At 52.4% G+C, this 57,671-nt stretch carries 50 protein-coding genes and 4 tRNA genes (1 of these 54 running past the window's edge); 34 read left to right on the forward strand and 20 right to left on the reverse strand.

The features are described from left to right. Nucleotides 1-161: 161 nt before the first annotated feature. From actP to acs, 3 genes are read right to left on the reverse strand one after another with little or no spacing between them, the layout of a single operon-like run. Nucleotides 162-1,826 carry a cation/acetate symporter ActP gene (gene actP, locus AC0Z7K_RS11785; protein WP_485614563.1) on the reverse strand — a complete coding sequence of 555 codons (1,665 nt, stop codon included), beginning with the start codon at nt 1,824-1,826 and terminating at the stop codon, nt 162-164. Further along, on the reverse strand, nt 1,823-2,134 hold the full coding sequence (locus AC0Z7K_RS11790; protein WP_112167947.1) for a DUF485 domain-containing protein: 312 nt from the start codon (nt 2,132-2,134) through the stop codon (nt 1,823-1,825). Before AC0Z7K_RS11790 ends, actP begins: the two co-directional genes overlap by 4 nt. Nucleotides 2,135-2,188: 54 nt before the next feature. Further along, a complete protein-coding gene (gene acs, locus AC0Z7K_RS11795; protein WP_485614565.1) occupies nt 2,189-4,150 on the reverse strand; it encodes an acetate--CoA ligase in 1,962 nt (653 codons plus the stop codon). Between the two features lie 667 nt (nt 4,151-4,817). Here acs and AC0Z7K_RS11800 point away from each other — a divergent pair. The 5 genes from AC0Z7K_RS11800 (at nt 4,818) to AC0Z7K_RS11820 (ending at nt 10,115) form a co-directional block, all read left to right on the forward strand. Continuing rightward, a complete protein-coding gene (locus tag AC0Z7K_RS11800) occupies nt 4,818-5,402 on the forward strand; it encodes a fimbrial protein (RefSeq protein ID WP_413531427.1) in 585 nt (194 codons plus the stop codon). A 95-nt stretch (nt 5,403-5,497) separates the two neighbouring features. Further along, nucleotides 5,498-7,999 carry a fimbria/pilus outer membrane usher protein gene (locus AC0Z7K_RS11805; protein ID WP_485614568.1) on the forward strand — a complete coding sequence of 834 codons (2,502 nt, stop codon included), beginning with the start codon at nt 5,498-5,500 and terminating at the stop codon, nt 7,997-7,999. 90 nt (nt 8,000-8,089) lie between these two features. Continuing rightward, nucleotides 8,090-8,788, forward strand: a complete 699-nt coding sequence (locus AC0Z7K_RS11810) for a fimbrial biogenesis chaperone (protein WP_413531430.1) — start codon at nt 8,090-8,092, stop codon at nt 8,786-8,788. Nucleotides 8,789-8,844: 56 nt separating this feature from the next. After that, nucleotides 8,845-9,816: a fimbrial protein gene (locus tag AC0Z7K_RS11815; RefSeq protein WP_413531425.1), complete on the forward strand. Its 972-nt coding sequence runs from the start codon at nt 8,845-8,847 to the stop codon at nt 9,814-9,816. A 26-nt stretch (nt 9,817-9,842) separates the two neighbouring features. Next, complete coding sequence (locus tag AC0Z7K_RS11820) at nt 9,843-10,115, forward strand: helix-turn-helix domain-containing protein (RefSeq protein WP_413531424.1); 273 nt, start codon at nt 9,843-9,845, stop codon at nt 10,113-10,115. Nucleotides 10,116-10,136: 21 nt separating this feature from the next. Here AC0Z7K_RS11820 and AC0Z7K_RS11825 read toward each other — a convergent pair whose 3' ends face one another. The 7 genes from AC0Z7K_RS11825 to aspA all read right to left on the reverse strand — a co-directional run bounded on the left by AC0Z7K_RS11825 (nt 10,137) and on the right by aspA (nt 18,024). Continuing rightward, nucleotides 10,137-10,694 carry a hypothetical protein gene (locus AC0Z7K_RS11825; protein WP_485614571.1) on the reverse strand — a complete coding sequence of 186 codons (558 nt, stop codon included), beginning with the start codon at nt 10,692-10,694 and terminating at the stop codon, nt 10,137-10,139. Further along, nucleotides 10,681-11,574 (reverse strand): winged helix-turn-helix domain-containing protein, encoded by an 894-nt coding sequence (locus tag AC0Z7K_RS11830; RefSeq protein ID WP_485614572.1) that lies wholly within the window; start codon nt 11,572-11,574, stop codon nt 10,681-10,683. Before AC0Z7K_RS11830 ends, AC0Z7K_RS11825 begins: the two co-directional genes overlap by 14 nt. Nucleotides 11,575-12,376: 802 nt before the next feature. Next, nucleotides 12,377-12,452 (reverse strand) — tRNA-Phe (locus AC0Z7K_RS11835). A gap of 129 nt (nt 12,453-12,581) precedes the next feature. Continuing rightward, the gene (dicD, locus tag AC0Z7K_RS11840; protein WP_413530223.1) at nt 12,582-13,157 is read right to left on the reverse strand and encodes a division control transcriptional repressor DicD; all 576 of its coding nucleotides are present in this window, start codon (nt 13,155-13,157) and stop codon (nt 12,582-12,584) included. 43 nt (nt 13,158-13,200) lie between these two features. Continuing rightward, entirely contained in the window at nt 13,201-14,946 is a 1,746-nt protein-coding gene (locus tag AC0Z7K_RS11845) for a protein-disulfide reductase DsbD (RefSeq protein WP_485614573.1), read from the reverse strand. A 205-nt stretch (nt 14,947-15,151) separates the two neighbouring features. Beyond that, the gene (locus tag AC0Z7K_RS11850) at nt 15,152-16,453 is read right to left on the reverse strand and encodes an anaerobic C4-dicarboxylate transporter (protein ID WP_485614574.1); all 1,302 of its coding nucleotides are present in this window, start codon (nt 16,451-16,453) and stop codon (nt 15,152-15,154) included. A gap of 134 nt (nt 16,454-16,587) precedes the next feature. Further along, nucleotides 16,588-18,024: an aspartate ammonia-lyase gene (gene aspA / locus AC0Z7K_RS11855; protein WP_413530226.1), complete on the reverse strand. Its 1,437-nt coding sequence runs from the start codon at nt 18,022-18,024 to the stop codon at nt 16,588-16,590. 374 nt (nt 18,025-18,398) lie between these two features. On the opposite strand from aspA, the gene AC0Z7K_RS11860 reads away from it, so the two are divergent. From AC0Z7K_RS11860 to AC0Z7K_RS11875, 4 genes are all read left to right on the forward strand, one after another. Then, nucleotides 18,399-18,890, forward strand: coding sequence for an FxsA family protein (locus tag AC0Z7K_RS11860; protein ID WP_112167958.1), 492 nt, complete (start codon nt 18,399-18,401; stop codon nt 18,888-18,890). A 214-nt stretch (nt 18,891-19,104) separates the two neighbouring features. Then, on the forward strand, nt 19,105-19,398 hold the full coding sequence (locus AC0Z7K_RS11865; protein WP_009636718.1) for a co-chaperone GroES: 294 nt from the start codon (nt 19,105-19,107) through the stop codon (nt 19,396-19,398). 53 nt (nt 19,399-19,451) lie between these two features. Beyond that, nucleotides 19,452-21,098: a chaperonin GroEL gene (gene groL, locus AC0Z7K_RS11870; protein WP_104923553.1), complete on the forward strand. Its 1,647-nt coding sequence runs from the start codon at nt 19,452-19,454 to the stop codon at nt 21,096-21,098. Between the two features lie 300 nt (nt 21,099-21,398). Further along, the gene (locus tag AC0Z7K_RS11875) at nt 21,399-21,743 is read left to right on the forward strand and encodes a DUF4156 domain-containing protein (RefSeq protein WP_112167975.1); all 345 of its coding nucleotides are present in this window, start codon (nt 21,399-21,401) and stop codon (nt 21,741-21,743) included. 81 nt (nt 21,744-21,824) lie between these two features. Here AC0Z7K_RS11875 and epmB read toward each other — a convergent pair whose 3' ends face one another. Beyond that, entirely contained in the window at nt 21,825-22,853 is a 1,029-nt protein-coding gene (gene epmB / locus AC0Z7K_RS11880; RefSeq protein WP_485614578.1) for an EF-P beta-lysylation protein EpmB, read from the reverse strand. 37 nt (nt 22,854-22,890) lie between these two features. Here epmB and efp point away from each other — a divergent pair, with 37 nt between their 5' ends. From efp to AC0Z7K_RS11895, 3 genes are all read left to right on the forward strand, one after another. Then, nucleotides 22,891-23,457: an elongation factor P gene (gene efp / locus AC0Z7K_RS11885; protein WP_112167960.1), complete on the forward strand. Its 567-nt coding sequence runs from the start codon at nt 22,891-22,893 to the stop codon at nt 23,455-23,457. 95 nt (nt 23,458-23,552) lie between these two features. Then, nucleotides 23,553-23,681: an entericidin A/B family lipoprotein gene (locus AC0Z7K_RS11890; protein WP_485614580.1), complete on the forward strand. Its 129-nt coding sequence runs from the start codon at nt 23,553-23,555 to the stop codon at nt 23,679-23,681. Between the two features lie 134 nt (nt 23,682-23,815). Next, entirely contained in the window at nt 23,816-23,950 is a 135-nt protein-coding gene (locus AC0Z7K_RS11895; RefSeq protein ID WP_014333643.1) for an entericidin A/B family lipoprotein, read from the forward strand. 89 nt (nt 23,951-24,039) lie between these two features. Here the strand turns inward: AC0Z7K_RS11895 and AC0Z7K_RS11900 are convergent, their stop codons facing one another. The 5 genes from AC0Z7K_RS11900 to frdA all read right to left on the reverse strand — a co-directional run bounded on the left by AC0Z7K_RS11900 (nt 24,040) and on the right by frdA (nt 28,008). Then, entirely contained in the window at nt 24,040-24,564 is a 525-nt protein-coding gene (locus tag AC0Z7K_RS11900) for a lipocalin family protein (protein ID WP_413530230.1), read from the reverse strand. Between the two features lie 120 nt (nt 24,565-24,684). Further along, nucleotides 24,685-25,044 carry a fumarate reductase subunit FrdD gene (frdD, locus tag AC0Z7K_RS11905; protein WP_485614582.1) on the reverse strand — a complete coding sequence of 120 codons (360 nt, stop codon included), beginning with the start codon at nt 25,042-25,044 and terminating at the stop codon, nt 24,685-24,687. Nucleotides 25,045-25,053: 9 nt separating this feature from the next. Next, nucleotides 25,054-25,470: a fumarate reductase subunit FrdC gene (frdC, locus tag AC0Z7K_RS11910; protein ID WP_485614583.1), complete on the reverse strand. Its 417-nt coding sequence runs from the start codon at nt 25,468-25,470 to the stop codon at nt 25,054-25,056. A gap of 11 nt (nt 25,471-25,481) precedes the next feature. Continuing rightward, nucleotides 25,482-26,216: a succinate dehydrogenase/fumarate reductase iron-sulfur subunit gene (locus AC0Z7K_RS11915; RefSeq protein WP_485614584.1), complete on the reverse strand. Its 735-nt coding sequence runs from the start codon at nt 26,214-26,216 to the stop codon at nt 25,482-25,484. Beyond that, nucleotides 26,209-28,008 (reverse strand): fumarate reductase (quinol) flavoprotein subunit, encoded by a 1,800-nt coding sequence (gene frdA / locus AC0Z7K_RS11920; RefSeq protein ID WP_485614585.1) that lies wholly within the window; start codon nt 28,006-28,008, stop codon nt 26,209-26,211. The genes AC0Z7K_RS11915 and frdA overlap by 8 nt, the downstream gene beginning before the upstream one ends. 281 nt (nt 28,009-28,289) lie before the next feature. Between frdA and epmA the strand changes: the two genes are divergently transcribed. The 3 genes from epmA (at nt 28,290) to AC0Z7K_RS11935 (ending at nt 32,368) form a co-directional block, all read left to right on the forward strand. Further along, a complete protein-coding gene (epmA, locus tag AC0Z7K_RS11925) occupies nt 28,290-29,267 on the forward strand; it encodes an elongation factor P--(R)-beta-lysine ligase (RefSeq protein ID WP_485614586.1) in 978 nt (325 codons plus the stop codon). 284 nt (nt 29,268-29,551) lie between these two features. After that, nucleotides 29,552-30,916 carry a nucleobase:cation symporter-2 family protein gene (locus AC0Z7K_RS11930; protein ID WP_413530236.1) on the forward strand — a complete coding sequence of 455 codons (1,365 nt, stop codon included), beginning with the start codon at nt 29,552-29,554 and terminating at the stop codon, nt 30,914-30,916. A 93-nt stretch (nt 30,917-31,009) separates the two neighbouring features. After that, nucleotides 31,010-32,368: an 8-oxoguanine deaminase gene (locus AC0Z7K_RS11935; RefSeq protein WP_485614588.1), complete on the forward strand. Its 1,359-nt coding sequence runs from the start codon at nt 31,010-31,012 to the stop codon at nt 32,366-32,368. Between the two features lie 38 nt (nt 32,369-32,406). On the opposite strand, the gene mscM is transcribed toward AC0Z7K_RS11935, so the two are convergent. The 3 genes from mscM to rsgA form a co-directional block, all read right to left on the reverse strand. Next, nucleotides 32,407-35,775 carry a miniconductance mechanosensitive channel MscM gene (mscM, locus tag AC0Z7K_RS11940; protein ID WP_413530238.1) on the reverse strand — a complete coding sequence of 1,123 codons (3,369 nt, stop codon included), beginning with the start codon at nt 35,773-35,775 and terminating at the stop codon, nt 32,407-32,409. 48 nt (nt 35,776-35,823) lie between these two features. Next, nucleotides 35,824-36,726, reverse strand: coding sequence for an archaetidylserine decarboxylase (gene asd / locus AC0Z7K_RS11945; RefSeq protein ID WP_413530239.1), 903 nt, complete (start codon nt 36,724-36,726; stop codon nt 35,824-35,826). A gap of 203 nt (nt 36,727-36,929) precedes the next feature. Then, on the reverse strand, nt 36,930-37,967 hold the full coding sequence (rsgA, locus tag AC0Z7K_RS11950; RefSeq protein ID WP_413530240.1) for a small ribosomal subunit biogenesis GTPase RsgA: 1,038 nt from the start codon (nt 37,965-37,967) through the stop codon (nt 36,930-36,932). Between the two features lie 89 nt (nt 37,968-38,056). Between rsgA and orn the strand changes: the two genes are divergently transcribed. The 4 genes from orn to AC0Z7K_RS11970 all read left to right on the forward strand — a co-directional run bounded on the left by orn (nt 38,057) and on the right by AC0Z7K_RS11970 (nt 39,249). Then, complete coding sequence (gene orn, locus AC0Z7K_RS11955; RefSeq protein WP_485614591.1) at nt 38,057-38,602, forward strand: oligoribonuclease; 546 nt, start codon at nt 38,057-38,059, stop codon at nt 38,600-38,602. Nucleotides 38,603-38,899: 297 nt separating this feature from the next. Then, nucleotides 38,900-38,975 (forward strand) — tRNA-Gly (locus AC0Z7K_RS11960). A 73-nt stretch (nt 38,976-39,048) separates the two neighbouring features. After that, nucleotides 39,049-39,124 (forward strand) — tRNA-Gly (locus AC0Z7K_RS11965). 49 nt (nt 39,125-39,173) lie between these two features. Continuing rightward, nucleotides 39,174-39,249: transfer RNA gene (locus AC0Z7K_RS11970), tRNA-Gly, on the forward strand. 313 nt (nt 39,250-39,562) lie between these two features. Here AC0Z7K_RS11970 and queG read toward each other — a convergent pair. Then, nucleotides 39,563-40,720: a tRNA epoxyqueuosine(34) reductase QueG gene (gene queG, locus AC0Z7K_RS11975; protein ID WP_413530242.1), complete on the reverse strand. Its 1,158-nt coding sequence runs from the start codon at nt 40,718-40,720 to the stop codon at nt 39,563-39,565. On the opposite strand from queG, the gene nnr reads away from it, so the two are divergent. The 15 genes from nnr to AC0Z7K_RS12050 form a co-directional block, all read left to right on the forward strand. Next, a complete protein-coding gene (gene nnr / locus AC0Z7K_RS11980) occupies nt 40,719-42,233 on the forward strand; it encodes a bifunctional ADP-dependent NAD(P)H-hydrate dehydratase/NAD(P)H-hydrate epimerase (RefSeq protein ID WP_485614593.1) in 1,515 nt (504 codons plus the stop codon). The genes queG and nnr overlap by 2 nt on opposite strands. A gap of 10 nt (nt 42,234-42,243) precedes the next feature. Then, on the forward strand, nt 42,244-42,711 hold the full coding sequence (tsaE, locus tag AC0Z7K_RS11985; RefSeq protein ID WP_485614595.1) for a tRNA (adenosine(37)-N6)-threonylcarbamoyltransferase complex ATPase subunit type 1 TsaE: 468 nt from the start codon (nt 42,244-42,246) through the stop codon (nt 42,709-42,711). Between the two features lie 7 nt (nt 42,712-42,718). Beyond that, nucleotides 42,719-44,500, forward strand: coding sequence for an N-acetylmuramoyl-L-alanine amidase AmiB (gene amiB / locus AC0Z7K_RS11990; protein WP_485614597.1), 1,782 nt, complete (start codon nt 42,719-42,721; stop codon nt 44,498-44,500). A gap of 36 nt (nt 44,501-44,536) precedes the next feature. Further along, the gene (gene mutL / locus AC0Z7K_RS11995) at nt 44,537-46,456 is read left to right on the forward strand and encodes a DNA mismatch repair endonuclease MutL (protein ID WP_485614599.1); all 1,920 of its coding nucleotides are present in this window, start codon (nt 44,537-44,539) and stop codon (nt 46,454-46,456) included. Further along, nucleotides 46,449-47,390 (forward strand): tRNA (adenosine(37)-N6)-dimethylallyltransferase MiaA, encoded by a 942-nt coding sequence (gene miaA, locus AC0Z7K_RS12000; protein ID WP_485614600.1) that lies wholly within the window; start codon nt 46,449-46,451, stop codon nt 47,388-47,390. The genes mutL and miaA overlap by 8 nt, the downstream gene beginning before the upstream one ends. Nucleotides 47,391-47,504: 114 nt before the next feature. Then, nucleotides 47,505-47,816: an RNA chaperone Hfq gene (gene hfq / locus AC0Z7K_RS12005; protein ID WP_056782484.1), complete on the forward strand. Its 312-nt coding sequence runs from the start codon at nt 47,505-47,507 to the stop codon at nt 47,814-47,816. A 98-nt stretch (nt 47,817-47,914) separates the two neighbouring features. Then, nucleotides 47,915-49,219 (forward strand): ribosome rescue GTPase HflX, encoded by a 1,305-nt coding sequence (gene hflX, locus AC0Z7K_RS12010; RefSeq protein WP_413530248.1) that lies wholly within the window; start codon nt 47,915-47,917, stop codon nt 49,217-49,219. Between the two features lie 33 nt (nt 49,220-49,252). Then, the gene (gene hflK, locus AC0Z7K_RS12015; protein ID WP_485614602.1) at nt 49,253-50,545 is read left to right on the forward strand and encodes an FtsH protease activity modulator HflK; all 1,293 of its coding nucleotides are present in this window, start codon (nt 49,253-49,255) and stop codon (nt 50,543-50,545) included. Between the two features lie 2 nt (nt 50,546-50,547). After that, entirely contained in the window at nt 50,548-51,546 is a 999-nt protein-coding gene (hflC, locus tag AC0Z7K_RS12020) for a protease modulator HflC (RefSeq protein ID WP_056782481.1), read from the forward strand. Between the two features lie 95 nt (nt 51,547-51,641). Beyond that, nucleotides 51,642-51,842, forward strand: a complete 201-nt coding sequence (locus AC0Z7K_RS12025) for a DUF2065 domain-containing protein (RefSeq protein ID WP_413530249.1) — start codon at nt 51,642-51,644, stop codon at nt 51,840-51,842. A gap of 144 nt (nt 51,843-51,986) precedes the next feature. Then, nucleotides 51,987-53,285: an adenylosuccinate synthase gene (locus AC0Z7K_RS12030; RefSeq protein WP_056782479.1), complete on the forward strand. Its 1,299-nt coding sequence runs from the start codon at nt 51,987-51,989 to the stop codon at nt 53,283-53,285. Nucleotides 53,286-53,512: 227 nt separating this feature from the next. Continuing rightward, entirely contained in the window at nt 53,513-53,938 is a 426-nt protein-coding gene (gene nsrR / locus AC0Z7K_RS12035; protein WP_112168329.1) for a nitric oxide-sensing transcriptional repressor NsrR, read from the forward strand. 41 nt (nt 53,939-53,979) lie between these two features. Next, the gene (gene rnr / locus AC0Z7K_RS12040; protein WP_485614604.1) at nt 53,980-56,478 is read left to right on the forward strand and encodes a ribonuclease R; all 2,499 of its coding nucleotides are present in this window, start codon (nt 53,980-53,982) and stop codon (nt 56,476-56,478) included. A gap of 94 nt (nt 56,479-56,572) precedes the next feature. After that, nucleotides 56,573-57,316 (forward strand): 23S rRNA (guanosine(2251)-2'-O)-methyltransferase RlmB, encoded by a 744-nt coding sequence (gene rlmB / locus AC0Z7K_RS12045; protein ID WP_112168327.1) that lies wholly within the window; start codon nt 56,573-56,575, stop codon nt 57,314-57,316. Nucleotides 57,317-57,453: 137 nt separating this feature from the next. Continuing rightward, a protein-coding gene (locus AC0Z7K_RS12050; protein WP_413530251.1) for an isovaleryl-CoA dehydrogenase crosses the window boundary here: on the forward strand, nt 57,454-57,671 show its beginning. It continues 1,414 nt past the right edge of the window; the window shows 218 of its 1,632 coding nt (coding positions 1-218); its start codon is at nt 57,454-57,456; the stop codon falls past the right edge of the window.

Here is a 57,671-nt window from a genome sequence, read left to right on the forward strand (position 1 = left end):
AGAGGGTAATCGCGTTGTGTGCGTTTAACATATTGGTTCATCACATTTTCCTCAGTATGCGAGTTAAATGTGTCAACGTTATTTAGGACGGGTCACTACCAATAAAAAGGCCATCCGCTAGGATAGCCTTTTGCATTTCAGGTATCTGAGTGTTCAACAAATCAGTGATTAGAGCTTTGCGAAATCCCGATGCCAGTTTGCGAACGTACGAACTGTGGATAAAAGCGTTCTCTCTCCTTCTGTCCTTCAAGCGAGTGGTCGGTAATCGAGAAGAACCAGGTACCTACAAAAGCAACAATCATTGAGAAAAGTGCTGGATATTCGTACGGATAGATTGGTTTCGCATGCCACAAAATCTGCACCCAAATGGTAGGTCCCAGGATCATCAGGATCACAGCCGTCAGCAATCCGAGCCAGCCGCCAATCATTGCCCCGCGCGTCGTCAGCTTCGCCCAATACATCGACAGAATGATAATCGGGAAGTTACAACTCGCGGCAATCGAGAATGCTAAACCGACCATGAACGCAATATTCTGTTTTTCAAACAAAATACCCAACCCGATAGCCACAATTCCGAGAATGATGACCGTGACCTTTGATACGCGTAGCTCATCGCGCTCTGTAGCTTTTCCGTCTTTAATTACGCTGGCATAAAGATCGTGTGAAACAGCTGACGCACCCGCAAGTGTCAACCCAGCCACGACGGCTAAGATAGTAGCGAACGCGACGGCAGATATGAAGCCGAGGAAGAAGCTGCCTCCGACGGCATCAGCCAAATGAACTGCTGCCATATTGTTACCGCCCAGCAGGATGCCGCTTGCATCTTTGAAGGCCGGATTAGAGCCCACCAGTACTATGGCGCCAAAGCCAATAATGAAAGTCAGAATATAGAAATAACCAATGAATCCAGTGGCATAAAACACGCTTTTGCGGGCTTCTTTAGCGTCATTGACGGTGAAAAACCGCATCAGAATATGTGGCAACCCGGCAGTACCGAACATTAATGCCAGGCCGAGGGACAGTGCCGATATAGGGTCGGATACTAACCCTCCGGGACTCATTATCGCGATACCTTTAGGATGAGATGCCACAGCCTGAATGAAGAGCGTGTTGAAGTTAAAGTTGACGGATTTCATAACCATCACGGCCATAAATGTCGCGCCGGCTAATAGCAGAATAGCTTTGATTATTTGCACCCAGGTCGTGGCCAGCATGCCGCCGAACAGCACGTACATTACCATCAGGATCCCGACCAGTACGACGGCAACATGATAGTTCAGACCGAACAGCAGCTGAATCAGTTTACCCGCACCGACCATCTGGGCGATCAAATATAGTGCGACGACCACCAGCGAGCCACAGGCTGAGAGTACACGGATGGGTTTCTGTTTAAGCCGGTAAGATGCCACATCAGCAAAGGTGTACTTGCCAAGATTGCGAAGGCGCTCGGCAATCAGGAATAAAATGATTGGCCAGCCAATAAGGAAACCAATGGAGTAAATCAGGCCGTCATAACCTGACGTATAAACCAGTGCGGAGATCCCCAGGAAAGACGCGGCAGACATGAAATCCCCCGCGATAGCCATACCATTTTGCAGTCCGGTAATTTTACCACCCGCAGTGTAATAGTCCTGACGGGAGCGGGTTCGTTTAGAGGCCCAGTAAGTAATGTAAAGTGTTGCGCCAACGAACAGCACAAACATCACGATAGCTTCAATATTCAGTGGCTGACGTTTTACTTCACCGGCAATGCCTTCTGCGGCGAAGGCGCTGAAAGGGAAGGCCGTCGAAAGCATCAGAAGCAGCGAACCGCGGCGCATATTCATGGCTGCACCTCACGGATGATGTCGGCGGTGAGTCGGTCAAACTCACCATTGGCGCGGATGACATAAATACCGGTGAGAACGAATGAAATCACAATCAACCCGACACCCACCGGGATCCCGCGTGTGATCGTAGCGCCTTCATAAAGTGGGGTGCCCAGCCACTGCGGATCAAACGCAATCAGCAGGATGAAGGCGACATACATCGCCAATGTGATACCTGAAAGCAACCAGGCAAAGCGGCTACGTTTTTGCACCAATTCCCTGAAGCGCGGATTATTTACAACTCTCTGATAAATGAGATCATTCATCTCAGTGACTCCTTTGAGGCATTGATAGAGTTCACCGCGCCAGGGCGGTGAAAATTACGATGGCACTTTCATTGATTGTTTTTCTTCCAACAATTTTTCGACTACACCAGGGTCCGCCAACGTAGAGGTATCTCCCAGATTGCTTGTATCTCCGGCGGCAATTTTGCGCAGAATGCGTCGCATAATTTTGCCGGATCGGGTTTTAGGTAGTGAATCGGTCCAGTGAAGAATGTCGGGCGTCGCAATGGAACCTATCTCTTTACGCACCCAATTTCTGACTTCCGTATAGAGTTCCGGGGAAGGTTCTTCGCCGTGATTAAGTGTGATGTAGGCATAAATAGCCTGACCTTTGATGCTGTGTGGGATGCCCACTACAGCGGCCTCGGCGATTTTAGGATGTGAGACCAGTGCTGATTCAATTTCTGCGGTACCCAAACGATGGCCGGAAATATTTAGCACATCATCTACGCGACCGGTTATCCAGTAGTAACCGTCTTCATCACGACGAGCACCATCACCGCTGAAGTACATGTTTTTAAACGTAGAGAAGTAGGTCTGCTCGAAACGGTCATGATCGCCAAACAGGGTGCGCGCCTGACCCGGCCATGAATCAGTGATGACCAGATTACCTTCGCAGGCACCTTCCTGAGGTATACCTTCGTTATCGACCAGCGCAGGTTGTACGCCGAAGAAAGGACGCGTGGCTGATCCCGCTTTCAGTTCAGTCGCGCCTGGCAGCGGCGTGATCATGAAACCGCCGGTTTCGGTTTGCCACCACGTATCAACGATCGGACATTTACTGTTACCGATAGTTTTGTAGTACCACTCCCAGGCTTCAGGGTTAATCGGCTCGCCCACTGACCCCATAATTCGTAGTGATTCCCGGCTGGTGCCCTTCACGGCTTTATCCCCTTCGGCCATCAGCGCACGTATCGCGGTTGGCGCGGTATAGAGAATATTCACTTTGTGTTTATCAACAACCTGGGCCATACGTGCCGGCGTCGGATAATTTGGTACGCCTTCGAACATCAGGCTGATGGCACCACAGGCCAGCGGGCCGTAGAGTAAATAACTATGGCCGGTAACCCACCCGACGTCAGCGGTACACCAGTAGATATCACCATCGTGATAGTCGAAGGTATACTTGAAGGTCAGGGCTGCATATACCAGATAACCGCCGGTGGTGTGCAATACACCTTTCGGTTTACCGGTTGAGCCGGAGGTATAGAGGATGAACAGCGGATCTTCAGCATTCATTTCTTCTGCGGGGCAATCCGCTGATATCCCTTCTACAGCATCATGCCACCAGATATCGCGCCCTTCTTTCCATTCGCCCTGTTTACCGGTGCGTTTGAAAATGATGGAGTGAGTGACGCTGGTCACTGAAGGATTTTTCAGAGCGTCATCGACGTTTTGTTTTAGCGGAATAGTTCTGCCTGCGCGCAAGCCTTCATCCGCGGTGATCACAACTTTTGCACTGGAATCGACAATGCGTCCAGCGACAGCTTCCGGAGAGAATCCGGCAAATATTACCGAATGCACTGCGCCGATACGGGCACACGCCAGCATCGCCACGGCCGCTTCCGGTACCATCGGCATATAAATAGCCACCACATCGCCTTTCTTCACGCCCAGGCCTTTCAGCACATTGGCAAACTGACACACGTCATGGTGAAGTTGTTTGTAGGTGACATGCTGATTTTCAGCGTTCGGATCATCGCCTTCCCATATTAATGCTGTCTGGTCGCCTTTTTCTGCCAGATGACGATCCAGACAGTTGGCGGCGAGATTAAGAGTACCGTCTTCAAACCAGCGAATATCGATATTTCCGGGAGCAAAAGAGGTGTTCTTCACTTTTGTGAAAGGTTTGATCCAGTCGAGAACTTTAGCCTGCTCCCCCCAAAATGTATCCGGGTCCTCTACAGACTGTTGATAGTACTGTTGATATTTCTCAGGTGTGATCAGGGTACGTTCTGCCACAGAGGCAGGAATAGGATGCTTATAAACATGGCTCATGATTTTTCTCCTTTGATTTGTTAATCATATGTCAATCAAAGGTTAAGTGTAGTTTGCATCAGGGCTTTGTTTGGTTTTTGGGTGTCAGATCACGCAAGCAGGGATAAAGCAGCAGGATATCTGCAACATCGCTGCGGGGCATGACACATAAGTTCAGGAGAGTTAACGGAGCAAAGCATTAAACATGTTTTCCCTCAATTAACTGAACAGATGATGAAAGAAGTTTTATAACGAAAATGATCCTGAACCGAATATCCAACCTTTCGACGGGATAATATTGTTGACCTGTGGAAGGATTTTTATGATCTCTGAGGGCGAAATTGCGTCCATAAATGCGTAAAAGTTAAATTAATTTAAATAAAACGTAATCATTCGGTTAAATAAAGCTTAATTCTGCTCATAAATAGGAGTGATTTTCATTCAAGGTGTAACATTTAATATTAATAATTTTTACCTATAAGTTAATTCCCCTTCATAAAGATGAGATTTAAATATTAATAGCGGGGTAAAGTTCTTAATATTTGCATTGTGCAAATTATTATAACGTTAAAACGTAAATATCAGTATATTGATCTGGCAAGAGAGGGGTGCTCTCTTCGGTACAGCGAAAAATATCGCTTAATAGCTCATGGCTTAATAAATACCGTTAAAATCTCAAGGACAAATTATGTTTAACGCTAAGAACAAGACACTGATTATTGCTTTATCTGCCATTATTTCTGCTTCAGCCTTTGCCGAAGACGCAACCGGGACTCCTCCAACAGGTACCGATCAAGGTTCTGGCCGTATTCACTTCACCGGTACCGTTATTAACGCACCTTGTTCCATTGCTCCAGGCGATGAAGACATTAACGTCGATATGGGCCAGGTCGCGAATAAAGTACTGGAAACGGGCAATAAGTATTCTCAGAACGTTAACTACACCATTCATCTGCAAGATTGTAACCTGACCGCGCAAACTGTGGGCTCCGTTGAATATCCGGCAATGTCTAAAGTAGCGGTTTCATTTGCGGGTACACCTGACAGCAGTGCAACAGAATTGCTGGCTAACACCGGCAGCGCGAAAGGTGCGGGCATTCGTTTGATCGATGCGAACGGCGACTTACTGAAAGTGGGTGATACCTCTAAAGACATCAACCTTGTCACCGGTAACAACGAACTGGTGTTTGCGGCGCGTGTTGAATCCAATACCCAGCCTGTCTCAACCGGTACTATTGTTTCTCAGGCAACTTACGCTCTGAACTATAAGTAATCGGCTTTTTTATTAAGGGGAGTCCTCTCCCCTTTATTTTTCGGGTGCATCGGGGTTCCGTGCTGGATCTATAAAAATAAAAAAGTGGCGTAATTATGTTGTTTGTCTTGGGCGGAACGTCAGCAGTAAAGAAAATTACCACGTGGTGTATTTTCTTATTTTCAGGATGCTTTATTTCCGTCGAAAGCTTCGCTGTCGAGTTCAACGTAAACTTTATTGATTCTGCCGATCGCAATAATGTCGATCTCTCACGTTTCCAGACCGCTAATTATATCGCTCCCGGCGAATACCTTTTAGACGTGGTATTGAATGGCCGTACGCTGGGCGATCAAAGCCTCATTAAATACATCCCGACAGACGACAGTAAGAATAGTCGCCTGTGCCTGACGCCTTCTCTGGTCGATAAATTCGATCTGACCAAAGTGGCGCGCGCAAAACTCACGCTCTGGCATCAGGGTCGATGTACTTCTCTGGACCAGGAGAAAGAAGTGACTGCGCGTTACGATCAGGAAAAGCAAACGCTGAACATCAGCATTCCGCAGGCGTGGCTAACCTTTCACGATGAGAACTGGGTGCCGCCTTCCCAGTGGGATGAGGGCGTGAATGGTGCGTTGCTCGATTACAACCTGCTGGGCAGTAAGTATATGCCTCAGCAAGGCGCCAGCTCGACCAGCCTCAGCAGCTATGGAACGACCGGGTTCAATCTTGGGCCGTGGCGTGCACGTGCGGATTATCAGTATTCCGCCGCCCGGACGTCAGGCAGCCCTTCAAACGATAAATTTACCTGGACGCAAACCTATCTGTTTCGTGCATTGCCCTCAATCGGCGCGCGTCTGACAGGCGGCCAGACGTATTTCAACTCCGATATCTTTGATTCATTTCGTTTTGTCGGTGTGTCAGTCAACAGCGATCAGCGGATGCTGCCACCGTCTCTGCGCGGTTATGCGCCGCAAGTAACCGGGATTGCGAAAACCAACGCCAAAGTGAGCATCAGTCAAAACGGCCGGGTGATTTATCAGACTAACGTCTCGCCGGGACCATTTGTGGTTCAGGATCTGACCGAAGCCGTGCAGGGCGCATTGGACGTTAAGATCGAAGAAGAAAACGGCAGCGTGACGACATATCAGGTCACCACCGCCACGATTCCCTTCCTGACCCGTAAAGGGCAGGTGCGTTTTAAGACCGCGATGGGCAAGCCGACAACCGGCAGTAACAACCGTGTTTTACAGCCGGGTTTTTACAGCGGGGAAATGTCCTGGGGGGCGATGAATGACTTCTCGCTCTATGGCGGGCTGATTTCCACTACCGGTAACTATCAGGCGCAGGCGTTGGGCGTTGGTCAAAATCTGCAAAAACTGGGTGCGGTCTCTTTCGACGTAACGCGTTCATCAGCCACGGTGCCGGTGGCGGGTAAACAGACGGGTTTCAGCTACCGAGCCAACTATTCCAAGCGGTTTGAATCCACGGGCAGCCAGATCACTTTTGCCGGTTATCGTTTCACGGAAAAAACCTTCATGTCGTTCAGTCAGTATCTCGACAAGGTCAACGGCGACGGTTATTCCCGTGACGATAAACAAACCTACACCGTGACGGCTAACCAGTATCTGCCATGGCCGGCGATCACCCTCTATCTGTCGGCCACGCATAAGGTCTACTGGAATGAGAACCCGAGCAACAACTACAGCGTGTCAGTGAGCAAGATTTTCGACATTGGGACGTTTACCGGCATCTCCGGCACCTTTTCCGCCAGCAAGCTCAAGTACCGGGATACGGATGAAAACCAGATGTTCCTGTCGTTCAGCCTGCCGCTGTCGTCAGGGCAACAAATCAGTTACGACGCACAGAAGGATTCGCAGGGTGGCTTCTCGCAAACCGCTTCCTATTACAACAGCCAGGATCCTAATAACAGCTGGCGCGTCGGTGCGGGTGGCAGCAGCCCTGACCTGCAAAAAGGCGACGGCATTTTCCGCGCAAACTATCAACACATGTCGCCGTACGGGCAATTTGGCGCGAATGGCAGCGTGAAAAACAACGATTACCGTTCTGTAAGTGCCAACTGGTATGGCTCGCTGACGGCGACGGCCGCAGGTGCGGCTTTACATCAAAGCAGCGCAGGCAGTGAACCACGAATGATGATCTCTACCGGTGTGAAAGGTATTCCGATAAGCGACGGCGCATCAGTCACTAACGATTACGGGATTGCGGTGGTAAATGGCGTCTCAAGCTATCAGACATCGGATATCCGCGTAGACGTCAACCATTTGCCGGATGACGTAGAAGTCTACAGCTCGGTGGTCAGCAAGACGCTCACCGAAGGGGCGATAGGTTTTCGCAAAATACGCGCGATTAAAGGCGAGCGTTTGATGGCGGTGATCCGTCTGGCCGATGGCAGTTATCCACCACTAGGGGCTTCTGTTACCGACAACAGTTCCGGCTTTGAAGCGGGGCTTATCGGCGACGGCGGGCTAGCCTACCTGGCCGGTGTGTCTGGCGAGAAATCACTGACTGTAAGGTGGGGAGACGAAAACCAGTGCCGTATTCAGGTGCCGTCATCGCCTGCCAGCCAAAGTGGCCAGATGTTATTACCTTGTACATAAGCGTACAGACAACAGCATGAAATCAGATCCAATCAGGAAAGGAATGACCGGATGAACAACCCGATATTACGACTCAGTGGCGCATTACTCATGATTGCCGGAATGATCCAACCGGTGCTCGCTGCCGTGAACCTTGACCGGACGCGCATCATTTACAACGCCAGTGATAAATCTGTCAGCGTGATGTTGGAAAACCAAAGCAAGGATTTGCCGTATCTGGCGCAGGTTTGGCTGGAGAATGCGCAGGGCGAAAAAATCACTTCTCCACTGGTCGCGTTGCCACCGATGCAACGTATTGATGCTGGTCAGAAAAGCCAGATCCGTATCCTACAACTGCCGGAAACTGCCGCGTTGCCCAAAGACCGTGAGTCTCTGTTTTATTTCAATGTGCGTGAAGTGCCACCAAAGAGCGACATGGCGAACGTCATGCAGGTGGCGATTCAAAGCCGGGTGAAGCTGTTCTTCCGACCTGCAGAATTACGCAAGTTGGTAAAGGGGAACTGGCAGGAGCAACTCCAGGTAAGCCGCCTGAGTGACGGGCTAAAACTCACCAATCCGACTCCGTTTTACATCACGGTGGGTTATCTGGGGAAAGACAATAAAGGTAACGTACCGGGCTTTGACAGCGTCATGCTCGCACCCTTTGACACACAATCGCTTACCGGCAGCCAATATGTCAGCACGGCCTATAGCCTGGGTTACATGGACGATTACGGCGGCTTACAGATCAATCAATACACATGTTCCGCGGTGCAATGTCAGCGCATCAGCAAGGATGCCCTTAAATAATACCAGCGCGAACTCTTTGTATATAAAACGGTTTATCTGAAAGGTAGGGAATGGTTATGCCTGAAGTTTTTAAAGCAACGTGGTGGCGGACGATAATGTTTAGCCTGCTATTCCTATTTTCCCGCGGCGCGCTGGCGCTGGACTGCGTGGAGAAAGGCACAGGCATTGTGGATAAACCGGCCATTCCGGTGGGGCAGCTGGCGATCCCGGCAAATGTGCCAGTGGGAACCAAAGTCTGGGAATCGAACGATATCAACGTCACAGCGTACTGCGATAACGTGCTCGGCTCGATCGTAGACGTTGTGCATTTCTACTTCAACCCGAAGTCCCAGTCGATTGGAGAGGGATTGCTGCTGGGCGTCAGCTATAACGGGCAGGATCTCGAGCAGAACGAACAACGACTTAGCACTAACAGTACACCGATCCGAAGAGGGCAGAATGTTACTGTCAATGTAACCTTCCGTCTGTATATCAAGGTCAGCGGCAACGCCCCTTCCAGCGGGCACTATCAGGGCGCGGATCAGTTCACGGTCTTCCAGCTCGACGGCAGCAGAGGGATAAACAAATCACCTGGGGCGAAAAACCTTAAATACAACCTGTCGGGATTACAGGGGATCCGCTTTCTGGCCTGCGGCTCGGATTTAAAAGTGTATCCGGAATCGCAGATTGTTGATTTTGGCGCAATTCAAAGCACCACACTTTCACGTTCTTCGGGCATTTCGCTGCCTTTCGCTATCAAGGCGGTTAAACAGGGATGTCTGGACAACTTCTCGTTGCAGGCCGAATTCTCGACGGCCAGCCCGTTACTCGATAACACTGCTATCGATTTGGCGAACGGCACGAAACTGATGCTTTATAACGATAAAGATCAGGCGATTACCTTTAATCGCTATGACAACTTTGCTGAGCTAAATAACGTCAATGAAGTCACCAAAAATTTCACTGCCAAACTCAGCGCAATACCGGGGAAAACACTTTCACTTGGACAGTTTGATGCGTCAGTGATCGTCAAGATCAATTACTACTGACCCCATTTCAGAACAGGGAGAACGACATGCTAAGAACGGCTAAATTACGCGCTCAGGCGCTGGAAGAACCGATTTATTCCGCGCAGGCGCCCGAACTCATCGCCGAAACGCAAATTCATGCCATGTTGCAGACTATCCGGGAGGATGCTGGACTGAGTAAAACCGAGCTGGCCAGACGGCTTGGAGTGACGCCTCCGGCGATCACTCGCCTTGAGAAGCGCCCGGCTCATGCCAGTTTTAATACGCTGGCCCGCTATGCGCAGGCCTGCGGTTTTGATCTCTATCTGTACTACAAATAACCAGTACGCAAGGATGCGATTTCAGATCTCACTTTTGAACACACACATCATAATCGGAGACTGATTACTCTCAATTAACATGGTGTTTTCATCATATTTTTTGAGGACCAGCGTGTCCGTATGGCCAGTCAGAAAAAAACTGTTCATCAATAACAGAGATGACATCTTCCAGTCCATAGTGTCTAAGCTGTCGATGTTAATTTGAGTACTGGTAAGGGAATAGGTATCTGTTGATTTACTCTCACGCACATAATCAAAATAGACGTTCCGCAGTATGGTTTTTCGTTCAATGATCTTACCTGCGTTGTCATATAAATACCCCGTTCCGCTAAGAGAAATAAGGATCTTATTATTATCGAGGAAGCTGAAATAAAGCGAGCTTGTCAGTCTGGCTCTCTCATTATCGTAACTCGGTTCTACAATAATATTTCCTCTGCATGACGTATTGACAGGGAAGGCAAGCTTATTGTTTTTTACTGACGTCCCGTATAAGTTTGCTGCCAGCAACGTCACTGCCATTAATAGTATCAATGAGGTGCTTTTCAGGCCGGGTGATGGCCATGTTTTAAAACTTATCATGCGTTGTCCTGTCATTGGCATAATAACTTATGCAAATGTTGATTTTGTGAGAGTCATTCGTGCTGCATTGCGCCATAAAATCACGCACCGAACCGGTATTAATTGGCGTGGTGAATTGCTCACTTTGAAATACAAATATATTCCCCGGTGTACACGTCATGTTATTTTTCAGGATGAAATTCTGAGCCAGCTGTATAAAATCCTGTTTTCTTGAGTTCGACACTGGCGCAGTTGAATACAAGTCGCAGCCGCCGATCTTACTGACCTGCAGTCTGGCTTTAGGATCAGTCAGCACGCCGTGCAGCGTATGTAGCCCCCAGACAGCAAAAGATAACAGAAAAAATGTCGTGAAAATAAAAGGATACTTATAGTGAGTTTTTTCGGTGACAGTAAATGCCTCGCTCTGCTCTACAGGTTCACACAGAGCTGCGGGCGCTGCCTGCGGTTCGGTGTGAGGGAGGTCAGCCGGCATGATTTCCGGTAACGCGTTCGTTTCTTCCGCAAGCGGTTCAGTTTTTTCCTGAGTAATGTTCAACTCGAACTGTGCCGTAATTTCCGTTTCTTTCTTAATGATAAAACCGACTTTAGGCACAGTGATGATGAATTCGCCGGTATAACCCAGTGTTGAAACCACTTTGCGTAATTTACTGATGCAATGATTAAGGTTGTTATTACTGGCTGTCAACCCATAATCATCCCATACTTTTTTAAAGAATGTTTCACGTTGCACAACGGTGCCATGCTGCTCAATGAGCAATGATAATATTCTCCGCGCAGGATTAGATACCGTGATCTTACTTTCGGTGTCGTCCGGTAATGAAAGTGAGTTATCCTCCGGATTAAAGACTATTTGATTTTCAATCAGATAAATCATTTGCATCCCTATCTCCCTGTCTCGAATATCCTGAGTTTTCACTGCATCAGGTAATTACGTTCAATTGCGTTGGCGATATTTTACCTTTATATACCAAAAATACGGACAATCAGTATAAATCGTTCTATTTATAAAATAGAGTTTGTAAGAAAATAGTTTACACGTGACCTTACCGAAATCTTCACTTTTTGGCATATTTTCTGGCAAATTTCAGTGATGAAAAACGATTTAAATTATGTACGGAATTTTAGTAGTGAGTGAATTATCAGGATTCTGGGCAGGTACTGGCGCATTAATTTCATCGAACTGATACGGGAGTACGGCTTCTGTTGTTGCAGCCATGGTCAACGTCTCCCAACCTTGAGCACGCTTTCAGCACCGACGCTTTTTGCTTCAGAAACAGCTTTCTTCCGGAGAAACGTCGGCAGGCATCCAGGGTTATCAGCGAGGGCATTTTACATCCTATAAATTTGCGGAATGTTCAAGCTGCAATGTATCAGTTCAAATGTAGGTTTAATATGGCTTTATGGGATAAGTCTGAGCGATTAATGCGGTTGCGAAAGGGGGATTTGAACGTGCGGAATTGCGAAGAAAATTTTGTTAATATCAGAAAGCAAAAAACCAGCCCTTAGGCTGGTTTCTCTAAATAGGGTGCCCGGACTCGGACTAACGCCGCAGGCGTTTGAACAACGGATTTGCCGTTGGCCCGCAGGGCGAGCCTGCTAAGGCGAGTCATCGAACGGAGTTCGATGGAGAGTCCGTACCACAGAAAGCAAAAAACCAGCCCTTAGGCTGGTTTCTTTAAATATGGTGCCCGGACTCGGAATCGAACCAAGGACACAGGGATTTTCAATCCCTTGCTCTACCGACTGAGCTATCCGGGCAACGGGGCGCATTAAACCGTATTGGGCCTAAGCCGTCAACGGCTTTGTCACTTAAAACACATAAAACACGTTTGTTTGCTGGCTTTTCATTCAAAAACGATCAAATTTCCTGTCCGACGGTTCAGAAAGTCAGGAAAGCGCGCCGTGTTCACGACAGCGTGCAACATTCAAGACGTCTTCGGCCAGCCGGCGTGCAACTTCTACGTCGTTCAGTTGGCGTTTGACGAGTAGTCTGCTCAGGCAACCTTCAAGGATCAGCTCCATTTGCTGTGCCACCATCTCGGCGTCATCAGAACCCATTTCTTGCAGGAGTGCCAGCGTGTACTCAAAAGATGCCAGTTTTTGCTGTTGTGCCAACTGATGGATTGGCATATCAGGGTCTGGGAAAAACGTGCAGGCTGCGATAAACAGGCAGCCCGGATAGCGTTGCTGACGAACCTGCTCATCCAACACCTTATAGCGTGCCAGCAATTTCTGCGGTGCGCTCAGGGAGTCATCCAGCATCAGCTGACGACGCCAGACATCAATTTGTTCGCCGTGATAACGCAGACTGTCATACAGCAGCGCTTCCGCATCCGGCCAGAAACGCCGCAACTCATTCAGCGGAACATCAACGCGTTCGGCGACGTATTCCAGTGACATGGTTGCAAGGCCACGTTGTTCCAGGATATTTAAGGTTTGATCAAGAACTTGTTCACGTAGCACGTTTGTCTCCTCACAATTCGCATAACTCAAAAACCAGTGTCGTTTAATGACGGGCTTTCTGCAAATGCGCGTTGAATTCGGCTGCATCCATAAATCCGGTCACCCGCGACTGTGGTAATTCACTGCCATCAGGGCCGAAGAAGATAATCGTCGGCAAACCCAGGACTTCAAGGCGCTTTAACAACGCCTTTTGCTCCGGCGAATTTTTGGTGACATCCGCCTGAAGCAGCAGTGTATTGGCCAGCTCATTTTGCACCTCTGGCGCAGAGAAGGTGTATTTCTCGAACTCTTTACAGGCCACGCACCAGTCGGCGTAAAGATCCAGCATGACGCGTTTGCCCTGAGCGCCTGCAAGTGCGACGTTCAGGTCATCGACGTTGTGAATTTTCTGAAAGCTGAGTGCATGCTTTGCAGCGGTGGTGCTGTTTGTTGGCGCAAATGCCCAGTCCTGCAAGGGACGGCTGACGACCAGCGCCGCCGCGAAGAGAATCAGCTGTAAAATGCGGATCACACCGTGCTGACTTTTCAGGCTTAGCAACAAAGCCCAGCCGAAGAACGCGATACCCAGCAGACTCCACAAACGCAGTCCCCAGACATCGCCAGTGACGCGCTCCAGCAGGAACACGGGCAACGCCAGGATGACAAAGCCAAACCCTTCTTTGACGTAGTTCATCCACGGACCGCTGCGCGGCAGCAGCTTGTTGCCGAACATCGTCACGATAATCAGCGGAATACCCATACCCAGCGCATACAGATACAGCGTCCCGGCACCTGCCAGCAGGTTACCGCTCTGGGCAATGTAAAGCAGGATGGCGCTCAGCGGTGCTGTGGTGCAGGGCGAACAAATCAGCCCGGCCAGCGCGCCCATAATAAAGACGCCCGGGAGCGATCCGCCTTTTTGTTCATTACTCCATAATGCGAGACGGGTCTGAACGGAAGAGGGGAGCTGCAGGCTGAAGGCGCCAAACATCGACAGCGCCAGAGCGAAGAACATCACCGACAGCACGATCAGCACCCAGGGGCTTTGTAGCGCTGCCTGAAATTGCAAACCGGCGGCCGCCACGATCATACCGAGAATAGTGTAGGTCAGCGCCATTCCCTGCACGTACACCAGCGACAGCAGGAAAATTCTCCTCATGCTGTGCGGTCGCTGACGTCCAAGAATGATGCCGGAAATCAGTGGGTACATTGGCAATACGCAGGGGGTAAACGCAATGCCGATACCGATCAGTAAGGCCCACAGCGGTGAAAAGGGCAGAGGTGTAGTCTGCGGTGCGGGTGTGGCTTCGACAGGAGCAACCTGTAAATGCGCAGGATCGGCTACCGGCGGACTGGCCGGTTGCGCATCTGTTACCGCAGAGAGTGGCACTTCGCGGGTTTCCGGTGGATAACAGAATCCGGCAGCGGCGCAGCCCTGATAGGTGACGCGGACCGTGGCATCCTGGCTTGCCTGGCGTAAAGGAACAGTGATACGCAGGGAATTTTCGTAGACTTCGCTGTCGCCGAAGAACTCATCGTGATGTTCGCGGCCTTTTGGCAGGAAGAATGCCGCCAGTTCAGCGTTCTTAGGGTCGAGCTCGATTTTGCTGCGATAAAGATAATAGCCGTCGCGGATCTGCCAGTTCAGTTTGAGATCATGTCCCTGCTGCTGGAAATCAAAGCTGAACGCCTGATCGACAGGGACAAACTGCGGCGCAGCGGGTTGGCTAAAGAGCGATGCCTGAGTTTGCAGCGGCAACAGGCACAAGCTGAACAGCAGGAAGAAAATACGAAGAATTCGGTGATCCATGCAGAGTTTACTTCTCTTTGTCGCGGCGAAGGCAGACGGCCGCTGAATGATTCGACAGAAGATGCGCACGGCTTCATGCCGTAACGCGTTAAGGAATTGAGAGTATACCCTGCGTAATCGTTGCACAGAAAGTCTTGCGGGACTTTTACAAAAGTCATTAAAGGAGAAGGCTGATATCACGGGGGCCGCAGCCCCCGTAAAAATGTCAGAGAATGAAACTGCCCAGACCGAAGGCAAACAGAACTGACAGGAAAACGCCGACGGTGCCGGGAATAAAGAACGGATGGTTGAACACGAATCGCCCGATGCGGGTCGTACCGGTATCATCCATCTGAACCGCGGCGACCAGCGTCGGGTAGGTCGGCAGAATGAACAGGCCTGAGACGGCAGCAAATGAACCCACGGCAGTCAGCGGAGAAACGCTCAGCGCCAGCGCCATCGGCAAGAGGGCTTTAGTCGTCGCCGCCTGGGAATACAGCAGTGCGGAACTGAAGAAGAAAATCACCGCCAGCAACCACGGGTGCGACTGAATAATGCTGCCCGCTGTTTCTTTAATCCAGCCGATATTGGCCTGCACGAAGGTATCGCCTAACCACGCCACGCCGAGGATACAAATACAGGCGCTCATGCCCGCTTTGAACGTACCGGAAGTCAAAATCGAATCCGTATCAACGCGGCAAAGCAGGGTAATTAACGTCGCCACGCTGAGCATGATAATGAGGATCGCACTGGTGGTCGTCATCAGCGGCGTAGCCACCAGCCCGAGGCTCGGACTGTTGATCACCGCATACCCGACCACCGATAACACGCCGAGCAGGAATAAGAGCACGGAGAGTTTGGCGCGCGGTTTGATGTCGATAACGGTATCGCCACGCAGCGCCACCAGACCTTCTTCGTAACGTTTCAGATAGACCGGATCGTTAGAGAGTTTGGAATCAAAGCACCAGGTCACCATCAGTGACATCACAATAACGGCTGCCAATGTGGAAGGGATCATCACCATCAGCAGATGCAGATAGCTGACGCCGTGATCTTCCATTACCGATGACATATACACCACTGCTGCCGAAATCGGCGACGCCGTAATAGCAATTTGCGCTGCGACCACGGCGGTTGATAACGGACGGCAGGGCTTGATGCCTTGTTCCTTGGCAACTTCAGAAATCACCGGTAGTGCCGACAATGAAATGTTGCCCGTACCTGCGAGGATAGTCAGGAAGTAAGTCACTATGGGCGCGAGAATAGTGATGTGCTTCGGATTACGCCGCAGCAGTTTTTCGGTTTGCTGGACCAGATAATCCATCCCGCCGGCGACCTGCATGGTCGAGATCGCGGCGATCACAGCCATAATGATAGAGATGACGTCGAAAGGAATCGACCCCGGTTTCACGCCGATTATGGCGAGTACCAGTACCCCCAATCCCCCTGCGAAGCCAATCCCGATACCGCCTAAGCGCGCGCCGAGAAAGATCGCTAACAATACGATAATAAGTTCGATGATTAACATGGTTGTCTGTCCATTTCCCAGTACTCCTTAAGGAATTGATAATTATTTGTTATGTAATTGTTGTGTCGTGCAAAGTAAAAAGGCCCGCTGTTCCGCAGAACAACGAGCCTTTAAAAGGTCAGTAATGGAGTCTGTTACTGTTCATTTTCATCCGTGTAGCGTTTTGCTTTATAGGCCGGGTGCTTAAGATTCTCGATAGAGAAAATATCGTCGAGCTCTGCTTCTGTCAGCAGGCCACGCTCGAGCACCACTTCCCTGACACTCTTGCCGGTTTCAGCACAAATCTTACCGACGATATCGCCATTGTGGTGGCCGATAAACGGATTGAGATAGGTGACGATACCGATAGAGTTGAATACGTAAAATTCACACACTTCTTTATTTGCGGTAATTCCGTTGATGCATTTTTCCAACAGATTGTAACAGGCGTTTGTCAGGATATGAACTGACTCGAACATTGCCTGGCCGATAACCGGCTCCATCACGTTCAGCTGAAGCTGACCGGCTTCTGCCGCCATCGTCACGCACACATCGTTACCAATTACTTTGAAGCATACCTGATTCACTACTTCCGGGATGACCGGATTGACCTTGGCGGGCATGATTGAAGAACCGGCCTGCAACTCTGGCAGGTTGATTTCGTTCAGGCCAGCGCGCGGGCCGGAAGAGAGCAGGCGCAGGTCGTTACAAATTTTGGAAAGCTTCACCGCCAGACGTTTCAGCGAGCTATGAACCATAACGTAAGCGCCACAGTCAGAGGTCGCTTCGATCAGATCTTCGGCCGGAACGCACGGCAGATTACTGACTTCCGCCAGCTTTTCCACCGCCAGTTGCTGATAACCTTCCGGCGTATTCAGACGGGTACCGATCGCCGTCGCGCCGAGGTTCACTTCCAGCAGCAGTTCGCCGGTGCGGATCAAGTTACGGGTTTCTTCCTTGAGCAGCACGTTGAACGCGTGGAATTCCTGACCGAGGGTCATCGGGACCGCATCCTGCAACTGCGTACGGCCCATCTTGATGATGTTCTCGAATTCTTTGGCTTTACGCTCGAAGCCGTCGCCCAACTGGGAAATGGCATCGACCAGTTTCAGCAGTGAGGCGTACACGGCGATACGAAAACCGGTCGGATAGGCGTCATTGGTTGACTGGCATTTATTGAGGTGATCGTTTGGATTGAGGAACTGATAATCGCCTTTCTGGTGTCCCATCAGTTCGAGACCGATGTTCGCCAGCACTTCATTCGTGTTCATATTTACCGAGGTTCCCGCGCCGCCCTGATAGACGTCGATAGGGAACTGGTCCATGCACTTACCTTTATCAAGCACTTCGTCACACGCCTGAATGATAATATCAGCAATATGGCGTGGGATTGTGCGCAGCTCTTTGTTGGCCAAAGCCGCCGCTTTTTTCACCATCACCATGCCACGGACAAATTCAGGAACATCGCTGATCTTGGTGTTGCTGATATAGAAGTTTTCAATCGCCCGCAGGGTATGAATGCCGTAATAAGCGTCTGCTGGTACTTCGCGCGTGCCCAGCAGGTCTTCCTCGATACGAATGGTGTTTGACATGAGAACCTTCTCTTCGGTACTAAACGCGTTATGCGATGTTTAAAATTATGTTACTTACCGTGGTAAATTTAAAACGATCAACCATCGTTTGGACAACGAAGGCGATCATATGCTGCTTGCAACGAATTGCACGTATTAAGATCACTATCCTGCCCTATTGTTGTGCATGTATTTTGGTATCTGTGAGAATTCTCACAAATCATTTATCTGCTCAATTAAATCAGGACGGGTGCTTGAAATCATTGGGATGTAGCACCATCTCATTGTAGTCAGCCTGCGTGCCTTTGATGGCAGAGATCTTGAGCGGGCCCTCATTCATGGTGGCGGAATTTCCTCAGACAGGATTTCCGAAACCTTATTACAAGGAGAATACGGTGCGCTGGTTACCGTTATTACTGTTATTTTTACTGGCCTACATTGAAATCACCTTATTTATCAAGGTGGCGGCAGTGGTTGGCGTTGCGACAACATTGTTGCTGGTCGTGTTCACTTCCTGCGTCGGCGTGTCTTTGGTGAAAAATCAGGGCATGAAGACCTTTATGCAGTTACAAGAAAAACTGGCGCTGGGTGAGAGCCCTGCGGCGGAAATGGTGAAAAGCGTTTCACTGGTGATGGCCGGTTTCCTGCTTCTGGTGCCGGGCTTCTTTACCGATTTCCTCGGATTGCTGCTTTTGCTGCCGCCTGTCCAGAAACGCCTGACGCTCAAACTGATGCCTCACCTCAATATCGTCCGCTCCGGCGGCAACTGGGGTAACAGTGCACCGACCGGCAATACCTTTGACGGCGAGTTCAAGCGCACCGATGAAACCCAGGAACGTCTGGTTTCTCTGAAAAAAGATGACGACACAGAGCACCGCGATCGCTAATCTCTGTGCCCTTGATTGTTAAAAAATTGTTGGGAAGACCGTTTTGCGCCAGTTTGAAAGGCGTAAATGTGAAGGAAAAAACGAAAATTTTTTCTGTGCTTCCCCTTGAAGGGCGATGTATCGCCCCCATTAAACAAACCACGAGGCCGGGCAGCATACTGTCAGGCATTCAACCCTAAAAATAGATATGGATCCGCTCACAGGAGAGTTATCAATGAAAATTCGTCCATTGCATGACCGCGTTATCGTCAAGCGTAAAGAAGTAGAATCTAAATCCGCTGGCGGCATCGTTTTGACTGGCTCAGCTGCAGGTAAATCTACCCGTGGTGAAATCCTGGCTGTCGGCCATGGTCGCATTCTGGAAAACGGTGAAGTGAAAGCGCTGGACGTGAAAGTTGGCGACATCGTCATTTTCAACGACGGCTACGGCGTGAAAGCTGAGAAAATCGACAATGAAGAAGTGTTGATTATGTCCGAGAGCGACATCCTGGCAATCGTAGAAGCCTGATCCTCCTCCGACCCACTTTTTTCTGAACTGAACGAATTGAAGGGAAATTAACAATGGCAGCTAAAGAAGTTAAATTCGGTAATGACGCCCGTGTGAAAATGCTGCGTGGCGTAAACATCCTTGCTGATGCAGTAAAAGTGACCCTGGGCCCTAAAGGCCGCAACGTGGTTTTGGACAAATCTTTCGGCGCTCCAACTATCACTAAAGACGGTGTGTCCGTTGCACGTGAAATCGAACTGGAAGATAAGTTCGAAAACATGGGCGCACAGATGGTGAAAGAAGTTGCGTCCAAAGCGAACGATGCAGCGGGTGACGGTACTACTACCGCAACCGTTCTGGCACAAGCGATCATCACCGAGGGTCTGAAAGCCGTTGCCGCTGGCATGAACCCAATGGATCTGAAACGCGGAATCGACAAAGCTGTGATCCACGCGGTTGAAGAACTGAAAAAACTGTCTGTCCCTTGCTCTGACTCTAAAGCAATTGCACAGGTAGGTACCATCTCTGCTAACTCCGATGAAACCGTCGGTAAACTGATCGCAGAAGCGATGGAAAAAGTCGGCAAAGAAGGCGTCATCACTGTTGAAGAAGGCACCGGCCTGCAAGACGAACTGGACGTTGTAGAAGGTATGCAGTTCGACCGCGGTTACCTGTCTCCGTACTTCATCAACAAACCAGAAACCGGTTCAATCGAACTGGAAAGCCCGTTCATTCTGCTGGCTGACAAAAAGATTTCTAACATCCGCGAAATGCTGCCAGTACTGGAAGCCGTTGCGAAAGCTGGCAAACCACTGCTGATCATTGCTGAAGACGTTGAAGGCGAAGCCCTGGCGACTCTGGTTGTGAACACCATGCGTGGCATCGTGAAAGTGGCTGCGGTTAAAGCACCTGGTTTCGGCGACCGTCGTAAAGCGATGTTGCAGGATATCGCTACCCTGACTGGCGGTACTGTTATCTCTGAAGAGATCGGTCTGGAACTGGAAAAAGCCACTCTGGAAGACATGGGCCAGGCTAAGCGTGTTGTTATCAATAAAGACACCACCATCATCATCGACGGTGTTGGCGAAGAAGCGACTATTCAGGGCCGTGTTTCTCAGATCCGTCAGCAGATCGAAGAAGCGACCTCTGATTACGATCGCGAAAAACTGCAAGAGCGTGTGGCTAAACTGGCAGGCGGCGTAGCTGTTCTGAAAGTTGGTGCAGCAACTGAAGTTGAAATGAAAGAGAAGAAAGCCCGCGTCGAAGATGCGCTGCACGCAACCCGTGCTGCCGTGGAAGAAGGCGTGGTCGCCGGTGGTGGTGTTGCGCTGATCCGCGTTGCTCATACTCTGGCTGGCCTGAAAGGCGACAACGAAGACCAGAACGTTGGTATCCGTGTTGCTCTGCGCGCGATGGAATCTCCACTGCGTCAGATCGTGGTTAACGCCGGTGAAGAAGCCTCCGTTATCGCGAACAAAGTCAAAGCGGGCGAAGGCAGCTTCGGCTACAACGCTTATACCGAAGAATACGGCGACATGATCGCAATGGGTATCCTGGATCCAACGAAGGTGACCCGTTCTGCTCTGCAATACGCTTCTTCTGTTGCTGGCCTGATGATCACTACTGAGTGCATGATCACCGACCTGCCAAAAGATGATAAAGGCGATATGGGCGGTGCTGGCGGTATGGGTGGAATGGGCGGTATGGGCGGCATGATGTAATCATCATCCCCCTGTGTTCATCCGCAGGTACGTGAAATCAGCAGGCATTTTGTTTACTGATGAGCGTGCTGAAAAAACCCGGTCTGAAAAGGCCGGGTTTTTTTATTTGACCATTTTTTATCGCATTCAGTAAGATAAGTCTCAATGTCTTCCACCTTTAACGTGTAGACTCATTTCTGCGTGAGTTTCGGATTTTTACCGATAGCGCGGAACCTTGGGTATACGTGGCAACGGATGCCTAAGAGAGCCAGGTGTTTTCTGATAGGCTTTATGTGATTACAAAAACAAATGGGGAAAGTGATGCGGATTAAAATGTTACTGGGCCTGTCAGCTATCGCGCTGCTTGCCGGGTGCAGTACCACTCATCAACTGGATGCAGCGGGCCAGCAGGTGAAATTCACCGACGACAAGCCAGCCGCTGAATGTCAGCTGCTCGGCCAGGTCACCGGTGCCCAAAGCAACTGGTTCTCCGGCACCGGCGGCGACGGCAGCTCCATGCGTGGTGCTGCCAACGACCTGCGTAACAAAGCGGCAGCGATGGGCGGCAACACCATTTATGGTGCCAACAGCCCGTCTCAAAACTTCCTGTCCAGCTTTGCACCGGTTGACAGCAAAATGGTCGGCCAGGTTTATAAGTGCCCATAATCGGGCCCCGCGCGGTTTAACCGTGTAGAAATGATAAAGGGATGCCGATGGCATCCCTTTTTGCATCTGCGCTCTGCACCTTTACGACTGCTTCAGCCGTAAATCCAGAATCGTTTTACTCGGTTCGCCGCCAATTTCGCGGGTCAGTTTCGGCACCATATAGCCCGACACTTTGCTCATCAGCGCTTTCATAATGACGCGCGCTTCATCGTCGCTCACCATGAAATGTGCCGCGCCCTGCACTTTATCCAGCACGTGAATGTAGTAGGGCAGAATTCCGGCGTCGAACAGCGCATTGCTGAGCGTTGCCAGCACATCGGCGGAGTCATTCACATCGCGCAGTAATACGCTTTGATTGAGCAACGTCACACCGTGTTTTTTCAGCTTTGCCATACTGTCGCGTAGTGCGTCATCAATCTCATTGGCGTGATTGATGTGCGTCACCATCAGCACCTGCAAACGCGACTGCTCAAGGCGTTGGCAGAGAACATCCGTGATGCGGGCAGGGATCACTACCGGTAAACGGGTATGGATGCGCAGACGCTTAATATGCGCGATACCTTCCAGTTCACCGATGAGCCAGTCGAGCTCGTGATCTTTGGCCATCAGCGGATCGCCGCCGGAGAAAATAATTTCATCGAGTTCGGGGCTTGTACGGATATAATCCAGCGCCTGAACCCAGTTGGCCTTATTTCCCTGGTTGTCCTGATACGGAAAATGACGACGGAAACAGTAGCGGCAGTTCACCGCACAGCCGCCTTTCACCAGTAACAGGGCACGATTGTTATATTTGTGCAACAGACCCGGAACGACGCTGCGTTGTTCATCAAGCGGGTCAGTGGTAAAACCCGGCGAGGCAATGAATTCTTCGCGCGCGGTTAATACCTGAAGCAATAAAGGATCCTGCGGATCGCCCGGCTGCATACGTGCCACAAAGGCGCGGGGCACGCGAAGCGGGAACAAACGACGGGCCTCACGCCCACTTTGCAATTCTGCATTGTCGTTAAGTGCCAGAAGAGTAAGCAGTTCATCGGGGTCAGTGATAACATCGCCGAGTTGATACAACCAATCTTCTCTAAATGGCGTTTTTAGGGTTACAATGTTTGCCATTTTTTGGCTAATACCAGTTTAAAATTAGAGGGCCATCATGGCGACTTATTCTAGCAACGATTTCCGTCCGGGTCTTAAAATCATGTTCGAAAGCGAGCCTTACGCGATCGAAGACAGTGTGTTCGTAAAACCGGGCAAAGGTCAGGCATTCGCACGTGTGAAAATGCGTCGTCTGCTGACCGGCACACGTGTAGAAAAAACCTTCAAATCTACTGACTCCTGCGAAGGCGCGGACGTTGTAGATACCAATATGACTTACCTGTACAACGATGGCGAGTTCTACCATTTCATGCACCCTGAGACTTTCGAGCAGCACGGCGTTGAAGCAAAAACCGTGTCCGAAGCGTCCAAATGGCTGCAAGACAATGCGGAATGTATCGTGACACTGTGGGACGGTCGTCCTATCGCTGTACAGCCACCGAACTTCATTGAAGCAGAAGTGGTAGAAACCGATCCAGGCCTGAAAGGTGATACTGCGGGTACCGGCGGCAAGCCAGCGACTCTGAGCACCGGCGCTGTGGTTAAAGTTCCATTATTCGTACAGATCGGCGAAATCGTCCGTTGTGACACCCGTTCTGGCGAATACGTTTCCCGCGTTAAATAAGTTTTCGTCACTTATTGCGCTGGATGAAAGCTGCCTCAGGTGAAAGCCTGTCGCAGCTTTACGGCCTCAACCTGTTGAATGGGATTTTGTTTTTCATGTTGAAAAAGATCATGCTTATGGTGGTTTCAGTGATGGTGCTGACTTCGTTATCCGGCTGCAATACGGTTCACGGTTTTGGTGAAGACATCCAGCATCTGGGTGGGGCGATTTCACGCGCGGGCTGATCCCTTCAGCCTTATTGTCCCTGCTTTTCCCGTTTCCAATTTTCCTAAAAACCTTCCTGATTTCCTACATTCCTGAAAAGTTAACTACACTTAATGTGTTGTACTTTACATTCTCCTATAGGAAGGAAATTCATATGCTGAAGAAAAGTATCCTCGCCATCTTATCTGTTCTTGTTTTGTCTTCTGCGTTAACCGCCTGTAATACCACACGCGGCGTCGGTGAAGACGTTTCTGCCGGTGGCCAGGCCATTCAGAAAAGCGCCCAATAATCTGGCGTGAACGTTATGAATGACAAGAAGTAAATTGAAGTCTGCCTGCACATTGATGCAGGCAGTGTTGTTTCTGGAGGGTGGAAAACTTAAGGCTGTTTAACCCAGATGAGTTTGCTGGTATCGAAACCATACTGCTGCGCGGTTTGCAGCAACTTCTGTTTCACACCGTCGTCCAGCGTAGGCGTACGTGAAAGGATCCACAGATAGCTTTTATCCGGGCCACACACCAGCGCATAGCGATAGTCTTTATCCAGCTCGATGACGTTATAGCCGCCATAGAACGGGCCGAAGAAGGAGACTTTGAGCGCCGCTCGCGCCGTTGAACCGGTGAAGTAACCCTTACCTTCACTTTCCTGCCATTTGTTTTTCTTCGGATTAAATCCGCGATTAATCACTTTTACGCCACCATCGTCGCGCAGGCTGTAATTTGCCGTTACGCGCTCAAGCCCGCTTTCAAAGCTGTGATCGAGTCTGGCGACTTCATACCAGGTGCCGAGATAACGGTTGAGTTCGAAATTATTGACGACTTTGACGTCTTTCGGCGGTGTCACGCTGCAAGCGACGGATAACAGCGCCGTGACGATGACACCGAGTTTTGACCAGATACGCATAGTTATGCCTTCCTTAGGTAATCACCTAAGTGTAGGTAACAATGGGGAAAAAAGAAAAGAGAGAGGGGGAAAATATCAGCGACCCGAAAGCAGGCCGCTGAAAGGGAAGATCGCACGAGATCAGAGGCGGATCAATACGATAATCGTAATGATGCTTAAGATCGTCGCCAGACCGTAGAACACCCATTTACCGGCCGGGATGTGGATCTTCAGGTCGTGCATGGCGTGATGGATCCGGTGCAAACCGCACCACAGCGGCAGGACGATCATCAGCAGCAGGAACAGACGGCCGATCCAGCTTTGCGCAAAAGCCAGCACGCGTGGATAACTCAGTGCATCACTGGGGAAGAATCCCAGCGGGAGCAGAAAGCACACCAGCAAAATCATTACCGGCGCGAAAATTGCGCTCCACATACCACCGGCACCAAACAGCCCCCAGAACACCGGTTCATCTGAACGTTTAGGCAGAGTATTTTTCATTTCGCATCCTCAAAGAAACAGTGCGATAGCAAGGATCACCAGCGTCACAACCACGGTCACGCCCCAAAAGCCGGCAATAATCGGCTCCGGTCCCATCTTCCTGTCTTTCACAATGATGATGGAGGCTTTCGGCGCCAGCTCGAACCAGGTTTTGGTGTGCAACAAGGCGGCAAGCAGGGCAATCAGATTGATTAGCATCACGATCGGATTTTGCAGGAAATGCACAAAACCCTCCCAGCTTTCCGGCCCGTGCCGCAGTGAGAACAGGCCCGACAGTAATAACAGGCTGAACCAGACAGCGGGCACCGACGTCCCTTCGCGCAGCATATAGAAACGGTAGAAAGGTAAGCGCTGCCACCAGCTTGCCTTCATTTCACGCACGTAGGGCTTGCGTTTGCTGACTGTGCGCTGATTTTGAGTGGTCATATTTTCCTCCCTCATTGCGGTCTCAGCCTCGCGATCATGAAGTCTTTTGAACTTTCGACTTTGCCCTGCTGGATAGCAGCGGCCGGGTCGACGTGCTTAGGGCAGACTTCTGAGCAATAGCCGACGAACGTACAGCTCCAGACACCGTTCTGACCGTTAAGCTGCGGCATACGCTGCGCTTTACCGTGGTCACGGTTGTCGAGATTGTAACGATGCGCCAGCGTGATGGCGGCAGGGCCGATGAATTCCGGATTCAGTCCGAACTGCGGACAGGCGGCGTAGCACAGGCCGCAGTTGATACAGCCGGAGAACTGATGGTATTTCTCCATCTGTGCCGGCGTCTGATTGCCCGGCCCCTGATCGACGGTACGCTGGTTACCAATGATGTAAGGCTTAATGGCTTCCAGGCTTTCGATAAAGTGTGTCATATCGACCACCAGGTCACGTTCTACCGGGAAGTTACCGAGCGCTTCGATCTGCATGCCTTGCGGATACTCACGCAGGAACGTTTTGCAGGCCAGCTTCGGCACGCGGTTGATCATCATGCCGCAGGATCCACAAATCGCCATACGGCACGACCAGCGGTAAGAAAGATCTGGCGCCAGATGATCCTTGATATAACCCAGGGCATCGAGAACGGAGGTTGTCTCATCAAACGGGACGTCATATACCACCGGGTGCGGCGCACTGTCCGTCTCCGGGTTATAACGCATGATTTCAACCTTCAGGCTGTGCATTTTAGCCACGGGATTGCTCCTTATCTTTTTTATCCTGAGTTTCACCTGCACTACCGTAAACGCGTTTAGCCGGCGGCAGCGTGGTGATTTTCACGTCGCCGTATTCCAGTCGCGGCGCGGAATCAGGCTGATAAAATGCCAGCGTGTGCTTAAGGAAATTGACGTCATCGCGTTCAGTGCAGCCTTCATCCAGACGCTGATGGGCACCGCGTGATTCACGACGGTTGAGCGCGGAATGCGCCATGCATTCAGCCACTTCCAGACCGTGACCTAGTTCGATGGTGTAAAGCAGATCGGTGTTGAACACGCTGGAGGTATCGTTGATTTTCACGTGTTTAAAGCGCTCTTTCAGCTCTGCCAGCTTGTCGATAGTTTTCTGCATCAGCTCGGTGGTGCGGTAAATCCCGCAACCTTCTTCCATCGCCAGGCCCATTTCATCGCGGATCGCCGCCCAGCTTTCATTGCCTTCCTGCTGCATCAGCGCCGACAGACGGTTTTCAATATCCTGCACCTGAGCGTCCAGCGCGGCAGTATTGCCAAAATCTGTCGCCTGTGCCGCGCGCAGTGCGGCCTGTTCACCGGCCATGCGTCCGAAGACCACCAGCTCAGCCAGCGAGTTGGAACCCAGGCGGTTAGCACCGTGCAAGCCGACTGACGAACATTCGCCAACGGCAAACAGCCCTTTGATGCGGGTTTCGCACTGCGCATCAGTTTCGATACCGCCCATCGTGTAGTGCGCGGTAGGACGTACCGGGATCGGATCGGTGATCGGATCCACGCCGACGTAGGCTTTCGCCAGTTCGCAGATAAACGGCAGACGTTCGCGTAGTTTTTTCTCGCCGAGATGGCGCAGATCCAGATAAACCACGTCGCCGCGTGGGGTTTCGACGGTGCGTCCGGCGCGCCATTCATGCCAGAACGCCTGCGACACTTTGTCGCGCGGGCCGAGTTCCATGTATTTATTTTTCGGTTCACCGAGCGGCGTTTCCGGACCCATGCCGTAGTCTTGCAGATAACGGTAGCCGTCTTTGTTCACCAGAATGCCGCCTTCACCACGACAACCCTCGGTCATCAGGATGCCGGAACCCGGCAGGCCGGTCGGATGATATTGCACGAATTCCATATCACGTAGCGGAACGCCGTGACGGAACGCCATGCCCATCCCGTCGCCAGTCACGATGCCACCATTGGTGTTATAGCGGTAAACACGGCCGGCACCACCGGTCGCCATCACGACGGCGTTGGCGCGGATCTGCACGCGGGTGCCTTCCATCATATTGATGGCGACCACGCCGCGAACCTGACCGTCATCGACCAGAATATCGAGGACGAAATGCTCGTCGAAGCGTTTGATTTGTGGGTATTTCAGAGAGGTCTGGAACAGCGTGTGCAGCATATGGAAGCCAGTTTTATCGGCGGCAAACCAGGTGCGTTCGATCTTCATCCCGCCAAAGCGGCGGACGTTGACCGAACCGTCCTCTTTGCGGCTCCACGGGCAGCCCCAGATTTCCAGCTGAGCCATTTCAGTCGGACACTGATGAACGAAATGATCCACCACGTCTTGTTCACACAGCCAGTCGCCTCCGGAAACGGTATCCTGGAAGTGAAAATCAAAGCTGTCGTGATCCTGCGTTACGGCGGCAGAACCGCCTTCGGCTGCCACAGTATGGCTGCGCATTGGGTACACTTTCGAAATCAATGCGATGTTCAGGTCAGGATTGGCTTCCGCTGCGGCTATTGCTGCGCGTAAACCCGCCCCACCTGCACCTATAATTGCTATATCGGCGTTAAAGGTTTGCACTGCATTCCTCCACTATCATCATGAAATCGGGTTTGATACACCCGCGAAACGCCTTCGGAATCGAAGGTTTAGTGAACCCTGATGACATACAGGCGCTGTCCCAGAGGGTAATATTCTTATTGTTTGTAAGGGAATTATTATACCTAAGTGGTAGAAGTGGTAATTTGATGTGAACGCGCATTTCGGCTTTCTCTGCGTCAGGGTTCGCAAAATGAGATATTTGTTTGCCCGCAGTGATGCAGGTAGACTGCATGACTTTTCTGAATTCGGAGTAAATCACCATGAGCGAAACAGCCAGCTGGCAACCCAGCGCTTCAGTCGCCAATCTGCTAAAACGCGCGGCCATTCTTACGGAAATCCGACGCTTCTTTAGCGATCGCGGCGTGCTGGAAGTTGAAACGCCAGCCATGAGCCAGGCCACGGTGACCGATATTCATCTGGTGCCCTTCGAAACCCGTTTTGTCGGGCCGGGCGCCGCCGATGGTATGACGCTGTATCTGATGACCAGCCCGGAATACCACATGAAACGCCTGCTGGCAGCGGGCAGCGGCCCTATCTATCAGATGGGGCGCAGTTTCCGAAATGAAGAAGCCGGTATCCATCACAATCCTGAATTCACCATGCTCGAATGGTACCGTCCGCGTTATGACATGTACCGCCTGATGAATGAAGTGGATGATTTACTGCAACAGGTTCTTGATTGTGCCAGCGGCGAAAAGCTCTCATATCAGCAGGCGTTTACTCGTCATCTGAATATCGATCCGCTCTCTGCTGATAAGGTCGAACTGCGCGAAGCGGCGGCGAAGCTGGATCTGTCCAATATTGCCGATACCGAAGAAGACCGTGACACGCTGTTACAGCTGCTGTTCACTATGGGCGTTGAGCCGCATATTGGCCGCGATAAACCGGCATTCGTTTACCACTTCCCTGCGTCGCAGGCCTCTCTGGCGGAGATCAGCACCGAAGACCATCGTGTGGCTGAGCGTTTCGAGGTGTATTACAAAGGTATCGAACTGGCGAATGGTTTCCGCGAGCTGACAGACAGCCGCGAGCAGCGTCAACGTTTCGAGCAGGACAACCGTAAACGTGCGGCACGCGGTCTGCAGCAACATCCGATCGACAATAATCTGCTGGCGGCGCTGGAACACGGAATGCCGGAATGTTCCGGTGTGGCGCTGGGCGTTGATCGCCTGATTATGATTGCGCTGAACGCAAACAGTCTGAGCGACGTACTGGCCTTCCCGGTCACGCGCGCCTGACATTCACAACGCTTTCCCTTTAGCCCCGATCGCCGGTCGGGGCTTTTTCTGACTTTCCCTTTCTTTCTCTCTTTCTGCCCTTTTATTGTGCAAAAACACTAAAAAGGCGCACGCCATGAAACAAAAGTACCCAAATGACGCATCGCTGATTTTAAAGTTTCAGTGATCGCGATTTTCAGCAATCCGCTCAAATCAGGCACTGCGCGGTGTTTAAGGCAAATTATTTCGCCGCTGGCCTGCTTTATGCATAACAGGGTTATCACTCATTCTCCCGGAAACCCGTTATGTCAGAATCCAACGAAAAAGAACTGCTTTATGGACTGGAAGAGCGTATTGCGCCGGTACCGGCTTTCTTCACAGCGGTGCAGCACGTGCTGGCCAGCGTGGTCGGGATTATTACGCCGCCGCTTATCATCGGTTCTGTCCTCGGGCTTAACGCCTATCTGCCGTATCTCATCAGCATGTCACTCCTGGCTTCCGGCATCGGGACATTTATTCAGGCGCGCCGGTTTATGTCGGTGGGCGCGGGAATGATTTGCCTGCAGGGCACCAGCTTTGCATTTCTGGGCGTCATCCTCTCCGGAGGGATGTTGGTGAAAAGCCGTGGCGGTTCGCCCGAAGACATTATGGCGATGATTTTCGGCGTGAACTTTGTCGCCGCGTTTATCCCGCTGCTGGTCAGCCGCTTTATCGGGCAGATGCGCCGGGTATTCACGCCGCTGGTGAGTGGAACGGTGATTGCGCTGATCGGTATCAGCCTGATTAAAGTCAGCATCACCGACTGGGCGGGCGGACACGGCGCGGTGAATTTCGGTGCGCCGGCTAATCTCGGGCTGGGCGCGCTGACGCTGCTGGTGATCGTTGCCTGCAACCGGATCAATGTGCGCTGGGTGCGTCTGGCCTCCATAGTATTGGGGATTATTGTTGGTTGCATCGCCGCTGCATTGAGCGGCCATCTGCCGCTAAAACCCGTGCAGGGCGACTGGTTTGCGCTGCCGCAGTTGTTCCGCTTCGGCTTCAAATTTGACTGGATTATCTTTGTACCTATCGCGCTGGTTTCGTTCATCAGCATTCTGGAAGCCGTCGGTGATCTGACCGCGAACTGCATGCTTTCGCAGCAACCGATTGAAGGGGAGAGTTTCCGCAAACGGCTGAAGGGCGGAATTCTGGCCGACGGCATCAGCTGCATGGTTGCGGCTATGTTCTCCTCCTTCCCGAACACCACCTTCGCGCAGAACAACGGTGTGATTCAGATGACCGGCGTCGCCAGCCGTTTTGTCGGCATGTATATCGGCGGCGTGCTGGTGGTACTCGGGCTGTTCCCGTTTATCGGCGGCATATTGCAGCAAATTCCCGCGCCGGTGCTGGGCGGGGCGACGCTGGTGATGTTCGGCAGCGTGGTAGCAGCAGGTATCCGTATCATGACGCAGTCGCCGGTAGGTCGCCGCGAAATGCTGATCATCGCCATCTCCTTCGGTATCGGGCTGGGCATCGAAGCGGTGCCGGAAGCACTGGGGCAGTTCCCGCAAATCGTCGGGAATATCTTCGGACATGCTGTGACCAGCGGCGGTGTGGTCGCCATTTTGCTGAACCTGCTGATGCCCGCCGAGCGCGTCAGCGTAGTGGCAGAGGAGATTAAGGTTCACTGATTTTTCGCACATGCGCCCCTGGATCAGCAGACAGGGCATAACTGAGCTGACTCACTTTTTGAATTCTATTCCGACCAAAAAAGGATGTCAGTTATGTCAACACAACGTATGTGGATCCAGAATCCGCTGGCTGTTTTTACCGCAAATGAGCTGGATGCCCGCGGTGGCATCGTCATAGAAGGCGCCAAGATCGCCGAGGTGCTGGCCGTCGGCCAAAGCCCTTCACGACCGGTTGAACAAATTTTTGATGCCACAGACTGTGTGCTGATGCCCGGCCTCATTAACACCCATCATCATTTCTATCAGACGCTGACCCGGGCCTGGGCGCCCGTGGTCAATGTCCCCTTGTTCCCGTGGCTGAAAAAGTTGTATCCGGTCTGGGCGCGTTTGCAGCCGGAAGCGCTCGGGCTGGCCAGCCGCGTGGCGATGGCCGAACTGCTGCTTTCAGGTTGTACCACCACCACGGATCACCATTATCTGTTCCCGCAGGGGATGGAGGAGGCGATCGATGTACAGGTCGAAGTGGTACGGGAATTGGGCATGCGCGCTTTACTGACACGCGGTTCAATGAGCCTTGGCGAGGAGCAGGGCGGTCTGCCGCCGAAACAGACGGTGCAGTCCGGTGAAACTATCCTGCGCGACAGCCAGCGGCTGATTGATCGCTATCATCAGCGCGGCGAAGGCGCGTGGATGCAGATAGCTCTGGCACCTTGTTCACCGTTCTCCGTTGCCACTGAAATTATGCGTGAAAGCGCGATGCTGGCGCAGCGGGAAGATGTCCGGTTGCATACGCATTTAGCCGAAACGCTGGATGAAGAGGCGTTCTGCCTGAAAATGTTTGGCCTGCGCACGGTGGATTATCTCGACAGCGTCGGCTGGCTGAATGACCGCACATGGCTGGCGCACGGCATTCATTTCAACGCCGATGAAATTCAGCGCCTGGGCGCAGCGGGCACCGGCATTTGCCATTGTCCGGTATCGAATATGCGGCTGGCGTCCGGCATGTGTCCGACGCGCGATCTGGAAGCGGCGGGCGCACCCATTGGCTTAGGCGTGGACGGTTCCGCCTCCAACGATGCGTCGAATCTGATGTACGAAGCGCGGCAGGCACTGTATTTACAGCGGTTGCGCTACGGTGCGGAATATGTGACGCCGGAACGGGTTTTAGGCTGGGCAACGCGCGGATCTGCAAAGCTGATTGGACGTGACGATATCGGGCAAATTGCGGTGGGTAAACAGGCCGATCTGGCGCTTTTCCGGCTGGATGAACTGCGCTTTAGCGGCAGCCATGATCCGATTTCTGCGCTGCTGTTGTGCGGGGCGGAACGGGCGGACAGGGTGATGGTCGGCGGAAAGTGGCGGGTGATTGACGGACAGATTGTGGATATGGATATCAAATCGTTGATTTCTCAGCACCGTAAAGCGGCGGCGGCGCTCATCGCCGATCTGTAATGCTCAGGGGGCAGAGCAATCTGCCCCCTGGATCCCTCTTATAAATCGCCCGGCGAACGTGAGCTGTTACCGCTGCGACCACCGCCACTGCTGCTGGTAAAGGTCGCGTTATTGCCATTCTGGGCACGATGCAACGTTTCCATCCGCACCTGGAACGGCGGGAACGGCAGGGTGATGCCGTGCTCGCGGAATCCGGCCAGAATCAGCTGATGGATTTCGTGGCGCAGTGGCATACGGTGCGCCATTTCAGCGGCGTGCATACGCAGTTCGAAAATCTGAATACCCTGCTGCAAATCCACCAGATAAGCTTCCGGCGCTGGCGTGTCTAGCACCAGCGAACAGCGGTGAGCGGCGTTGAGCAGTATTTCGGTCACTTCTTCGCTGTTGGCTTCCGACGGTGCAGGCACCGTCAGCACCACACGGGTCACGGAATCGGACAGGGACCAGTTGATGAACTGCTCGGTGATAAAGGCCTTATTCGGCACAATGATCTCTTTGCGATCCCAGTCGGCGATCGTGGTCGCACGGGTGTTGATCTTGGTGATGCTGCCGGTCAGATTGCGGATCGTCACGGTATCGCCGATGCGGATCGGTTTCTCAAACAAAATGATCAGGCCGGAAATAAAGTTGGCGAAGATCTCCTGCAAACCAAATCCGAGCCCGACACCCAGCGCGGCGACCAGCCATTGCAGCTTCGCCCATTCGATCCCAATTAGTGAGAAGCCCACCAGGCCGCCAATCAGCAACAGCACGTATTTGGTGATGGTCAGCACCGCGTAACCGGTGCCCGGCGTCAGATCCAGATGTTGCAGCAGCGCCAGCTCCAGCAGGGCCGGTAAATTGCGCACCAGCTGGGTGGTGATTATCAGTACCAGAATGGCGATCAGCACCGATCCCAGCGTGATCGGCTGCATACTTTCGACGCCCTGAACGGTGGAGGCCACCTGCCAGAGATGAATATTCTCCAGGAATGAGAATGCCGAATGGATCTCAGACCACAGGAAGATCACCGAAATCAGCGCGATCAGCGTCAGCAGCGATCGCACCAGCCGCAGTGATTGCGCGGAGATCGCATCCAGATCGACCACCGGTTCTTCGATTTCTACCGTGCCTTCGTTGCTGGTATTGGCATGATGTCCTTCGTCTTCGCCGCGTGCGCGCTGGTTGAGCATTTCAGCACGACGCTGTTTGGCGCGCTCGAACGCGATACGGCGTCGCTGGATAAGCATCCAGCGGCGGATAATGTGGTAAATCACCAGCAGCACAAACCAGATGGCAACCGACGTCTCCAGACGTGCAAGCAGGGCCTGCGACGTGGCAAGGAAGCCCATCAGCGAAGCCAGCGCCGCGACAATCGGTGCGCCGAGCAGCATCCACCACAGCGCGTTATTGAGCATGTTCTCGCTGTTACCTTTCTTATCGAGGTACAGCGGAATGCCCGCACGTTTCAGGCTGTGGGTGACCAGCGCCACCACCAGACACAAAATCACAAAGCACAGGCGGCCGAGGGTATTGGAGAATTCACGGTCGTTCAGGTTATCGAAGGTAATCAGCGCCATAATCAGCGGCACAATCACCCAGATGGAGAGCGCGTAATAGCGCAACGCGCGGGACACGGCGCGCTGCGGCCAGCCGAAGTGAGTGACAAACAACCCTTGCGGATGCGCCAGCGCGGCGCTGACCATAAACGCCCACAGAATAGGCAACGTTGCAGTCACACCGTCGCCAATCGCCACGGCAATCGGATACGGCCACGCGCTTTGCAGGCCGAAGCCCAGTGCGGCCCACAGTACCGGCAGCGGCATCGCCACCAGAATCGACCAGAACACGGTGCGCATCGTCAGGGAGAAATGATCCTGCGTGACTTTGCCGACTTTGCTGCTGGAGCGCGCCAGAAAAGCGTAATAGTGCTTGCGGGAACTGATGCTGATAATCACCAGAATCAGTGCGCCAAACAGCGGCAGCAGCGTTTCTTTACTGGTGATCATCATCATTCCCGCGCCGCCCAGCTGGCTCAGGGAATCAAGAGATACCAGGCGTTTCAGGTCATGGGCCAGCATCATCGGATAAGAAAGGCTTACCGGGCTGACGTCGGCGACCCAGAACAGATAACGGTGCGCGGCTTCATGAACGTCATTCAGCGCTTCCACCAGCTGGCTGTTGGCCACTTTCAGTTTGGTGAGTTCAAGAATTTGCGTGTCACAGCCGGAGAGCAGCGAATTGAGCAAATCACGCTGTGTGCGCAACTGTGCGTCGAGAATTTTTTGCTGCGCGGCGGTCAGCGGTTTGCCATCGTCCTGACGCCCCTGACGATAAACCGCCTGCTTATCGAGTAAATCCTCATAATGCAAACGCTGAACACGCAGCTGCCCCATATCGCGGTCGAGTTGTTGCGGTTTCGGCATATCCGGCAGGCGTGAAACCTGCGCCCGCAGCGTTTCGCCCAGCAGATTGGACGCCCCGAGCCACTGTGCCTGTTCACGAATGGTATTGATTGCCTGACGGACCTGCTGCGTTTGCGCGGCTGCCTGACGTTGCTGAGAGGAGATCAGATCCATCCGCTGCGCCTGCTGATTCAGCGCCAGTGAAAGTTCGCGGTTGGACTGCAATTGCTGGCTGATGGAGTGGGGCAGTTCGCCACTCTGTTCTGCCAGTAACTCGGTTTTTTCCAGCGCCTGTTCGGCTTCGCGCTGGCGCTGATTGTTCAGCGTATTGCGCAAGGCCTGTAGTTGCTGATCCAGATAATCCGCGCGTTTCTTGTAAAGATCGGCGCGCATGCGCGACAGTTCCTGCCGGTTATTCGACGAGAGCTGAGCCAGTTCAAGCTCATCCACCTTCGCTTTACGCGCGGCGGATTCGGCCTGCAGGGCGCTGAGCTGCGCCTGCGCCAGAATAGAAGACGAAGCTGCTGCCGTGGCCGCCTGAATGCGCTGATCGATATCGCCAAGCGCATTGCGGGCTTCGGATTGCTGCTGCGGGATCTGACTGAGGGAATCACTGATATCGCGAGAACGGTCCTGTTCCTGACGCAGCTGGCGGGTTTCCTCCAGCTGTTGACTGCTGATTTGCAAAATCTGCTGATCGAGTTCGGCGCTGGATAAATCGGTACTGACAGCAGGCGGCTTTTCCGGCTGATTTTGCAGTTCCTGACGCAGGGACTGCGTCAGTTTCGGGAAGTCATCAATGACCTTTTGATATTCCGCCGTGCGCCCGGCAGAGACTTTGGCCTCGTTCAGCCAGTTGAGGGCACTTTGCAGCGCCTCAACCACCTGTGCCTGATTGGCCATTTCTTTATTGGCTTCCGCCTGTTTCAGCTCCTGTTTAAGCTGATCTTCAGTCGGAGCTGCGCCTGCCATGAGCGGCAAAGACAGCAGTAAACTCATCAGCAAGGCGGGGATCAGGCGCACTCGTCACTTCCTTTTTTCAATTCTTTTTGACTGTCAGTTCAGACGAAATCAGACGTCTTCAGGTGCTTGCGGTACAACTTGCGGCGCACGCAGGGCTTCGGCAAAAGGTTCGCCCATACGGGTGACCATGCCGTTGCTCAACTGCGGCATAAAGCGAACCTGACCTGCAGCAAACAGATTAATCACCGTCGAACCGAGCTTGAAACGACCCATCTCCTGGCCTTTTTCCAGCGCGATAGCGCCTTCTTCACCGGCTGCAGGATAGGTCCAGCGTTTAATGATGCCTTCACGCGGTGGCGTAACGCAGCCAGCCCACACGGTTTCGATGCTGCCGACAATCGTCGCGCCGACCAGAATCTGCACCATCGGGCCAAATTCAGTATCAAACACGCTGATGACGCGTTCATTACGGGCGAACAGGTTCGGCACGTTGGCAGCGGTCAGCGGGTTTACCGAGAACAAATCGCCCGGCACATAAATCATTTCACGCAGTACGCCGTCGCACGGCATATGCACGCGGTGATAGTCGCGTGGTGCCAGATAAATAGTGGCGAACTGGCCGTCTTTGAACTGCTCCGCCAGCTGATAGTTCCCTGCCAGCAGCGCTTCGAGGCTGTAGAAATGACCTTTTGCCTGGAACAGTTTGCCGTCGGTAATAGCCCCTAACTGGCTGACTGCGCCATCGGCGGGCAGGCAAAGCATGTCCAGACCGCTGACGACAGGACGTGCGCCATCGCGCAGCGGGCGAACGAAGAATTCATTGAATGTGGCGTAAGACTTGATATCCGGGTTTTGTGCTTCTTTCATATCCACGCTGTAAAAGCGTGCAAAGGCTTTGATCACCCAATGCGTCAGCGTGGCGGCACGTTTATCCGCGCCCCAGCCTGCCAGACGGGTCAGACCTTGTTTAGGAAGTAAGTATTGAAGTTTGATTTTGATACTGTCCAGCACGGGGAAAACCTCTTGGATGGTATGAATGACCGGCATGACCGGCCATTTCTGCAGGAGACCGTCAATCATCTGGACGGTCACACATCGTGTTATGGCGGAGGAGCGTTTTTAACTGGCGCTGATTGTAACGGTGAGAAATCAACGGTTCAACGCCCGTTAACTTTCCCCGTTTATCATTAACCTGTTAGCTCAATGAGTTAACATCAAAGTGCGTCGAAGTTTTTACGCGTTTTTACGTCTTCCATACTTTCGAGAATACGATGGTAGTTGTCGAAACGCTCTTCGGCGATGTCGCCACGGTCTACCGCATCACGGATAGCACAACCCGGATCGCTGCCATGTTTGCAGTCGCGGAATTTGCAGTACCCGAGGAAAGGACGGAATTCGACAAAGCCTTGAGTAATTTGTTCGGGTGCGAGATGCCACAGACCAAATTCACGGACGCCAGGTGAGTCGATGACATCGCCGCCGCGCTGGAAGTGGTAAAGACGCGCTGCCGTGGTGGTGTGCTGGCCCAAACCCGAGTTGTCAGAGACTTCATTGACCACGATCTGTTTTTCTTCGGGCGGCAACAATGCGTTCAACAGGCTGGATTTGCCCACGCCTGACTGTCCGGCGAAAATACTGATGCGATCCGTCAATGCAGTTTCAAACGCGGGCATGCCTTCGCCGGTCTGGCTGGAGACTTCCAGCACGCGATAATTGATGCGGCGGTAGATAGACATCATACCGTCGACGAATTTGCGGCCTTCGTCGTCGAGCAGGTCAATCTTGTTGAGCACAATCAGTGGCTCAACTTCAACGGTTTCGCAGGCCACCAGATAGCGGTCGATAATGTTCAGCGACAGCTCTGGCAAGATTGCGGAGACAATGACGATCTGGTCAATGTTGGCGGCGATAGGTTTCACGCCGTCATAGAAATCAGGGCGCGTCAGGACGGAGGTGCGTTCGTGTACCGCTTCTACGATACCTTTTACGCTGGCGTTCTCGCCGGCGCGCCATACAACGCGGTCACCGGTGACCAGAGAACGGATGGTACGGCGGATATTGCAACGGTGCTGGCTGCCGTCGGCCGCTTCAACGTCCGCATGCATTCCGAAACGGCTGATGACGATGCCGTCCTGCGGTTCGCCATGCAGAGAATCGTCCAGCTCTTTCCGTTTGTCGGTCTGTGTCAGACGACGCTGGTGGTTGGTCTGAACGCGACGTTGTTGCCCTTTAGACAGTTTTGACTTAGTCACTGCGCCTCACTTGACTGGCTTTAATCGCTCGGTGCGACCAAAACGTCTATGATACCAGCTATATCTCTTTCTTTGTAATAGGACACATCATGGCTGCAAATGACTCGAATTTAATTTGGATCGACCTGGAAATGACGGGGCTGGATCCTGAACGTGACCGCATCATTGAGATCGCCACGCTGGTAACCGACGCGCACCTGAATATTCTGGCCGAAGGCCCGGTCATGGCGGTACATCAGTCTGACGCACAGCTGGCGCTGATGGATGACTGGAATGTGCGGACCCATACCGGCAGCGGGCTGGTTGAGCGCGTAAAAGCCAGCCCGTTCGACGATAATGCGGCGCAGCAAAAAACCATCGAGTTCCTGCGTGAGTGGGTGCCTGAAGGCAAATCGCCAATCTGTGGTAACAGCGTCGGGCAGGATCGCCGCTTCCTGTTTAAGTACATGCCGGAGCTGGAAACCTATTTCCACTATCGTTATCTGGACGTCAGTACCCTGAAAGAGCTGGCGCGTCGCTGGAAACCAGAAGTACTCAGCGGCTTTAAGAAACAGAATACCCATCAGGCGCTGGACGATATCCGTGAATCCGTGGCTGAACTGGCGTATTACCGCGAGCATTTCATCCAGTTGTAATATCTTCAAGCCGCAGATGCGTTGGCTGCACTCTCTCACCCCGACCTCAACTCATCGGGATTCGTGAGTTTGCCGCCTTCCTGCAACCCGAACGATTTTGGATATTTATTTTAAAAATCCTTATGAAGCGTTCAGGATACAAAATCACCGTGTTTCGCCGCTTAAATCATCGCTTTGATGGTTTAATCGGCACTTGAACGAAAATATCATTTTTTTGCTTTCAGGGGGTTGCGGCTAAAAGGATTTCTCGTATAATGCGCACCCCGTACCGATGAAGAATTTCGTTGAGTGCGCAGAGCGGGAATAGCTCAGTTGGTAGAGCACGACCTTGCCAAGGTCGGGGTCGCGAGTTCGAGTCTCGTTTCCCGCTCCAAATTTTAAATGTTTTAGATTCAACGTGTTATCTGTATTATTTGATACGTAAAACAAAAGCAGTGCCATGCGACGCGGGAATAGCTCAGTTGGTAGAGCACGACCTTGCCAAGGTCGGGGTCGCGAGTTCGAGTCTCGTTTCCCGCTCCAAAAATTTCAAATGCTGTAAGTTTACAGCAGATGCACCAAGCATCTCTAAGCGGGAATAGCTCAGTTGGTAGAGCACGACCTTGCCAAGGTCGGGGTCGCGAGTTCGAGTCTCGTTTCCCGCTCCAATTTTCTTCTTCAATACAAAACCATTTCTTATCGCCAAACTCATGCGTAATTCGTGCATGATTGATCCGATACTTACACGATTTGTAGTAATGTTTTAAACAGACTTATCCACAGGTTTAGTTGTTTTTTTAAACTGTCTGTTTTTTACACTCCCCGTATTGCCAATTCATAATTACTTGTTTTAAAACACAATATATTTATATCGAAACGTTATGGTGATCACTTGCTTCTTTTTTTGCACTTGATTGGCAAAGCATTTTTATTTTTATGCACAGAAAATCTGGCATTGCGAATTAATTGCTATGGGAATGGTTATGCATCTCGTGGTAAGCCTTTTTCCACTGCGCGGATCAGCCGTTTCTGCTGCGAAGTTTGCACTTCAACACGATGTTCACTTCTTCTTTCTACCTGTTGCCGGATTGCCCATTCGATATGTTCATCCAGTAGCGCATTTTCACCTGTCCGTGATTGCAACGCCGTCAGCACCTCTTCCGAGTAGGGCGCATTGCCCAATGCTACCGAAATATTGCGCAGCCAGCGTAAATGGCCGATGCGGCGGATAGGGGAACCTTCGGTAATGCGCAGAAACTTCTCTTCAGTCCAGCCAAACAAAGCAATCAGCTCCGGGGCATGCAGCGCGGCGCGTGGGCTGAAATCCTCTTCGTCCGTCAGTTGTGAATAACGGTTCCACGGGCAAATCAGCTGACAGTCGTCGCAGCCGTAAATCCGGTTCCCCATCATCGGGCGGAATTCTTCCGGGATCGGACCCTCCAGCTCAATGGTCAGATAGGAAATGCAGCGGCGGGCATCGACAGTGTAGGGGGCGACAATCGCCCCGGTCGGGCAGGTGGTAATACAGGCGACGCACTTCCCACACTTTTCTTCCTGTGGCGCATCGACCGGCAACGGTAAATCAATCAGCAGTTCGCCAAGAAAGAACCAGGAGCCAGATTCACGGTTAAGAATAAGTGAATGCTTACCAACCCAGCCGAGTCCGGCTTTGGCCGCCAGAGGACGTTCCATAATAGGGGCGGAATCGACAAACGGACGGAACGTCACCGCATGGTCAGATTGTTGTTCGGTGCAGTAAGCCTGAATCATGTCGCCGAGCTTTTTTAGCCGCTGGCGAAGCACTTTGTGATAGTCGCGCCCCAGCGCATAACGGCTGACGTACCCGAGTTGCGGGTTGTTCAGTGTTTTGGCAAAGGCGGCTTTGGCGGGCAAATAGTTCATTCGCACGCTGATCACCCGCAGCGTACCGGGCAGCAACTCATGAGGACGCGCACGCAACATGCCGTGGCGCGCCATCCATTCCATCTCGCCATGATATTGTTTATCAAGCCAGTCCTGCAGTTTAGGTTCTTCTGCAGATAAGTCTGTATCGCAGATGCCAACCTGCTGGAAGCCTAGCGATTGGCCCCATTGCTTGATATGTTGAGCCAGTTGAACGAGATCGAGAGGGAGTGTCATGACGAACCAACGTGAAAAACGAAACGAGGCGAGTTTACCACATTCCGTATTTTCTGCTGAATGGCTGCGTAAGGTTGAAGGTCAGGCCGCGCAGGAAACGGGGATTTCTCTGTTCACGCTGATGCAGCGCGCGGCTGCGGCGGCTTTTTCACTGACGCAGCGCACCTATCCTGATGCCCGCCACTGGTTAATTTTGTGCGGCCACGGTAACAATGGCGGGGATGGCTATGAACTGGCGCGACTGGCAAAAAACGCCGGTCTTCGCGTGACTCTGCTGGCTGTCGTAAACGACAAAGCTCTTCCTGAAGAAGCGCAACAGGCGCGTCAGGGCTGGCTGGCGTGCGGCGGTATGGTCGGCCCTTCTGATGCGCAATGGCCGGAAGATGCTGACGTGATTATCGACGGACTGCTGGGTACCGGGTTATCGTCCGCCCCGCGCGCGCCGTACAATACTCTGATCGACGCCATTAACGCTGCTTCCGCGCCGGTCATTTCTCTGGATATTCCCTCCGGCCTGAACGCCCAAACCGGGCAGGCTGCCGGCAGGGCAGTTCGCGCCAATCACACCATCAGCTTTATCGCACTCAAACCGGGTTTACTGACCGGGCAGGCGCGCGATTACGTCGGCAGCCTGCATTACGATGCGTTGAGGCTGGAAAGCTGGCTCAGAGGCCATTCGCCGTTGTTGCAACGTCTGGATGCCACGCAAATTGGCCAGTGGTTGCATCCGCGTCGGCCTTGTTCCAACAAAGGCGAGCATGGGCGGTTAGTGGTGATCGGCGGCGATATCGGCTTTGCAGGGGCTATCCGTATGGCGTCGGAAGCCGCATTGCGCACCGGTGCAGGATTAGTGCGAGTACTCACTCACAAAGAACACGCCGGGCCGTTACTCACCGCCAGACCCGAGTTGATGGTGCAGGAACTGACGGCAGAATCTCTCCACGAGGCACTGGAATGGGCTGATGTGATTGTCATCGGCCCCGGCTTAGGCCAGAAAACCTGGGGCAAACAGGCGCTGGAACGGGTGGCGAAATGTGATAAACCGGCTTTATGGGACGCGGATGCGCTGAACCTGCTGGCAATCGCACCTGAGAAACGGCAAAATCGCGTACTGACGCCGCACCCCGGCGAGGCAGCCCGTTTACTCGGCTGTACCGTGAAGGACATTGAGAGTGACCGCTTACTTTCTGTCAGGAAACTCGCTGAGCAGTATGGCGGCGTGGTGGTACTCAAAGGCGCAGGCACGTTAATCGCCAGCGACCTGGGCGAGCTGGCTGTAGCGGACGTTGGAAATGCCGGTATGGCATCAGGCGGCATGGGTGACGTGCTTTCTGGTATTATTGGCGGCTTGCTCGCTCAAAAACTGAATATGTATGATGCGGCCTGCGCGGGAACAGTAATTCACGGCGCCGCCGCAGACGAAATCGCCCGGCGGCAGGGAACGCGCGGTATGCTGGCGACCGATCTTTTAGCGGTGATTGCTCCGTTAGTTAATCCAGACCTGAAGAAATAGATATCACTGAATGAATCAACTTACTCTCTCATTACCCGACGAAGCGGCAACGCTGCAACTAGGTGCTTCACTGGCGAAAGCCTGCGAAGGCTCAACGGTTATCCATCTGTATGGCGATCTGGGAGCCGGTAAAACAACCTTTAGCCGGGGATTTCTTCAGGCATTAGGGCACCAGGGCAATGTGAAAAGCCCGACGTACACGCTGGTAGAGCCTTATCAGCTGGAAAGCATTGCGGTATATCATTTTGATTTATACCGTCTGGCTGACCCGGAAGAGCTTGAATTTATGGGCATCCGCGATTATTTCGCACAGGACGCTATTTGTCTGGTCGAGTGGCCACAAAAAGGCGAGGGCGTTTTGCCTGAACCGGACATCGAGCTGACGCTGGATTATCAGCCTCAGGGACGAACGGCGACGCTTGTCGCGGTTTCTGAATCTGGCATGAATTTGCTGCATCGTGTTCAACAGCAAGGATGATTACGCGATGAATTCACGTATCACTTCTCTTTTTTCATCAGCGGCGATGTTCTTATCGACGCTGATGCTCTGTGCCGTGCTGGCACCTGCTTCCGCCTTTGCGGCTGGCATGAAAAATATCAATGTGTCCAACGGTGCATCGCAATCGACCGTTACTATTACCTTCGACGGTTCGCCAGATTATTCTTTTTTCCCGCTGCATAACCCTGAACGTGTGGTGATGGACATTCGTCAGGACGGCGTGATGAAAGGCCTGCCGCTGACCTTCAACGGGCAGAATCTTGTGACGCGCGTGCGGGCGAGTACGCCGCCGAATGCGCAAAGCCAGCGTCTGGTATTTGAACTTAATCAGAAGGTCAGGACCAACGCGACCAAACAGAAAGATGGCAGCCAGTACACCGTGGTGCTGACCATGAATGCTGCCGCCGCACCGCGCAATACTGCGCCAGTTTCAACGGTGACGAATACGCCATCGCCGAATGTCAACAGAACGCCGGCTGCATCGACGAAATCCAATCCGTTTACCAATGACAAGACCACCGTTGCCTCGACGGCCGTTGCGCCAGACAACTCGCGTTCTTCCACTATTACAACCAGCGACAGCAAAATCATCGTTGCCATTGATGCCGGACACGGCGGGCAGGATCCGGGTGCTATCGGCGCGGGTGGCCTCAAAGAGAAAAACGTCACTATCGCGATTGCCCGTAAATTGCAGACGATCCTCAATGCGGATCCGATGTTCCAGCCGGTACTCACCCGCGATGGCGATTACTTTATTTCGGTGATGGGGCGTTCCGACGTCGCACGTAAGAAAAACGCCAATGTGCTGGTGTCGATTCACGCCGATGCCGCGCCAAGCCGCAGCGCACGCGGCGCCTCGGTATGGGTATTGTCGAACCGTCGTGCGAACAGTGAAATGGGTAACTGGCTGGAGCAACACGAGAAACAGTCCGAATTGCTCGGCGGCGCAGGGGATGTGCTGGCCAATACCGCATCTGACCCTTATCTGAGTCAGGCGGTTTTAGACTTACAATTCGGCCATTCACAGCGTGTGGGATATGACGTGGCGACCCGCGTATTGCGCGAACTGCGCACCGTAGGCTCATTGCACAAAGCCAAACCCGAGCACGCCAGTCTGGGCGTATTGCGCTCACCAGATATTCCTTCCCTGCTGGTGGAAACCGGCTTTATCAGTAACGGAACCGAGGAGCGGCTGCTTGGCAGCAGTGCGTACCAGGATAAAATTGCGCGAGCCATTCATATTGGCCTGCGTAATTATTTCCAGTCGCATCCGATACAAAACGGCCCAAAGGTCGAAAACCGTCCGCTGCTGGCCTCATCAGCAGCAGCGGCGGGAGACAATAGCCCGGCAGGCAACACTGCTGTAAATCAACCTGGCCCGATTGAAGTGACCGCCGGTGCTGCAGGCGCCACGCAAATCCATAAAGTGACGCGTGGCGAAACGCTGACGGGGATTGCCAACAGCTATGGTACGACCAACGCGGCGTTGCGCGATCTCAATAAACTGAAAAAAGACGGCGTTTGGGTCGGGCAGAGATTGAAAGTGCCAGCGGGCACCCGCACATCAGCTGCAACGGGGGCGTCGGCTTCAACGGCAAAAGTCGCGAAAGTGGCAAAAAAACCGTCAAAGCATAAGGTTCAGCGCGGCGATACGCTGTCAGCGATTGCCAGCAAATATGGCGTCAGCATGACGGACATTAAAACTGCCAACCACATGAAGTCCGGTGAGGTGCAGCTCGGCCAAACCCTGACTATTCCACAGTCGTAAAGGCGGTCTGACTGACCGTCTTTCACAGGAGCCGCTATGCCGATCAAGGTACTGCCCCCGCAACTGGCTAACCAGATTGCCGCGGGTGAAGTTGTCGAAAGGCCGGCTTCCGTGGTGAAAGAGCTGGTAGAAAACAGTCTTGATGCCGGCGCAACCCGGATTGATATTGATATTGATCGCGGGGGCGCCAAGCTTATCCGTATACGTGATAACGGCTGCGGCATAGGTAAAGACGATCTTGCGCTGGCGCTGGCGCGTCACGCCACCAGCAAAATCACCTGTCTGGACGATCTGGAAGCGATTCTGAGCCTCGGATTTCGCGGCGAAGCGCTGGCCAGTATCAGTTCGGTGTCCCGCCTGATGCTGACTTCGCGCACGGCAGATCAAAGCGAAGCCTGGCAGGCCTACGCGGAAGGACGTGATATGGCGGTGACGGTGAAACCGGCCGCGCATCCGCAGGGTTCTACTGTCGAAGTGCTCGATCTGTTTTACAACACGCCAGCACGTCGCAAATTCATGCGTACTGAGAAAACTGAATTTACCCATATTGATGAAGTTGTACGCCGCATTGCGCTGGCGCGTTTCGACGTTTCCGTCAATCTAAGTCACAACGGCAAGCTGATACGCCAGTACCGCGCGGTGAAAGATCCCTCCCAGTCCTCCCGCCGTCTGGCAAGCATTTGCAGCCCGACCTTTGTCGAGCACGCGCTGGAGGTTGAGTGGACGCACGGTGATTTGGGGATCCGCGGCTGGGTCGCCGATCCTGCCGGATCGCGCAGCCTGACAGACATGCAATATTGCTATGTGAATAACCGCATGATGAAAGATCGCCTGATTAATCACGCGATCCGCCAGGCGTATCAGGATCAGCTCAAAGACGATCAGCAACCGGCATACGTGCTGTATCTGGATGTCGATCCGCATCAGGTGGATGTCAACGTACACCCGGCGAAACACGAAGTGCGGTTTCATCAGTCGCGGCTGGTACACGATTTTATCTATCAGGCCGTGATGTCGGTGTTGCAGCAGGCGGGAAATCCGGTTCTGGCAGAACCGCAGGCGGAAGAAGATACGCCGCGATGGCAACCGGAAAATCGTCCGGCAGCGGGCGGCAATCATTTTTCGCAACCGGCAGAAAAATCAGCGCATTCTCAGCGTGATAAACCGGCATCGCGTGAAAATGTATTCCCGGCGACGTCACGGGCCAGCCATCCGCGTGAGCCCGCGACGCATAGCAATGAACCCGCTTACAATCGCGCGGAAGGTGATGCTTATCAGCGTTTGTTACAGCCCTCTTCCGAAACATTTTCTCTTCAGGAGCCTGCGCCTGCTGTGGCACAGGCCGCTAAGCCTGTGGCATCCCCGGCCCGTACACTCAATGAACCCGCACTGGAATCGCACAGCCAGAGTTTCGGACGCGTGCTGACGGTGTGCGCCGCTGAATATGCGCTGCTTGAGCGAGGCAAACAGCTGGTGATGCTTTCGCTGCCGGTCGCGGATCGCTGGCTTAAATGGGCGCAGCTGACACCGTTGGAAGAAGGATTGCGTCCACAGCCGTTACTGATCCCGCTGAAGCTGACAGTCAATAAAGGTGAGACGGCAGTGCTGGCGAAAAATCAGCAGTTATTACAGCATTTTGGTTTAGAAATGCTCAGCGAATCACAGCGTGTGACGGTCCGCGCAGTACCTTTACCATTACGCCAACAAAATTTACAAAAGTTGATACCTGACCTGTTAGATTACCTTGCTGTTCAGCAGGAGGTGACTTCTGATGCGGTAGCCATGTGGTTTGCCCGCCACTGTAGCTGCGAGCACGAGGTCTGGACAATTTCCCAGGCTATACAATTACTCACGGATGTTGAGCGTCTATGCCCGCAGTTGGTGAAATCGCCACCGTCCGGACTTCTGCAACCTCTTGATTTACAGCCCGCGCTGGCGGCTTTTAAGCATGACTGATTCTGAAAAACATTCCGCTCCCCCGGCGATCTTTATTATGGGGCCGACCGCATCCGGTAAAACCGCGCTGGCGATGTCGCTGATGAAGCATCTTCCCGTTGAACTGATCAGTGTGGACTCCGCACTCATCTACCGCGGGATGGATATCGGCACTGCCAAGCCCACGGCGCAGGAGCTGGCGGAAGCCCCGCATCGTCTGATTGATATCCTTGACCCAACTCAGGCCTACTCGGCGGCCGATTTTAGGGCCGACGCCTTGCGCGAAATGGCAGAAATAACCTCACGCAATAAGATCCCGTTATTGGTGGGTGGGACTATGCTTTATTTCAAGGCGTTGCTGGAAGGATTGTCGCCTTTGCCTCAGGCCGATGCCAAAGTACGTGAGCGCATTGAAAAACAGGCGGCAGAGCAGGGATGGAACGCGTTACACGATCAATTACGTGAGATTGATCCGGTCGCCGCTATGCGAATTCATCCGAATGATCCGCAGAGACTGTCCAGAGCACTGGAAGTTTTTTATATTTCAGGTAAAACTTTAACGGATCTGACAAAAGTTGCGGGTGAAACGCTGCCTTATCGCGTCCATCAATTCGCGATTGCCCCAATCCGCCGTGAAGTCATACATCAGCGGATTGAGGAACGTTTTAGTCAGATGTTGTCCAATGGTTTTGAAGACGAAGTCAGAACGCTGTTAGCCCGGGGCGATTTGCATACGGATTTGCCTTCCATTCGCTGTGTCGGCTACCGCCAGATGTGGTCATATTTATCTGGTGAATTCGATTACGATGAAATGGTTTATCGTGGTGTTTGCGCGACACGACAGCTGGCCAAACGCCAGATGACCTGGTTACGAGGTTGGGAGGAGGTTGAATGGCTGGATTCAGAAAAGCCGGACGACGCCTTAAGCCGTGTAATTCAGGTTGTTAGTGCATAGGTTGGGTGATTGTGTACAATTGATGAGTACTCAACGCGCGAATTTTTTATGTGATTTATTTTCGAGCCGATAGGCTCAAAGTGACAAACAACAAACTAATAAGGAAAAGATAGAATGGCTAAGGGGCAATCTTTGCAAGATCCGTTCCTGAACGCATTGCGTCGCGAACGTGTTCCGGTTTCTATTTACTTGGTGAATGGTATTAAGCTGCAAGGCCAAATTGAGTCTTTTGACCAGTTTGTCATTCTGTTAAAAAATACGGTTAGCCAGATGGTGTATAAACACGCTATCTCCACCGTAGTGCCGTCCCGCCCGGTATCTCATCATAGCAATAATCCAGGTACGGGCAGCACCAACAACTATCATCAAGGCAGTACTCCGTCTGCGCAGCAACAGCCGCAGCAGGAAAACGATGACGCTGAATAAAGCGCAACGTTGGTCAACCACGAAGGGGTTCATAAGTATTTCCACTCTGCTTATGCACCCCCGGCTGTCGAATTTTATCCAGATGAGAGGTCGCAAGCTTGTTTGACCGTTATGAAGGCGGCGAACAGGCCGTTCTGGTTCATATTTATTTCTCAAGAGACAAAGACACGGAAGACCTGAGCGAATTTGAATCGCTGGTTTCTTCTGCAGGTGTAGAGGCGCTGCAAGTCGTCACCGGGAGCCGTAAGGCACCGCACCCTAAATACTTTGTCGGCGAAGGGAAAGCCCAGGAAATTGCAGACGCAGTCAAAGCAACGGGCGCTTCTGTCATCCTATTTGATCACTCGCTTTCTCCTGCCCAGGAACGAAACCTGGAAGCATTATGCGAATGTCGCGTTGTCGATCGCACCGGATTAATACTAGATATCTTTGCCCAGCGGGCACGAACACACGAAGGTAAGCTACAAGTAGAATTGGCGCAATTACGCCACATCGCTACCCGACTGGTTCGCGGCTGGACACACCTTGAACGTCAGGGGGGCGGTATCGGTGCACGTGGGCCGGGTGAAACCCAGCTCGAAACTGACCGTCGTTTACTGCGCGATAGAATTACCCTGATCCTCAGCCGTCTTGAAAAAGTGGCTAAGCAGCGTGAAACAGGTCGTCGTTCGCGCGTCCGTGCGGATATTCCAACGGTGTCTTTGGTCGGTTATACCAATGCCGGGAAATCCACACTTTTTAACCGTATCACTCAGGCCGATGTTTACGTGGCCAATCAGTTGTTTGCTACGCTGGATCCTACGCTGCGACGCATTATGGTTGCGGATGTCGGGGAGACGGTTTTGGCGGACACCGTAGGGTTTATTCGTCACCTGCCCCATGATTTAGTTGCCGCTTTTAAAGCAACATTGCAGGAAACCCAACAGGCATCTCTGTTATTACATGTTATTGATGCAGCGGATATCCGGGTTGAAGAAAATATCGACGCGGTAAATACGGTGCTGGCAGAGATCGAAGCAGATGAAATACCTGCGCTGTTAGTGATGAACAAAATAGATATGCTGGATGATTTTGTTCCGCGTATCGATCGCAACGAGGAGAATTTACCGATCAGGGTCTGGCTTTCAGCCGTGACCGGTGAAGGTATTCCGTTGCTCTTTCAGGCATTAACGGAGCGACTCTCTGGCGAAATCGCGCAGCATGAATTGTGTTTGCCGCCGGAAGCAGGCCGCCTTCGTAGCCGTTTTTACCAGCTTCAGGCGATAGAAAAAGAATGGATTGAAGAGGATGGTAGTATTGGTCTGATGGTGCGAATGCCCATTATTGACTGGCACCGCCTCTGCAAACAAGAGCAGGAACTGGCCAGCTATGTCCGCAACCAGAGTCTGTCTCATTTGTCCTGAAGAACACCAATCATAGAATAATGGAGCTATAACATGGCGTGGAATCAGCCCGGTAATAACGGACAGGACCGCGACCCCTGGGGCAGCAGCAATAATAATAGCGGCAACTCTGGTGGAAATTCTGGTGGAAATAATGACAACAAAGGCGGCCGCAATCAGGGGCCACCTGACCTGGATGATATCTTCCGTAAACTCAGCAAAAAGCTGGGCGGTTTCGGTGGAAAAGGTTCAGGCAACAACAATAACAACAACGGTACGCCATCAGGTTCCGGTCACGGAATGAGTGGCAGCCGGATGGCTGGCATCGCGGTTGCCGCGGTGGTCGTTATCTGGGCTGCGACGGGCTTCTATACCATTAAAGAAGCCGAGCGTGGCGTGGTCACCCGTTTTGGTAAGTTCAGCCATCTGGTTGAGCCGGGCCTGAACTGGAAACCGACCTTCATCGATCAGGTACGCGCAGTGAACGTAGAATCGGTACGTGAACTGGCCGCATCGGGTGTGATGTTGACCTCTGATGAGAACGTGGTGCGTGTTGAGATGAACGTACAGTACCGCGTGACCGATCCTGAGGCCTATTTGTTCAGCGTCGCCAACCCTGACGACAGTCTGAGCCAGGCGACTGACAGCGCATTACGTGGCGTTATCGGCAAATACACGATGGATAAAATCCTGACTGAAGGCCGTACCACTGTGCGTAGCGATACCCAACGTGTACTGGAAGAAACGATTCGTCCATACAAAATGGGTATCACCATTCAGGACGTCAACTTCCAGACGGCACGTCCGCCTGAAGAAGTAAAAGCTTCCTTCGATAACGCGATCGCTGCCCGTGAACGGGAACAACAGTCGATTCGTGAAGCAGAAGCTTACGCTAACCAAATCCAGCCTCTGGCCAATGGTGAAGCGCAGCGCCTGCTTGAAGATGCTAAAGCTTACAAAGATCGTACCGTACTGGAAGCGCAGGGTGAAGTCGCCCGCTTCTCCAAACTGTTGCCTGAATATAAAGCCGCGCCGGAAATTACCCGCGAGCGTCTGTATATCGAGACAATGGAAAAAGTCCTCAGTCACACCCGTAAAGTTCTGGTGAGTGACAAAGGGAACAACCTAATGGTGTTACCTCTGGATCAAATGCTGCGTGGCAATAACGCTGCGGCCAGCGATACCAAATGTGATGAAACAGGTTTGTTGCCTTCCGTTCCGGGTTTAACTGGCAATAATGGCAAAAGCAGTGCCGATAGCAGCAGTTCCCGTTCGTCTGGCAGTGTCATGGATCAGCGTCGTGTGAATGCACAACGTGACGATACACTTCGCGTAGGGAGAGAATAACAATGCGTAAGTCGATTTTACTTATCGTCGTTGTGGTGCTGGTGGCGCTTTATGCCTCACTGTTTGTCGTTCAGGAAGGTCAGCGCGGTATCGTGCTACGTTTCGGCAAAGTTCTGCGCGATAACGATAACAAACCTCTGGTGTACGCGCCGGGTCTGCATTTTAAAGTTCCTTTCGTGGAATCCATTAAAATGCTCGACGCACGTATTCAGACCATGGACAACCAGGCCGATCGTTTCGTGACCAGCGAGAAGAAAGACTTAATCGTCGATTCTTACCTGAAATGGCGTATCAGTGATTTTAGCCGTTACTATCTGGCAACGGGCGGCGGTGACGTCTCTCAGGCAGAGATTCTGCTCAAACGTAAATTCAGTGACCGTCTGCGTTCTGAAATTGGTCGTCTGGATGTGAAAGACATCGTAACCGATTCCCGTGGTCGTCTGACGATGGATGTGCGTGATGCGCTTAATACCGGTAGCGTAGGTGATGAGCCAGAAGCCACTACTGAAGCGGATGATGCGATTGCCTCTGCAGCCAAACGTGTTGAGCAGGAAACCAAAGGCAAACAGCCTGCGGTGAACCCGAACAGCATGGCAGCGCTGGGTATCGAAGTCGTCGATGTGCGTCTGAAACAAATCAACTTGCCGGAAGAAGTGTCCAGCGCCATTTACGATCGTATGCGCGCTGAGCGTAATGCGGTGGCATTGCGTCACATTTCTCAAGGTAAAGAAGAGGCGACCAAGATTCAGGCTGCAGCCGATTACGAAAGAACCCGTACCGTAGCTGAAGCAGAACGTACTGCACGTATCACCCGTGGTGAAGGCGATGCTGAAGCGGCGAAACTGTTTGCTGATGCATTCAGCCAGGATCCTGACTTTTACGCATTCATACGTAGCCTGCGTGCTTACGAGGCGAGCTTCAAGAGCGGTAACGACGTCATGGTGTTAAGCCCTGACAGCGATTTCTTCCGCTTCATGAAGTCACCTGAAAAAAATAAATAATTGCTTCTGCAATTTCCAAAAGGCCCTGAGGGGCCTTTTGTCTTTTCTAAAACCCTTCTGTTTTTTCTCAAGGGAAGCACAGAGAAACACTGACCATGAATTCGACAATTTTGCTGGCCTTGGCATTAGTTTTGGTTCTTGAGGGCCTGGGGCCGATGCTTTATCCAAAATCATGGAGAAAAATGATCATGGCTTTAGCAAATCTTCCGGACGCCGTTTTACGCCGTTTTGGCGGGGCACTTGTGGTTGCAGGCTTCGTAATTTACTACATGTTGCGTACGCGTCTCGGTGGTTGAGGTTTTGTTACATGCCAGGTGTCACGTCCGCCCGAGACCGGTAGCACGCAATTGAAATTTTTCCCGCAAACGTGTGCTAAAAGTACTGGAAAGCACAGAATGAGATGTTAGAATCCTTTTTTAAGCAACCTGGTGATTCTTGAGATGGGTAAGAACGTCGTCGTACTCGGCACTCAATGGGGTGATGAAGGGAAAGGCAAGGTCGTAGACCTGCTTACTGAACGGGCTAAATATGTTGTGCGCTATCAGGGCGGTCACAACGCCGGTCACACTCTGGTTATCAACGGTGAAAAAACCGTTCTTCATTTAATTCCTTCTGGCATTCTGCGTGAAAATGTCACCAGCATCATCGGTAACGGTGTTGTTCTGGCGCCTGACGCCTTAATGAAAGAAATGGGCGAACTTGAAGCTCGTGGCATCCCTGTACGCGAACGTCTGTTACTCTCTGAAGCCTGCCCGTTGATCCTGCCTTACCATGTCGCCTTAGACATGGCGCGTGAAAAAGCGCGTGGCGATAAAGCTATCGGCACCACCGGTCGTGGCATCGGCCCGGCTTATGAAGATAAAGTTGCCCGTCGCGGTCTGCGCGTTGGCGATCTCTTCAACAAAGAAACTTTCGCTATCAAGCTGAAAGAAATCATCGATTATCATAACTTCCAGTTGGTCAACTACTACAAAGTAGAAGCCGTTGATTTCCAGAAAACGTTGGATGATGTCATGGCTATCGCCGACATTCTGACTGCCATGGTTGTTGATGTGTCTGAGCTGCTGGATGGCGCGCGTAAGCGTGGCGATCTGATCATGTTCGAAGGCGCGCAAGGCACGCTTCTGGACATCGACCACGGTACTTATCCGTATGTGACCTCTTCCAACACCACCGCAGGTGGCGTCGCTACCGGTTCTGGTATTGGTCCACGTTACGTCGATTATGTACTGGGCATCGTAAAAGCCTATTCCACCCGTGTGGGTGCAGGTCCTTTCCCAACAGAACTGTTCGACGAAACTGGCGAGTTCCTGCGTAAGCAAGGTAACGAGTTCGGCGCGACTACCGGTCGTAGCCGTCGTTGCGGCTGGCTGGACATCGTAGCTGTGCGTCGTTCTGTGCAGATCAACTCCCTGTCTGGTTTCTGTCTGACCAAACTGGACGTGCTGGACGGTCTGAAAGAAGTGAAGCTGTGTATTGGTTATCGCATGCCTGATGGCCGCGAAATGACCACGACACCGCTGGCTGCAGAAGGCTGGGAAGGTATCGAGCCAATCTACGAAATCATGCCAGGCTGGACCGAAACCACCTTTGGTGTGAAACAGGTCGATAAACTGCCACAGGCAGCACTGAACTACATCAAGCGCATCGAAGAGTTGACCGAAGTACCGGTGGATATCATCTCAACGGGCCCTGACCGTAGCGAAACCATGATTCTGCGTGACCCGTTTGACGCATAACAGTCTGAGCTGATTGCGTAAAAACGTCATAACCGGGCAAATATGCCCGGTTTATTTTTTTCTGCCTGTCTGCGCTTGTTTACTTCCCATAAAGCATCCACTATTTAAATGATTAGCCGCAAACTTGCCGGCTGGTTTATCATCATTGTGTTTTCTTAAAAAAATCAATTTTTCCCTTTGTCTTCATTGATGTGGAAAGAACGGGTAAAAACTACCCAGAGGTCTGTGTGCAGTTAACGAGTTTCACTGATTATGGTTTGAGAGCGTTGATTTATATGGCGTCGTTGCCTGACGATCAGATGACCAACATTTCGCAGGTCACCGAGGTTTACGGTGTGTCGCGTAACCACATGGTGAAAATCATAAATCAGTTAAGTCGTGCAGGTCTGGTGACCGCCGTTCGCGGAAAAAATGGTGGCATAAAGCTGGGTAAACCGGCACAGACAATCCGCATTGGCGACGTGGTTCGCGAACTCGAGCCGCTTTCACTGGTCAACTGTGACAGTGACTTTTGTCATATCACGCCCGCATGCCGGCTAAAACACGTCCTGCACACTGCTGTAGAACATTTTCTTGATGAGCTGAATCAGTACACTCTGGCCGATATGGTCAAAGATAACTCGCCGCTCTACAAATTATTGCTTGTTGAATGAAAGACTTTCAACAAACTGCTGATGGCAACGGAGGAACCGCTATGTCAAAAGATCCATTCCTGGAACGAGAAGCAGAAAAATACGAATCACCTATTCCCAGTCGTGAATTTATTCTCGAACACCTCGCGAAACGTGAAACACCTGCCAGCCGTGAAGAAATCGGTAACGAACTGAACCTGTCCGGCGAAGAAGCGCTGGAAGCCCTGCGCCGTCGTCTGCGTGCGATGGAACGTGATGGTCAGCTGGTTTTCACCCGCCGTCAGTGCTACGCGCTGCCGGAACGCCTGGATTTACTCAAAGGGACGGTGATTGGTCATCGCGACGGTTACGGCTTCCTGCGCCTTGAAGGCGTGAAGAAAGACGACGTTTATCTCTCTGCTGAACAAATGAAAATGTGCATCCACGGCGACGTGGTATTAGCACAGCCGGTCGGCACCGACCGTAAAGGCCGCCGTGAAGCGCGCATCGTGCGTGTTCTGGTGCCGAAGATGAGCCAGATCGTAGGCCGTTACTTTACTGACGCCGGCGCCGGTTTTGTGGTACCCGATGACAGTCGCCTGAGCTTCGACATCCTGATCCCGGCCGATGCCATTAACGGCGCACGCATGGGTTATATGGTCGTGGTTGAGCTGACTCAGCGTCCGACCCGCCGTACCAAAGCGGTCGGTAAAATCGTCGAAGTGCTGGGCGATAAAATGGGTACCAGCATGGCGGTTGATATCGCACTGCGCACTCATGAAATTCCGCACGTCTGGCCACCGCAGGTGCTCAAGCAGGTCGAAGACTTGAGCGAACAGGTGCCGGAAGAAGCCAAAAAAGGCCGCGTGGATTTACGCAGTCTCCCGCTGGTCACCATTGATGGTGAAGACGCGCGTGACTTCGATGACGCCGTATACTGCGAGAAAAAACGCGGTGGCGGATGGCGCCTGTGGGTGGCTATCGCCGACGTCAGCTATTACGTGCGTCATGGCACCGCGCTGGATGACGAAGCACGCAGTCGCGCCACGTCAGTGTACTTCCCGTCGCAGGTTGTTCCGATGCTGCCTGAAGTGCTGTCCAACGGCCTGTGCTCCCTGAATCCGCAAGTAGACCGCCTGTGTATGGTCTGCGAGATGACTATTTCAGCGCAGGGCAAGCTGACCAGTTCCAAATTCTACGAAGCGGTGATGAGTTCCCACGCCCGTCTGACCTACAACAAAGTCTGGCGCATCATTGATGGCGACGAAGAGTTGCGTGAGCAATATTCGCCATTGGTTAAGCATCTGCAAGAATTGCACACCATGTACAAAATGCTCGATCACGCACGTGCAGAGCGTGGCGGTATCGCCTTTGAAACGGAAGAAGCGAAGTTCATCTTCAACGCTGAACGCCGTATCGAACGTGTCGAACCAACCGTTCGTAACGACGCACACAAACTGATTGAAGAGTGCATGATCCTCGCGAACATTGCAGCGGCCCGTTTTGTTGAAAAACATAACGAACCTGCGCTGTTCCGCGTGCATGACCGTCCAAGCGATGACCATATCTCCGCGCTGCGAAGCGTACTGGGCGAGTTAGGTCTGGTGATGGGCGGTGGCCTGAAACCTGAGCCGAAAGATTACGCTCAGATTATGGATGAACTGGCGGGGCGTCCTGACCGCGAAATGCTGCAAACCATGTTGTTGCGTTCGATGAAACAGGCGATTTATGACCCGGAAAATCGCGGTCACTTCGGTCTGGCGCTGCCGTCCTACGGGCACTTTACGTCACCGATTCGTCGTTACCCGGATCTGGCACTGCACCGCGCGATCAAGTATCTGCTGGCGAAAGAGCACGGTACGCTGAAAGATCGCTGGACGCCGACCGGCGGCTGGCACAGTGATTATGAAGACATGTTGCAACTGGGCGAGCATTGTTCGATGGCAGAACGCCGTGCGGATGAAGCTACCCGTAACGTGGCTGACTGGCTGAAATGCGACTTTATGCAGGATCACGTCGGTGAAGTCTTTACCGGTACTATCGCCAGCGTAACCGGATTCGGTTTCTTTGTGCGCCTGAACGATCTGTTCATCGACGGTCTGGTCCACGTTTCCTCGCTGGACAACGATTACTACCGTTATGACAACATCGGACAACGTCTGGTGGGTGAATCATCCGGTGCGGTTTACCGCCTGGGTGACACGGTGGAAATCCGCGTTGAAGCCGTTCACATGGACGAGCGTAAAATCGACTTCGCTCTGGTTTCCAGCACCCGTAAAGCACGCGGTGAAGGCAAAACAGCGCGCGATCGCGAGAAGAAAGGCGGTGAGCGCACTATGCGTTCCACCGCGCCTGCGAATGCAGGACGTCGCCGTACAGGCAAAAAAGGCGCTAACTTCGAACCGGACAGCGCATTCCGCAAAGACGACGCGAAGCCTGCCAGGCCGAAGAAAGAAAAAGCGGTGAGCGCAGTGGGTAAAGACGGTAAGCCGAAGAAAGCCAAAAAGCCTTCCGATAAAACGGCGAAAATTGCTGCGGCGACCCGATCCAAACGCGCTAAGAAAAAGTCAGTAGAAAGCTAAGCCTGACGGGCGATTCTTCTATGATAGAATCGCCCGCAATCCTTCGTTAAATTGCGGACAGCATGCTGTCCGCAAGTCTATTTTAAAGAGCATCATGAGCGAAATTATCTACGGTATTCATTCCGTTAAAGCCTTACTCGACAACGATCCGCAGCGCTTTCTGGAAGTCTTTATTCTGAAAGGCCGTGACGACAAACGTCTGAAGCCGTTGATCGACGAGCTGGAAGCCAGCGGCATTGTGATCCAGGTGGCCAACCGCCAGTGGCTGGATGAGAAATCCGAAGGTGCCGTGCATCAGGGCATCATTGCCCGTGTGCGCGAAGGCCGTCAGTATCAGGAGAACGATTTGCCTGCGCTGCTGGAAAGCCTCGAGTCCCCGTTCCTGCTGGTGCTTGACGGCGTGACTGACCCGCATAACCTGGGTGCCTGCCTGCGTACTGCCGATGCGGCCGGTGTGCATGCGGTGATTGTTCCGCGTGACCGCTCTGCCAAACTGAACGCGACCGCCAAAAAAGTCGCCAGCGGCGCAGCGGAAAACGTGCCGTTGATCAACGTCACCAATCTGGCGCGCACGTTACGTGTGTTGCAGGAGCACAATGTCTGGATCGTCGGGACGGCGGGCGAAGCCGATCACAATCTTTATCAGAGCAAAATGACCGGCCCGATGGCGTTGGTGATGGGCGCGGAAGGCGAAGGTATGCGCCGTCTGACCCGTGAGCATTGCGACGAACTGATCAGCATTCCGATGGCCGGCAGCGTGTCTTCACTGAACGTCTCCGTCGCGACCGGCGTTTGCCTGTTCGAAGCCGTACGCCAGCGCGGTCTGAAGAAGAGCTGATTTCAGTTTGCTTCACCATTGTCTAAAACGGGAGCCTCAGGGCTCCCGTTTGCATTCCTGTCTTTGTGATCTGTCCGCCTGTTAATTCCCCCATTTTTACCATACTGATGCCATGTCCTTTTCTAAGGGAGCTGGCGATGAACTGGGAAACACATCGGGTTTTCAATCAACCCAAACCGCTGAGTAACAGCAATTTATTCCTCTCTGATACCCCGCTGCGCGAGGCATTGTCGCGGCACCAGGCCGGATGGGACGCCGACGTGCTGGCCTCGCTGGGGCAGCAGTTAGGTTCCGCCGAGTCTCTTGAGCTTGGCCGACTGGCCAACGCGAATCCTCCAGACCTTCTGCGTTATGA

The organism is Rahnella sp. 1L-D-7-B-C2, assembly GCF_057290995.1.

Coding starts and splice junctions, on each gene's coding strand:
- epmB (WP_485614578.1), bottom strand. CDS start 22,853: ATGGCAAACATTGTAACCCTAAAAACGCCATTTAGAGAAGATTGGTTG.
- AC0Z7K_RS11875 (WP_112167975.1), top strand. CDS start 21,399: ATGCGGATTAAAATGTTACTGGGCCTGTCAGCTATCGCGCTGCTTGCC.
- rlmB (WP_112168327.1), top strand. CDS start 56,573: ATGAGCGAAATTATCTACGGTATTCATTCCGTTAAAGCCTTACTCGAC.
- AC0Z7K_RS11810 (WP_413531430.1), top strand. CDS start 8,090: ATGATTGCCGGAATGATCCAACCGGTGCTCGCTGCCGTGAACCTTGAC.
- nnr (WP_485614593.1), top strand. CDS start 40,719: ATGACGAACCAACGTGAAAAACGAAACGAGGCGAGTTTACCACATTCC.
- acs (WP_485614565.1), bottom strand. CDS start 4,150: ATGAGCCATGTTTATAAGCATCCTATTCCTGCCTCTGTGGCAGAACGT.
- AC0Z7K_RS11930 (WP_413530236.1), top strand. CDS start 29,552: ATGTCAGAATCCAACGAAAAAGAACTGCTTTATGGACTGGAAGAGCGT.
- hflK (WP_485614602.1), top strand. CDS start 49,253: ATGGCGTGGAATCAGCCCGGTAATAACGGACAGGACCGCGACCCCTGG.
- hfq (WP_056782484.1), top strand. CDS start 47,505: ATGGCTAAGGGGCAATCTTTGCAAGATCCGTTCCTGAACGCATTGCGT.
- frdC (WP_485614583.1), bottom strand. CDS start 25,470: ATGACCACTCAAAATCAGCGCACAGTCAGCAAACGCAAGCCCTACGTG.
- AC0Z7K_RS11830 (WP_485614572.1), bottom strand. CDS start 11,574: ATGCAAATGATTTATCTGATTGAAAATCAAATAGTCTTTAATCCGGAG.
- AC0Z7K_RS12025 (WP_413530249.1), top strand. CDS start 51,642: ATGAATTCGACAATTTTGCTGGCCTTGGCATTAGTTTTGGTTCTTGAG.
- AC0Z7K_RS11890 (WP_485614580.1), top strand. CDS start 23,553: ATGTTGAAAAAGATCATGCTTATGGTGGTTTCAGTGATGGTGCTGACT.
- AC0Z7K_RS11850 (WP_485614574.1), bottom strand. CDS start 16,453: ATGTTAATCATCGAACTTATTATCGTATTGTTAGCGATCTTTCTCGGC.
- miaA (WP_485614600.1), top strand. CDS start 46,449: ATGACTGATTCTGAAAAACATTCCGCTCCCCCGGCGATCTTTATTATG.
- epmA (WP_485614586.1), top strand. CDS start 28,290: ATGAGCGAAACAGCCAGCTGGCAACCCAGCGCTTCAGTCGCCAATCTG.
- frdD (WP_485614582.1), bottom strand. CDS start 25,044: ATGAAAAATACTCTGCCTAAACGTTCAGATGAACCGGTGTTCTGGGGG.
- AC0Z7K_RS12030 (WP_056782479.1), top strand. CDS start 51,987: ATGGGTAAGAACGTCGTCGTACTCGGCACTCAATGGGGTGATGAAGGG.
- AC0Z7K_RS11825 (WP_485614571.1), bottom strand. CDS start 10,694: ATGATAAGTTTTAAAACATGGCCATCACCCGGCCTGAAAAGCACCTCA.
- groL (WP_104923553.1), top strand. CDS start 19,452: ATGGCAGCTAAAGAAGTTAAATTCGGTAATGACGCCCGTGTGAAAATG.
- amiB (WP_485614597.1), top strand. CDS start 42,719: ATGAATTCACGTATCACTTCTCTTTTTTCATCAGCGGCGATGTTCTTA.
- hflC (WP_056782481.1), top strand. CDS start 50,548: ATGCGTAAGTCGATTTTACTTATCGTCGTTGTGGTGCTGGTGGCGCTT.
- aspA (WP_413530226.1), bottom strand. CDS start 18,024: ATGTCAAACACCATTCGTATCGAGGAAGACCTGCTGGGCACGCGCGAA.
- AC0Z7K_RS11790 (WP_112167947.1), bottom strand. CDS start 2,134: ATGAATGATCTCATTTATCAGAGAGTTGTAAATAATCCGCGCTTCAGG.
- tsaE (WP_485614595.1), top strand. CDS start 42,244: ATGAATCAACTTACTCTCTCATTACCCGACGAAGCGGCAACGCTGCAA.
- orn (WP_485614591.1), top strand. CDS start 38,057: ATGGCTGCAAATGACTCGAATTTAATTTGGATCGACCTGGAAATGACG.
- AC0Z7K_RS11865 (WP_009636718.1), top strand. CDS start 19,105: ATGAAAATTCGTCCATTGCATGACCGCGTTATCGTCAAGCGTAAAGAA.
- AC0Z7K_RS11805 (WP_485614568.1), top strand. CDS start 5,498: ATGTTGTTTGTCTTGGGCGGAACGTCAGCAGTAAAGAAAATTACCACG.
- mutL (WP_485614599.1), top strand. CDS start 44,537: ATGCCGATCAAGGTACTGCCCCCGCAACTGGCTAACCAGATTGCCGCG.
- actP (WP_485614563.1), bottom strand. CDS start 1,826: ATGAATATGCGCCGCGGTTCGCTGCTTCTGATGCTTTCGACGGCCTTC.
- queG (WP_413530242.1), bottom strand. CDS start 40,720: ATGACACTCCCTCTCGATCTCGTTCAACTGGCTCAACATATCAAGCAA.
- AC0Z7K_RS11815 (WP_413531425.1), top strand. CDS start 8,845: ATGCCTGAAGTTTTTAAAGCAACGTGGTGGCGGACGATAATGTTTAGC.
- AC0Z7K_RS11845 (WP_485614573.1), bottom strand. CDS start 14,946: ATGGATCACCGAATTCTTCGTATTTTCTTCCTGCTGTTCAGCTTGTGC.
- rnr (WP_485614604.1), top strand. CDS start 53,980: ATGTCAAAAGATCCATTCCTGGAACGAGAAGCAGAAAAATACGAATCA.
- efp (WP_112167960.1), top strand. CDS start 22,891: ATGGCGACTTATTCTAGCAACGATTTCCGTCCGGGTCTTAAAATCATG.
- AC0Z7K_RS11935 (WP_485614588.1), top strand. CDS start 31,010: ATGTCAACACAACGTATGTGGATCCAGAATCCGCTGGCTGTTTTTACC.
- AC0Z7K_RS11895 (WP_014333643.1), top strand. CDS start 23,816: ATGCTGAAGAAAAGTATCCTCGCCATCTTATCTGTTCTTGTTTTGTCT.
- AC0Z7K_RS11900 (WP_413530230.1), bottom strand. CDS start 24,564: ATGCGTATCTGGTCAAAACTCGGTGTCATCGTCACGGCGCTGTTATCC.
- AC0Z7K_RS11820 (WP_413531424.1), top strand. CDS start 9,843: ATGCTAAGAACGGCTAAATTACGCGCTCAGGCGCTGGAAGAACCGATT.
- AC0Z7K_RS11800 (WP_413531427.1), top strand. CDS start 4,818: ATGTTTAACGCTAAGAACAAGACACTGATTATTGCTTTATCTGCCATT.